Consider the following 52,306-nt stretch of genomic DNA (forward strand, 5'->3'; position numbering starts at 1 on the left):
TCGACTCCGCGTCGGTCAAGGGCGCCCCCACCGTCGGAGCCCCCACCAGGGGATACGACGCCGGGAAGAAGGTGTCGGGCCGCAAACGCCACATCGCGGTGGACACCATGGGCCTCCTCATCTGCGTCCTGGTGACCGCCGCCAACGTCCAAGACCGGGACGGCGCCAGGCCCCTGCTCCAACTCCTGGCCGCCGGGACGCGGTTGAAACTGGTGTGGGCCGACGGCGGATACGCCGGCGAGCTGGTCGACTGGTGCCGCCAGGCCACCGGCCTGGCCCTGGCCGTCGTCAAGCGGACCGAGCAGCACAAGTTCGTCGTGCTGCCGCGCCGCTGGGTCGTCGAGCGCACCCTGGCGTGGATCGCCCGCCACCGCCGCTGCGCCAAAGACTACGAGATGCTCCCCGCCTGCCACGAAGCCTGGGTCCGCTGGTCACAAATCCGACTCCTCCTCAAACGACTCGAATAGGTTCCCAAACAGGCACTAAGGGAGCGGCGGCCCGCCGATCCGTCCGAGGACCGCGAAGAGGCCAGTTCGGGGAACCTCGTGGGGGTGGTGAACATACTGCTCGGAGCGTTGGAGGCCGTTTTCCCGTTGATCATGCGCTTCCCCCGGGTGGACCGGCGCGCACGCGGCGCGTTCGCCGCCCTCGATGTGGCCGGCTACAACTACATGTACTCGCGTTACAGGTCCGACGCCCGGCGGTACCCCGAGCGGGTGATCCTCGGTACCGAGACCGCTCCCACCGAGACGGTCCGCATCTGGCGAGAGATAGACGATCTGCCTTCGGTCATCGGGGACTTCGTGTGGGCCGGTTGGGACTACATCGGCGAGGCCGGGGTAGCGGTGCGGGAATACGGGCAGCCCACGCGGCTGCACCATCCATTCCCGGCGCTTCTCGCCGGCGAGCCGGTGATTGACATCACCGGCCGGCGTCAGACACAGTCTTACCTCAACGAGATCGCCTGGCGCCGGCAGAGGGGCCCGTTTATCGCTGTTCAACCCGTGAACCATTCCGGGGAGAAGCAGTCCCGGACACACTGGCGTAGCACGAACTCCATCCGAAGCTGGAGCTGGGAAGGGTGCGAAGGCCGCCCCGCGGTCGTCGAGGTGTACGCCGACGCGCATCGTGTTGAACTGCTCCTCGATGGAGCACGTGTCGGGGAGCGCCGGATGAGGCGGCGTGACGAGTTCCTCGCGACGTTCACAGTTCCGTATCGCCCCGGCCGGCTCGCCGCAGTCGCCTACGACGCGGAAGGAAGGGTGGTGGGAACCGACGAAGTGTCCAGCGCCACCAGAGTGTTGCAACTCGCTGTGGCCTCTGATCGCGCCGAACTCATCGCGGACGGCGCAGACCTAGCGCACCTGGAGATCGCCCTGACCGATGACGTCCAGACCGTCCGTCCGCTCGCGGACAGGACTGTCGAGGTGTCGGTTCGGGGGGACGCCGCGCTCCTGGGCCTCGGCAGCGGCAACCCCATCACGCCGGAATCCTTCTCCTCCCCACGCCACCGCACCTACAACGGCCGCGCGCTCGCGGTCATCCGCGCGGGCGCCGCTCCAGGCGCTTGCGACGTGACGGTTTCGGCAGAGGGCTGCACCCCGGTAGACCTCCGGATCCCCGTGGTGTCCGTCCCGCAAGACCCGCACGGGGCCGCCTCGACGCCCAAGAGCAGGTGGCCTTGACTTCAAGCGCTTGAGGTTTCCTATTCTTCTATCATGGAGACTTCCGCCAACGGTGAGACTTCCGCGCCGGTTGGCCGCCGCCGGGGCGGGTACGCGATCCGGGATGTGGCGCGGGCGACGCGGCTGTCGGAGAGCGCGTTGCGCTACTACGAGTCGATTGGGCTGACCCCCGCCGTGGCACGGGACCAATCGAGCGGGCACCGGGTCTACAGCCAAGAGGACTTGGACTACCTGGACGCCGTGGCGTGCCTTTCGGGCACTGGAATGCCGATCGAGGACATGCGCGTCTACCTGGGCAACGCGCTGCGTGGGGCGGCGGGCGCTTCGGAGCAGATCGGCCTGCTGGAGGCGCAGCGCGACCGCCTGGACATGGAAGCCGAGGCTCTTCGGGTCAGGCGTGAGTACGTGGAGCTGAAGGTCCGCTACTGGCAGGCGGTGGCGGCGGGGGACGACACGGAGGCGGCCGGCATCGGCGAGCGGGCCAGGGCGGTGGCGCAGGACGTGAAAGGGACAAGGGGCAGCTGATGGCCAAGGTCACAGCCGGACGTGACGCGCTGGGAGAGTTCGCGCCCAAGTTCGCCGAGGTGAACGATGACGTGTTGTTCGGCCAGGTGTGGTCGAGGACGGCGGAGCTGCCGGCCAGGGACCGGTCGCTGGTGACGGTGGCGGCGCTGGTGTCGGGCGGGAACTTGGAGCAGCTCGGCCACCATTTGGGGGCGGCCAAGGCCAACGGCGTGACCGCCTCCGAGATCGCCGAGGCGTTGACCCATCTGGCGTTCTACGTGGGCTGGCCCAAAGCGTGGTCGGCGCTCAGCCGCGCCAAAGAAGTGTTCGCCGACGGCGGGCCGGTCGCCCCGGCCACGGCTTTCCCCCTCGGCGAACTGGTCGCCCAGGACTGGTTCACCGGCAAGGCGTGGCTGGCTCCCTTGGCGGGACAGCCCGGCCCGGAGTCGGTGACGGTCGGGAACGTCACGTTCGAGCCGTGCGCCCGCAACCATTGGCACTCCCACTCGGTCGGCCAGATTCTTCTTGCCACCGCCGGGAGGGGCTACGTCCAACTCGACGGCGAGCCCGCGCGGCTCTTGCGGCCCGGCGATGTGGCCCAGATCGGCCCGGACGCCCGCCACTGGCACGGCGCCGCCCCCGACGCCGGGTTCACGCACCTGGCGATCACTCGCGGGGAGACCGCCTGGTTTGAGCCGGTCACCGACGGGCAGTACACCCAGGCGACCGCCGAGGGATGACGCCATGAGACGGAGAGCAAGCCGCATGGCCGCGGCGCTGTTGGCCGTCTTCGTGGCGGGGTGCTCCGTGCCTGCGCCCTCGGACCCGGCGCCTTCGGCATCGGTCTGGGCACCCTCGCTACCCGTCCCGCCAACTGATGCCGCCGCCGTGACGGCTCCGACATCGACCGCCGACCCCAGCCCCGCGGCGGAAACGGAGCACGCCATGCGGCTCAGCCTCGCCGTGAACGGCCAGAGCCTCACCGCCACGTTGGTGGACAATTCGTCCACGCGGGCGCTGCTCGATCTGTTGGGCAGCGGTCCGCTGACTCTGGACATGGACGACTACGGCGGTTTCGAGAAGGTCGGCCCGCTCGGCACGACCCTGCCGCGCAACGACGAGCCGACAACGACCGGGCCTGGGGACCTGATCCTGTACCAGGGCGGCGCTTTCGTCATCTACTACGCTCCCAACTCGTGGGACTTCACCCGGCTCGGCCGCATCGATGATCTGACCGGCGACGAACTGATCGGCCTGCTCGGCCCCGGCCCGGCCACCGTGACGCTTTCTCTGCCCGATTGACTTCAAGCGCTTGAGGTTTCCTAGGCTAGGCGACAGGCAATACGAGTGAAGGAGAAGTCATGGGAACAAACTGCGGCGTGGTGGCCTTTTTCTCGGCCACCGGCGCCACCGAACGGATCGCCGACCTGATCGCCGAGGTGGTTGGAGTGGACGTGTACCGGATCACGCCCGCCCAGCCCTACACTTCGGCGGATCTTGATTGGCAGAACCCGCGCTCCCGGTCGAGCCTTGAGAACGCGGACCCGGCGTCCCGTCCCCCGCTGGCAGGCCCCGCGCTCGACATGACCGCCTATGACACCCTGTTCCTCGGTTACCCCATCTGGTGGGGGCAGGCTCCGAAGGCCGCGCTCACGTTCCTGGAGTCCCACGACTTCGGCGGCAAGACGGTGGTGCCGTTCTGCACGTCGGGCTCCAGCCCGGTCGGCGCCAGCGACACCGACCTACACACCCTCACCGACGGTTCCACGACCTGGACTCCAGGCATCCGCTTCCCCAGCGGGGCGTCCGCAGCGAGCGTCGGACGGTGGATCGACGGGCTCGGCCTGCCTGCTTGACTTCAAGCGCTTGAAGTTTCCTAATGTGAGCGCCATGACTCAACCGCCCATCCTGGCCCTCAACAATGGCGTCACGTTGCCCGCCCTCGGCTTCGGCGTTTTCCGCACGCCGCCCGACCAGGCCGTCCAGGCCGTCCTGACCGCCCTGGGGACCGGCTACCGCCATATCGACACCGCCGCCGCGTATTTCAACGAGCGCGAGGTCGGCGAAGCGATCCGGCGTTCCGGCCTGCCGCGTGACGAGGTGTTCGTCGAGACCAAGGTGTGGGTCTCCGACTACGGCTACGACGAGACCCTCCACGCCTTCGACAAAGCCACCGGAAAACTCGGCCTCGACCGCGTCGACCTGCTGATCCTGCACCAGGCCGCGCCCAAGGCGTTCGACCAGACCATCGCCGCCTACCGGGCGTTGGAGAAGCTGCTCGCCGATGGCGCGGTGCGGGCCATCGGCGTGTCCAATTTCAAGCCGAACCGGCTCGACGCCCTGTTGGCCGAGACGAGTGTGGTCCCGGCGGTCAACCAAATCGAGTTGCACCCGTACAACACCCAGCCCGCCCTTCAGGCGTATCACGCGCGGAACGGCATCGTGACCCAGGCGTGGTCCCCGATTGGCGGGATCACGTTCTATCCGGGCTTCTCCGACCCCAACGACCCGCACAGCACCCTGGACGACCCGGTGCTGGCCGCCATCGGCCAGACCCACGGCAAGACCCCGGCCCAGGTCATGTTGCGCTGGCACATCCAGCAGAGCCGCTCCGCCATCCCCAAGTCCGTCCGCCCCGAACGCATCAAAGAGAACTTCGACATCTTCGATTTCACGCTGACCGCAGACGAGTTGGCCCAGATCGACGCGCTGGACGACGGCGAGAAGTTCAACCCTGAAAACCTGGACTTCTCCCAGTTCGGCGGCATCCCCGAAGCCTGACCCTCAAGGAGGAAAGCCATGTACGGAACCATCCTGCACGCCCCTGGCGACGTGCGCTACGTCGAACGCGACGATCCGCAGATCGTCGAGCCGACGGACGCGGTCATCCGGGTGGCCGCGACCTGCATCTGCGGTTCGGACCTGTGGCCGTACCGGGGAACCGACCCGGTGGTGGACCTTCCGATGGGCCACGAGTACGTCGGCGTGGTCGAGGAGATCGGCGCGCAAGTCCACCAGATCAAAGAAGGCCAGTTCGTGGTCGGCTCGTTCTGGTCCTCGGACGGGACGTGTGAGATTTGCCGGGCCGGGTACGAGTCGCACTGCGTCAACCGGACGTTGATGGGATTGATCGGCACCCAAGCGCAGTATGCCCGCATTCCGTTGGCCGACGGCACCCTAGTCCCCACCCCGGCGCTGCCGGACGACGATCTGATCCCGTCGCTGGTGGCCGCCTCCGACGTGCTGGGCACTGGCTGGTTCGGCGCGGTCGCCGCCGAGGCCGGACCAGGCAAGACGGTCGCCGTTGTCGGCGACGGTGCGGTCGGCCTGTGCGCGGTGCTGGCCGCGAAGCAGTTGGGCGCGGAGAGGATCATCGCCATGTCGCGGCACGAGTCCCGCCAGCGGTTGGCGTTGAAGTTCGGGGCGACCGACATTGTGACCGAACGCGGCGACGATGGCGTGGCCCGGATCAAGGCCATGACTGGCGGGCTCGGCGCGCACAGCGTGGTCGAGGCGGTCGGCACCCAAGAGGCGATGACGCAAGCCATCCGCGCGACCCGTCCCGGCGGGCACACCGGTTTCGTCGGCGTCTCCCACGGAGTCGCCATCGACGGCATCGAACTGTTCGGCTCCGGCGTCCACCTGCACGGCGGCCCCGCCCCGGTGCGCCGGTTTCTGCCCGACCTTATAGGGCGCATCTGGCGACGCGAGATAGACCCCGGCCAAGTCTTCGACCTGACCCTGCCGCTATCCGAAGTCGCCGAAGGCTACAAGGCCATGGACCAACGGCGCGCGGTCAAAGTGCTGCTCCAGCCTTGACCGTTTGCGAACCCGCCCCAGCCGTAGCCGCAGGTCATACCCGGCGGCGCGCCGTGGTCTGCGCGCTGCGGGCAATCAGCCCAGTCGGCGCGGAGACCGGCTCTCACACGCCAGCCCCGTTCCGCGAGAACCCTGTTGGACGCCCGCGGCGACCCCGAACTCGACGCCACCCGCCTCGAACAACCCAACCGCAACCCCGAAGACCCGCCCGCCTGGGACAGCAACCCGAAGGGAAGGCAATACGCCACTCCCAGTGGCAGTGGCCCGACGACCGCCTGGCGACTCGACGTCCTCCGCCGGGCGTGGGGTTCTACGACCTCGTGTCGTGTAAGCCCCGAGATTGGGCCGCCAGCAGGAGCATCGGTGTCCAGCTGCACGCGATGCCCCGCGCCTGTGACGCGGGTCCACCAAGTTGGGGCGCGTGATCAGGAGCGCAGAGCCCGGCGCGGTTGGGCGAAGCCCCAAGAAGTTCGTGGTAGAGCCGGGTGTTCAGTTCTGCGCCCAGGTGGTCACTCAGCGCAAAGCCCACGTGCCGGTCGCCTACGACTGGTTGAAGATGTTAGTCGTCTTGGAGGGTGACGGTTACATCGTTTTCAGCGATGTGCGCCGTCCTCAGCGCGTGCGCGCGGGCGACGTCGCCGTGCTCATGCCGGGGGTGCCGTGCGCTATCGTGCCCGACTGGCAGGTCAAGTTCACGCGGCTGTTCTTGTCGATGGGATTCCTGGTTGACAAGACCAGGGCAGCGCACTATCCCGATGCACTGGACCGGCGGGCGGCGGCGATCCTGGCGAACGTCGAACTGCCGGTCGCCGGCCAGGTGGTGCGGTTGCGAACGGATGTGGCGACGGTCGGGCAGTGGCTGGGCCGGTTGGACGAGTTCACCAGGAACCGGAGTATCCGGCGGAATTGGCTGACCGCCGAGGCTATCGTCACGGCCACCCTTGGGGAGGTGGTTCCGTTGTTGAAGCGGGAGAAAGGGTCTCGCTGGCCGCATCGGCTGCCGGACAGGTCGCGGCGGGCGACCCTGGCGGACATGACGGTTCTTCGCCCGCTGTCACCTGAGATCGAAGAGGCGCGCCGGATTCTGCAAACCAACTACACGACGGGAATGACGATGGCCGAGGTCGCCGCAGCGGTCTACCTGTCGGAGAGCCGTTTCTACGCGGCGTTCAAGGATCAGATGGGCAAGACGCCTCTGGCTTATGTGCAGTCGTTGCGGGTGCAGTGGATGTGCCAACTTCTCGCCGGGACGGACATGAGCGTCGGGGAGATCGGGCGGCTGGCGGGGTGGGACTCCCCGGACGCCGCTGGGCGGGTGTTCAAGGCGGCGGTGACGATGTCGCCGACCCGGTGGCGTGAGACGTTCGCGCCGCATATCGATCCGGCGGATTGCGTGTTGCGTCCGTTGGATTCTCTTGTGTTCGAGCAGTAGCTCTTCTGTTTCCGCCGACGTTCTGGCGTCATGGATGGCGCGCACCGCGCCCCTGAACGCCGGTTCCGGCGGCTCCTTTCCGGTTAGTTCTCCCGCCCGCCCGGTCGGCGGTTCGGGGACGCGGCGCGCACCTGGCAGACGGCAGCGAACCGCGCGAACCGGAGGACGAGAACATGGACTGGAAGGCCCACGACGAGCACCTGGCGGTGGTCGCCGCCCGGATGTCCGCGATCAGGCGGGCACAAGGCTGGCCGACCGCGCTGGCCGCCCTGACCTTGGCGCGCTCCGGCGTGCCGGTGTTCCCCTGCGAGCCGGGCGGGAAGAAGCCGTTGACTCGCCACGGCTTCCTGGACGCCTCGACCGACGCGGGCCGGGTGGAGGCGTGGTGGCGTCGCCGTCCGGAGGCGAACATCGGCGTGCCGACCGGTGCGGTGTCCGGCCTGGACGTGGTTGATGTGGACGTCCGCGGCGGCGGCTCCGGGTTCGACCGGTTCCGGCAGGCCAACGCCCAGGGGGTCGGCGAGGACTGGGCGATGGCGGTGCGGACCCCGTCCGGCGGCATGCACTACTACTATCCGTCCAACCCGCAGGCGCCGCGCATGTCGTGGGCGCGCGGCAGCGCCCACGTCGACTTTAGGGGCGCGGGCGGTTACATCATCGTCCCGCCGTCCCAGATCGAGGTCGACGGGACGCCGGTCAGATACCAGGTGCTCCGCGTCCTCCCGCACGCCATGCCGGTGGACGCCGGACGGCTGCGCGACCTGGTCGACCCCGAGGCCGCCCGGCGGCGCATGGCCACGCGGGTCACCCCAGGACGGGTGGCGGCCACGGCCCAGGACTCGGCGCTGGCCCGGTGGGTGTCGTCGCGTCCGGAGGGCGAGCGGAACACCGGATTGTTCTTCGCGGCGTGCAGGCTCGTGGAGGCCGGGCGGCCCTTCGACCACACCCTGGCGGCGCTCGCCCCCGCCGCCCAGCGGGCGGGCCTGCTGGATCGTGAGATCACCGCGACCGTCCGATCCGCGTACCGGCGCGCCCACGCTGCCTCAGCGCCATCGGCCCCGGTGTCGCCGTCGCGGCCTGGGCCGGCAACTGCCGCGGCGGTGGTGTTGTGAGCAGACCAGGCGACCGGCGGGTGTCGGGTTGGGTTGCGGCCATTGGGATCGCCGGCACGGTGTTGCTGGCGGTCGGGGCGTTCTCATTGTCGTTCACGTCGCTGATCCACTTCGCCGTCCGGTTCGGGATCGACCCGGCGCAGGCGTGGGAGTGGCCGCTGATCGTGGACGGCGTCATCGTCGTCGCCACCGTCTCGGTCGTGGCGTTGGCGGGGAGGCGGGGAACGGGCTACGCCTGGGCGCTGCTGGCCGCGGGAGCGCTGATGTCGGTCGCGTCGAACGCCGCCCAGGCGTGGCGGCTCGACACGGAGTCCCCGCTGATCGCAGCCGCCGTCGCCACGGTCCCGCCGGTCGTCCTGCTGGCCGCCACCCATATGACCGTCATCCTCACCCGGTCTGACCAGGAACCAGCCGCCGCGCAACCAGCGCCACCTCCCACATCCGCCATCGCGCCGCCGCCGGTCTCCGCGCCAGAGCTCGTCACAGTCCAGAGGAAGCCGTCTTCGCCGCCGTCTGCGCCCGGCGCGGACGCGGCTGGGGACGGGGAGCGCACCTGGCTGATGGGGAAGGCCCGCCGGATGCGGGCCGACGGGTGGAGCGTCGCGGAGATCGCCGACGACCTGGGCAGGTCGATCGGCACGATCCGCCGCTGGCTGAAGACCACCGACCAGGCCGGAAACGAGACGACTGGAGAAGACGATGAGTGACGACCCGCGAGACCGCCGCCAACAGATGGCCGCAGCCGCCGAGCGGCCCAGGCCTGCCGCCGAGCAGGAGCCAGCGGCGTTGGCCCGGCATGGCGACCCCTCGGCCAAGAAGGCCGACTCGAAGCAGGCCGCTCGGGGCAAAGGGTCCGGCATCGAGTGGGTGCGCGTGTCGGACATCCTGGCCGGGCGCGGGCAGCGGCTGGCGGACCTTCACGCCAGCGGACAGACCCGGCTGGTCAAGCGGATGCGTCACGGCATTGCCCGCGCCGCCACGTCGAGGCGCGGCGCGGCGAACGCCTCCGCGCCGAACCTGCCGCCGGTCACCGCGTTCGGCTCCACCCCGCCGCAGTCGTCCGCCCAGGCGGTGGGCAGATGACCAGCCAGACCGCGACACATGCAGCGCTCGGAGAAGCGCCGCGCACCTGCCAGGCGAAAGGAGGTCATCCCATGACCCAACCCCGAGATCCTTCCTGGGACCGTTTCGCCGATCCCGACTATCTGCGTTCGGCGCTGCTGCGCATCCATCAGAGCGACGACGGGTGGCGCACCGACCCGGAGGCCGACGAGTTGATACGATACGCCGCCGACCGGTTCGCGGGGCTGGCCCGAAAGCACGGCTTGGAGGAGACCGACGCCATGTCGGTGGCGTTCGAGGCGATGCGGAACCCGGCCACCCGGTACGGGGCAGCCGACCCGTGGGGTGTGATCGTCCACGCCGTCGCCACCACGTTCCGGGCCTGGCAGTTCGCCGAGGAGGCCCTGTGCTCGGTCGACACCGCCCGCCGGGGCGGCCTGTCCGGCTGCCGCGCGGAGCGGATGTGCGAACGCGACCAGGTGCCCCTCGACTGCGACCCGGCGTTCACGCAGGCCGACCCGGAGGCTCCCGGCGGCTGGGACGGGCCGACCGTGTACCAGCAGGCCCGGCACGTCGCCGGGCTGCTCGCCCGCAACGGCTGGCCGTTCGACTCCGCTCTGTTGGCCGTCGAGGTCGTCCTGCGCAAACTGGCCGACTCCGGGTCGCGCCCCTCGGCGTATGAGGCGTTGCGGCGGGACCGCAGGTGGCGGTGCGCGGCGGGCATCCCCGCCGCCTCGTGGACCGGCCTGCTGCGCCTGCTGCTGGGCGCCCCGTCGGAAGCCGCCGCCATGACATCGACCGGGAAGGGCCTGCTGCTGCGGCTCGCTTTGGACGAGGACGTCGAAACCGACCCGGCGGTCGCAGCTGCCATCGCCTTGATCGCCCCAGGCGGCGGAAGGGCATGATCGTGGCGGCGGACAATCTCGGCTTCGAGTGGGCGGTCGACTCGATCATGGTCGGCGCGCGGCACCGCAAAGACTTGGGCGACTTGCAGCCGTTGACGGACTCGATCTCCCAGCACGGACTGATCCAGTTGATCACCGTCACCCCTGACGGGGTCCTGATCAGCGGCGCGAGGCGGCTGGAGGCGATCAAACGGCTGGGCTGGAAGACGGTGAACGTGTGGATCAGGACGGGCCTGTCCGACCGGCTCACCGCGTTGATGGCAGAACGGGACGAGAACTTGTCGCACAAGGGGTTCACGAAGACCGAGTTGGCTGAGTTGTACGAGGAGTTGAAGGACGTCGTCGCCGAGGAGGCCGCCCGCCGCCAGCAGGCCAGCCGTTTCGGGGCCGAGCCGGAGACCGGCCCGCCGGGCGGCGCCGCTAATCTAGCGGCGCCGTGGGAGGGACGCTACGACTCCCGCCGCAAAGCCGCCGACATGATCGGGACCGGCGCGTCCCACATGACGATGGAGAAAGTCCTGGCGATCAAGCAGATCGCCGCCGACACGACCCGCCCCCAGGGGCTGCGGGACCAAGCCGCCGAGGCTGTCGCGGAGATCGACGCCGGAGGGCCGGTCGACCCCCAGTTCCTGCGGCTGCGGTCCCTGGTCCGCATCGACGACCTGGAACGCATGGCCGCCGACGCGGGCGAACCAGACCCGGTCAGGGGGGCCGCGAGAGCCGGGGCGATCCTGCTGCGGAAACTGGAGGACACCCAGCCGATGACCCCAGCCGACCTGGACAAAGCGGCAAAAGCCGCTCTCGACCGGGTCAAAGCCGCCCGGCGGGGCCGCAAACCTGTCCCCGAACCCAAACCGGCGAAGCCGGAGCCGGGGCCGAAGACCCGGTCGGTGAAACAGTTCATCTGGACGTGGAACGAGATGAGCGACTGGCCGCAGGAGTACGACGTCGCCGCCGTCGCTGAAGCCCTCTCCGACAAGCAGTGGCAGCAGTTCAAAAAGACCATGGCCGACGGCCAGGCCTTCCTCGACCGGGTCGCCGCGGCCAGAGCCGGACTCGGGCTCAGCGCCTGACGACAACACGGGCAGCGGGCCGCCCCCATCGCGGGGCGGCCCGCATTGGTGTTGGCGGGGGCGGCGCACCTGGGTTCTTGACAGACCAGCCGAGCCGAGGAAGAGGAACCCGATGCGCCACACCGACCCAGACCAATACCATGGCCACAGACCGTCGAAGAGGCTCGGTGCCGTCCTCGCCGTCGTGGCCCTCGGCGCGGCCGTCGGCGTCGGAGCCTACGGCCTGCTCCTCAAACCACGCTCGGAGCCGCGGCCCCAGCCCGCGCCCACGGCTACGGCCACGGCGTCGCCAGCGCCCACCCCGGCCATGACGCCGCCCCCGGCGCCGCAGCGCGACCCGGAGGCGTTCGCCACCAGGGTCGCGCATCTGCTGTTCGACTGGGACACCCTGGCCACCAGCCCCGCCGCCATTAAAGAGACCCTCATCGGATTGGCCGACCCGACCGGCGACGAGACCGCCGGACTGGCCTCCGACCTCGGCAACTACCTGCCCGACGCCACCACCTGGGCCAAACTGCGCCGACACGGGACCCGTCAGAGCCTCGACATCGGGTCGGTCGCCGAGCCCGCCTCGTGGCAGACCGCCCAGGCCGACGCGCAACCGGGGGCGATCCTGCCTGGCACCGCCGCCTACACCATCGCCGGCGCCCGCCACCGAGAAGGCGTCTGGCAAGACCAGCCCACCAGCAGCGACCACGACGTGTCGTTCACGGTCTTCGTCACCTGCGCCCCGTCGTTCCCGGAATGCCACCTGATGCGCCTGTCCCAACTGGACAACCCGCTGAACTGAGGCACCCGTGAAGAAGACCGCGCTCGTTCTGGCCGGGCTGCTCATGGTCGGCCCAGCCCTGCCGCTCCTCGCGGTCGCCTGCCTGATGAACCCGGCCGCTAAAGCCACCTGCGCCACCGTCACGCTCACCGTGGGGGCGATCCCGGAGTCCCTCACCGCCACGGACAGCGCCGGGGTGTCGGTCACGCTGAACCGGAAACAACTCGGCCACGCGGCCACGATCATCACCGTCGGCGGGCGCACCCCCGGCGTCGACCGCGACGGCGTCGTCATCGCCCTGATGGCCGCGCTGACCGAGTCCCGGCTGCGGATGCTCGCCAACACGTCGGCCTACCCCGAATCCGCCGACTACCCGAACGACGGCGACGGGTCCGACCACGACTCCCTCGGCCTGTTCCAGATGCGCCACGCCTCCGGCTGGGGAACCGTCGAACAACTCATGGCCCCCGTCTACCAGGCACGCGCCTTCTACGGCGGGCAAACCGGACCCAACCACCCATCGCCCCGAGGGCTGCTCGACATCCCCGACTGGAAGACCATGCCCAAAGGAGCCGCCGCCCAAGCCGTCGAAGTGTCCGCCTACCCCGACCGGTACGCCAACTGGGAACCCGTCGCCAACACCATCCTCGCCGCGCTCACCAGGCCCGCCGCGCCCAACAACGGCGGCGGGACAGCGGACCCGAGCGTCCCGGAGACCGGGAGCGTCGTGTTCCCCCTCCCGGCGGGAACATGGGTCAAGACGTCGGGCTTCGGGATGCGCGTCAACCCCGTCACCGGCGTGTACACCCTCCACGCCGGAACCGACTACAGCGCACCCGACGGCACACCGATCCTGGCCGCTGCCGACGGCACAGTCACGTTCTCCGGGCCGCGCGGCGGTTACGGCAACGCCATCCTGATCAACCACACCGTCGACGGCAAGCTGGTCGCTTCCCTTTACGGGCACATGTGGGACGGCGACCTCTACGTCAAAGCCGGGGACCGTGTCGTCGCCGGGCAGCACATCGCCGACGTCGGCTCCAACGGACGTTCCACCGGCCCCCACCTGCACTTCGAGATCCGCCCCAACAGCGACTACAACGAAGTCACCGACTCCGACGTCTGGCTCGCCCAGCACGGCGCGGCCACCATGACCGACCCGACCGCCAACGCGGGCGGCTGCTACACAGGAGGGAACTGATATGGCCCCAGACTTCTCAGCCGTCGGCGGCAACACTCTCGCCGCCATTGTCGGGGCGCTGCTCACCATCGTCCTGATCGCAGCCGTCGCCTCCCTGATCGCCTCCGCGATCTGCTGGGCTGTCGGCGAAGCCCAAGGCAACTACCAGATGGCTGCGAAAGGCAAGACCGGCGTGCTCATCGCCCTCGGCGCCGCCGCTGTCGCCGGGGCGGGCGTCTCATGGGCCAATTTCTTGATCCACGTCGGAGAGCAGTTCTAGGCCTCCCGCCTCTGTGAGCCGGCCAGGGCGGATTGCAATTCGCGGCAGACGAGGGCTGGTCGGCGGGTGGCGCTCTCGGCGCGGCCCCGCCTGCACCTCGCGCAAGTCATCCTGGCGCGGAGGATTCGGGTGCCCAAAACCACAGATGTCGGATCATTGCTGGGCCGCCGGTTCCGCCAGGCGGGGCCGTGAGGTCCGGGACAGCCTGTCCCGGGCGAGCATCGCGACTCCCCATGGGCCGATGGCGAGCAGCCGCATTCCGTCGACGATCAGGACGACCACCGCGAGATGCAGCCAGCCGCTGCCGCCACGGCTGATCACGCTGGTCAGTGTCGCGGCGGCGAGGAAGCAGAGCAGGCCGAGGGCCGCGGCCGGGACGGCCCATCTCAAGGGATGCGCGCGGACGCGGGGGATGAGCTTGCTGGCGGGGGTGTGGCCCCACAGCCGGTAGAGGGCGGCGGCGAGGCGGATGCCGAGTCGGAGCATTGTCGTGCCTTCCGTGTCGTGCTGGTCGAGGCAGTCACCTGGGTTGGCCCCGGTGGAGCCGGTCGTCCGTCTTCGTTATCCCCGCTCGCCTTCGGCGGGGCAAAGCCTCTGGCCAACACAATGCCCGAACGGGCGTGGGGCAGTCCAGCGCACCTGCCTGGCGGCCCGGAGCGACCCAGCTTCCGGATGCGAACGACAAGCAAAAGAGGTACAAGCATGCTGACCAGGCTCTGGCACGCCGCGCTCCCCGCCATCGGTCTGCTGCCGATGGACATCAACATCTCCCCGAACGACAACGGTCTGCCCGGCATCTCCCAGTTGAAGACCATCGTCGGCGCCGTCATGACCGTCGGCCTGATCCTGTCGGTGCTGGCCCTGATCATCTCGGCCATCGTGTGGGGCCTCGGAGCCAACTCCAGCAACCCGCACCTCGCCAGCCGGGGCAAGCTCGGTGTCATCGTGTCCTGCGCGGCGGCGATCATCTGCGGCGCGTCCGTCACTCTCATCAACTTCTTCTGGAACGTCGGCCAGTCCGTCTGACCCGGTCGGGCTGATGTAGGGGTTCGTTCTAGTTGGCCAATCGACCGGCATAGTTGGCCACCAGTTGGCCATTGACCGCCCAGTTGGCCATTCCGAGCATTGCGCAGGAGCAGGCCCATCGCCGACCGGGCCGTACATCAACGGCCCCCCGCAAGGCGGCCGTGGCCGCGAAACCGCAGATGGAGCCCCTGGTTGCGGCCGCGCACCTGGAGAGAAGCGCCTCACCCGCCCGGGCGGGGACCGCCGCGGGACCACTCCAATAAGCGAGGCGGACGCGGCCGGGGGCTGGCGTCCACGACTGAAGAAATGGACAACTGCGATGCGTGTTCCACCTCGACCCGACCACCAGGGCGAGACTGCCACCTGCGGCAATACGGTCACCAGTGGTCAACAACCTGGTCATGGTGGCCAAATCCATTGAATTCCTACAGCTGAGAGGAGCAGACGATGGGGGTTTGCGACGTTCCGGGCGTCTCATATGTGTGCGACGCGGTCGGCGACGGTGTCGCCACGTTGGTGTCGGCGCCGTTCGACTGGCTCGCCTCGGCGATGGGGTCGGCAGCCGGGTGGGTGTTCGAACAGGTCTGGACCGTGTTCGACACCACCACCATGGTCGACGTGACCAACTCCGGCTACCGGCAGGTCTACGCCCTGGTCTTCGGGGCCGCCTGCTTCCTGATGCTGATCTTGTTCTGCTTCCAACTCGTCGCCGGGCTGATACGACACGAACCCGCCGCCCTGGGACGCGCCGCCACCGGGCTGGCCAAGTCCGTCCTCGGGAGTTTCCTCGTCTTGGCCGTGACCGGTCTGCTGTTGGAGGCGACCGACCAGTTGTGCGTCGGGATCGTGCAGGCGACCGGGAACACGATGGAGTCCATGGGCGGCAGGATCGCCGTCCTGGCCGCCGGGCTGACCGCGATCAACATCGCCGCTCCCGGCGTGGGGGCGATCATCACGATCTTCCTGGCCGGGCTGGCCATCACCTCCGCCCTGGTCGTGTGGTTCTCCCTGCTCGTCAGGAAGGCGCTGCTGCTCGTCGCGGTCGTGTTCGGGCCGTTCGCGACCGCCGGATGGTCCTGGGACGCCACCAAGGGCTGGTTCTCCAAATGGGCCATGTTCGTCATCGCCATGATCCTGTCGAAGCTGGTCCTCGTCGTCACCCTCCTGGTCGCCGTCACCCAAACCGCCTCCCCGATAGACCCAGACCTGCAATCGGTGTCGGAGCCGGTCGCGGGCGTCGTGTTGATGATGATTGCCGCGTTCGCCCCCTACATGAGCTACAAGTTCATCTCCTTCATGGGAGCCGACATGTACCACCTGATGAGCGCCGAGCGAGAAGCCAAATCAGCCATGAACCGGCCCATCCCGGCGCGCCCCCAGGCCTCCAACCCGTCCAACATCCTCGGCGGCAACGGCACCAGCTCCAGCAGCACCGGGGGCGGCGGCTCGACCCCGCCGCCCGCCTCGCCCAGCGCGGGCTCCGGCGGGGGTAGCGCGTCGGCGGGCGCGTCCAGCGGCGGTGCGGCGGCAGGCGGATCGGCCAGCGCCGGTGCCAGTTCTGCCGGCGCGGGTGCCTCCTCGGGCGGCGCGGCAGCCGGGGGCGCAGCCGCTGCCGGTCCAGCGGCAGCCGTGATCATCGGGGCGCAGGTCGTCAAGGGGGCGGCCACCGCCGGGCCGAAAGCCGGGGGCGGGGTCGGCGGCGCGGCCACCGGGCAGACCGACGCCGCCCAGGCGACCCCGCCGACCGCTCCGGCCACCACGTTCACGCCGACCTCCAGCACACCGCCGCCGCCCGAACCCCCGGCGCCGGCGCCGCAGGGGGCGTAGCCGATGGCCCAGACCACGAAAGACCGCGACGGCTACGACCTGAACCCGGTCAAGTTCAGCCGCCTGTCGAAACGCGGGCTGCTGCTCGGCCTGTCCGGGCCGCAACTCGCCTGCCTCGGCCTCGCGGCTGCCGTGATGGTCGCCGCCCTGTACACCGGAGGGGCGGCCGCGTTCACGGTCGCCGCCGTCGTCTGGCTGCCCGCCTGCTGCCTCGCCCTGATCGGCGTGGCGGGAAGGAAACTCATCGAATGGGCGCCCGTCATCATCCGCTGGCTCACCCGCACCCACAAGGGACAAACCATGTTCAAGAAGACAATCGCCAAACCCCGCCCCGCAGGCACCCTGTCCCTGCCAGGAGACGCCGCCGCGCTACGCCAACACCAAGACCCCGCCACCGGGGCCGTCATGGTCCACGACCCCCACGCCCAAACCCTGACAGCGGTGGCCGAGGTCACCCACCCGTCATTCGTCCTGCTCGACCCCGCCGAACAGGAACGCCGCGTCCAATCCTGGGGCCGGGTCCTGGCCACCTGCTGCCGCGCCGGGCGCATCGCCCGGCTCCAAGTCCTGGAGCGCACTCTGCCGGATTCCGGCTCCGGCCTGATCGACTGGTGGCGGCTCCACGGCACCGACGACGGCTCCTGGACCGCCAAGGTCTACCGGGACCTGGTCGACCGCGCCGGACCCGCCTCCGAACGCCACGCCACCACGATCTCCGTCGCGCTCGACATGCGGCTGGCCGCCAGGGCGATCCGGGGCGCGGGCGGCGGGATGCGCGGAGCCGCCTCCGTCCTCGGCCAAGAGATGAACACCCTCGCCACCGCCCTGCGCAGCGCCGACCTCAACCTAGGCGAATGGCTCGGCCCCGGTCGGTTGGCGCTCATGCTCCGCGCCGCCTACGACCCCGAATCCGCCACCCGCCTCGAACGCAACCGGGCCATCGGACGCGACCTGTCCAATGCCGGGCCGGTCGCCGTCCACGAGTCCTGGGCGTCCATGCGCACCGACACCGCCTTCCACGCCGTCCTGTGGGTCTCGGAATGGCCGCGCGCCCAAGTCTTCCCCGGCTTCCTGTCGCCCCTGCTGCTGTCGTGCGGCATCCGACGCACCTTCTCCTTGACGGTGACGCCGATGCGGGCCGACCAGGCCGCCCGCGACATCCGCAGGAAGAAGACCGAGCACATCGCCGACCAGGCCCAACGCGCCAAGATCGGCCAGATCGAGGACGCCGCCCAAACCGCCGAATACCACGACGTCCTCCAACAAGAAGCCGACCTCACATCCGGCCACGGCATCGTCCGCTACACCGGCCTGATCACCGTCTCTGCCCCGTCCGAACCGGAGTTGCAAGCCGCGCTCGCCGCCATCGAACAAGCCGCAGTCCAAGCCTCCTGCGAGACCCGCACGCTCGTCGGCCAACAGGCCCAAGGCTTCACCGTCGCCGCGCTACCTCTATGCAGGACGGTGTGACCATGCCCAGCAACGATCACGTCCACGCAGCAGTCCTGGTCAGGCCCCCCAAACAGCTTCGCCGCGACCGCAAAGCGCAGGAGCGGGCCGCGCGTCAAGCAGTTGTCGACGGCGAGCGCGCCCAGAAAGCTCAGCAGCGCGCCCTTCTGGAGGCCGCGCGCCAGGAAACCCGCGAGGCCACCTATCTGCCTGCCGCTGGGGAGCCGGGAACGGCCCAGCTACGCACGCCGGGCCGGTTGCGTCTGCCGCAGCATCAGGACACCACAGCCACGCTTGGCGGGGCGTATCCGTTCTTGGCTGAGGGGGGCTTGGGGTCTGACGGGGTGTTCGTCGGGCAGGACATGTTCGGCGGGGCGTCGTTCGTGTACGACCCGTGGGTGCTGTACCGGGCCGGTCTCATCACCGCCCCGAACATCGTCCTGGCGGGGATCGTCGGCTCCGGGAAGTCATCCCTCGCCAAGTCCCTCTACACCCGCTCCATCCCTTTCGGCCGCAGAGTGTACGTTCCGGGCGACCCGAAGGGCGAGCACACCGCCGTCGCCGAAGCCGTCGGCGGCAAAGCTATCCGGCTCGGCCACGGCATGGCCGCCCGGCTGAACCCCCTGGACGAGGGATACAGGCCCGGCCACCTGTCGGACGTGGAGTGGCGGGCGCAAGTCGCATCGCGCCGACGCGACCTTATCGGCGCTTTGGCTGAGACAGTCCTGGATCGCCCGCTGGCCCCGCTGGAGCACACCGCCATCGATGTCTCCCTGGTCTCAGCGGTCGGTGCGTGCGACGTGCCGATCCTGCCGATGGTCGTGGACCGGGTTCTCGCCCCGGACCGGCGCGACGACCCGGACGGGAGGCTGACCGAGGACGGCAGGCAGGTCGGCCACGCCCTGCGGCGCCTGGTCGCCGGCGACCTGGCGGGTCTGTTCGACGGGCCGTCCACCGTCAGGTTCGACCCGAGCCTGCCGATGGTGTCCCTCGACCTGTCGCGGGTGGCTGAGAACTCGACCCTGATCAGCGTGTTGATGACGTGCTCGTCGGCGTGGATGGAGTCCGCGCTCCTGGACCCGGACGGCGGGCAACGCTGGGTGATCTACGACGAGGCGTGGAGGCTGATGTCGCATCCCGCCCTGTTGCGGCGGATGGACGCGCAATGGCGGCTGGCCCGGCATTACGGGATCGCGAACATGCTGATCTTCCACAAGCTGACCGACCTGGACAACGTGGGCGACCAGGGCACCGCTATGCGCGCCCTCGCCTCGTCGCTGCTGGCGAACGCGGAGACCCGGATCATCTACCGGCAGGAGTCCGACCAGATGACAGGCACCGCCGAGACCCTCGGCCTGACCGGAACCGAGATGCGGCTCTTGCCGACCCTGTCGACCGGGCAGGGGTTGTGGCGGATCAAGGATCGTTCCTTCGTAGTCGCCCATCAGCTCCACCCTGACGAACTCCGGCTGTTCGACACGACTTCCAAGATGTTGGGGATCTCCTGAGTTCCGCTGACCGCTGGCGGCGGGACGCGCACCTGGCAGGCACGAAGGGGACGCGGCATCCGGGCCGCGCCCCGTGAAGCCTCTGGAGGAACCGTGTCCGATCCGTTGTACGCGCCGTGGAAAGAAGGCGATCCCATCGCCACGGTGACCATGTCCGAGCCCGACCTGATGAGCGTGCGCCTGCTCGGCATCCCCTACCAGGCGCCCGCCGACTGGCTGCCGCTGAAGCGGACGGACTTCGGTAAGGTGATGGACCACATCTACACCAAGTACCCGATGCCGTTCACCTGCGAGATCATCGAGACCGATGGCACACGCACCACCGGCGTCGTCGACCTGACCGACACACCCGCCGCCACAGCGCCGACGCAGGCCGCTCAGCACGCCCGGCAGGCGCACCCCAGCCACGCCGCACCGCCTCCCGCCCAGCCTGTCGGCGAGCCGACGCCCGAGGCGTCCTGGGTCCGCCTCCTGGACGAACCCGAACCCGCCCCCATACCGGAAGCGTCGGGGCTAGGGGCACGGCTGGAGTCTTTACTCGGCCTGCCTGCGCTGCCGCCCCGGCGCCGCGAGGGGGAGGCGGTGGTTGCCGCCTACGGGTTCGAGCCCGGCGAGCAGGTCGCCGTGGGCCTGGTAGTCGGGCACGTCGCCGCCGACCACCAGGGGCGCGCGGCGGTGACCCTGCCCTCCTGGGTGCTGGCCAACCTGGTGACCGGGGAGGCCGTCCTGGCGGGTCTGGCGTCGGCCCGGTCCAGTGTCGTGCGCGGCGACGCGGGCCGATGAGCCAGGCCCCCGTACCCGCCGGGCGCGACGCGCTGGCGAACCTCGGGATCGGCCTGCTGCTCGCCATCGGCCTGCTCGGCCTCGTGCTGCGCGGCGCGGGCAGCCTCGCCTGCCTGATCACCGGCCACGACCAGCCCACCGGATCGTGGGCGTCCGGCCTCCTCATCCTTGCCCGCCCCACCCACCCAGGGACAGTGATCGGAGCGGAAGGCCTCCACCCGGTCATGTACTGGCTGGTGGCCTGCGTCCTGCTATCCGCCCCGGCCGTCGGGGGCGTGTGGCTGTGGCGGGTGGTCCGCGACCACTCGCGCCGGGCCAAGGTCGACCCGCGCCGGATCGCCGGGACCGCCACGCGCGACGAGATCCGGATGCTCGCCTCATCCAAAGCCCTGCTCAAACGCGCCGGAACGCTGCGCCCGTCCGTCCCGAAACCCCAGCCGACCGATGTCGGCTACCTGCTAGGCACCAGCCACGGGGCTGGCGTGTGGGCGTCGGTCGAGGACTCGATCCTGCTGATCGGGCCGCCCCGGTCGGGCAAGGGACTGCACATCGTCATCAACGCCATCCTGGACGCGCCCGGCGCTGTCGTCACCACCTCGACCCGCCCCGACAACCTGACCGCCACTATGAGAGCCCGTCAGAAGGCTGGCCCGGTGGCGGTGTTCGACCCGCAACAACTCGCAGAGGGGCTGCCCGCCGGTTTGCGCTGGTCGCCCGTGCGGGGCTGCGAGCAGCCGTTGACGGCGATGATCCGGGCAACCGGCCTGGCGTCGGCTACCGGGATCGGCGGCGGCGGGGTCGAGAACGGCGGCTTCTGGGAAGGCAAGACCCGAGTCGCGCTGCAGTCCCTGCTCCACGCCGCCGCCCTCGGCCAGCGGGACTCCGCCGAACTGTTCCGCTGGACCCTGGACCCGAACTCCGCCAACGACGCCGTCGGCATCCTGCGCACCAGCCCCGACGCCGCCACAGGCTGGGCTGAGGCCCTCGACGCCACCATCCACGCCGACCCGCGCACAAGAGACTCCATCTGGCAAGGAGTGTCCCTGTCGTTGTCGGCCCTGGCCGATCCGAGGGTGTTGGCGGCCGTGTCGCCCGGCAAAGGCGAAACATTCGACCCGGCCCGGTTCCTCCTAGACCGGGGCACCCTCTACCTGCTCGCCACCGGCGCTGGGGCCGGCGCGTCGTCGGCCCTGGTGGCGGCGTTCATTGAGGACCTGGTCGAGACCGCCCGGAAACTCGCCGCCAGGTCGCCTGGCGCGCGCCTCGACCCGCCCCTCACCCTGGCGCTGGACGAGATCGGGAACCTCGCCCCGTTGCCCTCGCTCCCGGTGCTGATGGCCGAGGGCGGGGGCACCGGGATCACCACTCTGCCAGTGCTCCAGTCCTTGGCGCAGGCCAGACAGAAATGGGGCCAGAACGCCGCCGGAGCGATCTGGGACGCCAGCATCGTCAAGATCATCCTCGGCGGCGCGTCCAGCCCGACCGACCTGCGCGACATCAGCACCCTGATCGGGGAACGGGACGAGACCACCACCAGCGACACGATCAACGAGCAAGGCTTCACCTCGACCCAACGGTCGATCCGGCGGGTGCCGGTCATGCCACCGGAGACCGTCAGAACCCTGCCGTTCGGCACCGGCGTCATCCTGCTGCGCACCACCCGGCCCATCATCGCCGACCTACGTCCCTGGCCGTCTCGCCCGGACGGCAAACAACTCGCCGCCGACCGCCAGGCGGTCGAGGCGTCCCTCCACCCGTGACCCGCCCAAAAGGAGACCGCCAATGGCCGTCAACACGCATCAGTCCTTGTCGGGGTTCGTCGCCTCCGAACCAGTCATCTCACCCGACGGCGACACCCAACGCCTCGACATGACCGTCGGCCAGGCCCGCCACGCCCGCACCCCGGATGGAGGCGTCGTCCGCGCCGAACCAGACCTGTGCCACCTTGTCCTGAAGGGCGTGCCCGCGATCCGAGCCGCCGGGCAGTTCCGCGTCGGCGACCAGTTCATCGCCGAAGGGCGCATGGCCGAGGAGAAGGTGTGGAACGCCGACACCGGCCAGTCCGAACTGCGGCCCGTGTTCCACGCCAGCCGCATCGGCCCCGACACCGCCTCCACCACCTACGAGTTGCTGTTCCAGCGCCGCATCCACCCCAAGCACGCGCCCCTGCGCGGCACCGCGGGGCCGTCCCAGCCGACCGGGGCCACACCAACGCCACCGTCCCAGCCTCCGGCCTTGTCGCTTTGACCTGGCGGTTGGGGCGGGCGGCGCACCTGCCCGGTGATCGCGGCCGCCAACCGGGCGGTCGCCCCGAGCATGAGGAAGACCAGATGCCCATCAAGACCAACGAGTCCATGTCCGGATTCGTCGCCACCACCCCGCAGCTGACCCGCACCGGGCAGGGCGAGGCCCGCATGTACATGCGGGTCGGCCAAGAGACCTGGACCCGCAACCCGGACGGCTCCCACACCCAAGGCGAGTCGACATTCCACGACCTGGTGATGTTCCGGCGTGCCGCCGAACGCGCCGCCGAACGGTTCGCCAAAGGGGACAAGTTCGTGGCCGAAGGCCGCGTGCACGCTTACACCGTCACCGCCGACGCCGGCCAGACCGTCAACCGCGAGGAGTTCATCGCCCGCAAGATCGGCCACGACAACGCCTCCACCAACTACACCGTCGACCGGACCGCGCGCGTCCAACAAGGCCCGACCAACGCCGTCAGTGCCGCGCCCGCCGCCCAGGCCGCTCCGGCTGTGGGGATGTGACCGCCGTGCCCACCACTTTCGCCGACCCTGACGACTTCGACTTCCAAGCCGCCGACCAGCAATTCACCAGGCCCGCCACCGGTGAGATCGGCGGCAGCGCCGGATCAGGCGGGCCGCCCCGCCCGGTCGTGTGGGCGGCGCTCAGCGCCGACCAGGCCGAGTTCGAGTGGCTGACGTTGAACGAATGGGTCGAAGACCTCCGCGTCACGTTCAACCTGGACGTCACCGTGATCCCGCCGTTCTGGCACCGCCACCCGCTCCTGGTCGAGCACCTGTCGGCCCTGCACACGCACTGGCTGGCCGCGTTCGACCAGGAGCAGCACGGCTCCGCGCCGTTCGGCTGGACACGCGACCTAGACGAGTGGAAGAACCGGATGCGGGAAGCCGTCTCCCAGTTGGGCTGCCGCCTAGACACCTGCCGCCCCCAGCAGCGAACCATGTGGCCGGGCGAGCCCGGCCCCGAGATCGACGAGTTCCCGCCGCCGGTCAACCTGGCCGACCGCTACGACGACCTCGTCGCCTGCGTCATGTGGGACACGGGGCGCCGCCGCCGCGTCGAGGACCGCTACTTCCGCATGATCGCGTCCGGCGGCGAAGACGTCGAGGAGGCGTGATGGCCGGGTACCGGAAGAAGACGAACTGGGCGCCGCAGGCCGAACGCGAGTTCACCGTCACCGACGAACGGCCCGACCGGTTCGACCCGCTGCGGCTGAAGGACTTGTTCCTGGTCGCGGCGTTGTCCGAGGGCGACGCCCCGCCCGAAGGCTGGCCTGCGCGGAGGCTGTCGCCGGGAACCAACCTCAAAGGGCCGCGACCTGCCCTCCGACCCGTCTGACCAGAGGTAACATCAACCAGCCGACAAACCAGGAAGCCCCGCCCACGAGGCGGGAAGGCCGCCCCAGGCGCCGCCGGGGCAATCACGAGCAGACGACCGTCGGCGAACCAACCGCCCGCATGGCGCGGTCGGCCAACCTCGGCAGACCGGGGGGTGGCCGCCCGCGCCTGCGTCTCGTGAACGGAGCCGAGATGACCGACGACCTGACCCTCGGGGCCGCAGGACGCGCCCTGGCCGTCACCTACCTGCGCGTGTCCACCAAAGAGCAGGCCGAGAAAGGCGGCACCGACGAAGGGTTCTCCATCCCCGCCCAGCGCACCGCCAACACCAAGAAGGCCGACGAACTCGACGCGCTCGTAGTCGAGGAGTTCGTCGACGCCGGGGAGTCCGCCCGCAAAGCCGACCGGCCCGCCCTGCAGAGCATGCTCGAGTTCGTCGCCCGGCACCACATCACCTACTGCATCGTCCACAAGGTCGACCGGCTCGCCCGCAACCGCGCCGACGACGTCGCCATCCACCTCGCCCTCAAACAGGCCGGGGTCGTGCTCGTGTCCGCGACCGAGAACATCGACGAGACCCCGTCGGGGATGCTCCTGCACGGCATCATGTCGACCATCGCCGAGTTCTACTCCCGCAACCTCGCCACCGAGGTGGTCAAGGGCATGACCCAGAAAGCCAAGACCGGCGGCACCCCCACCAAAGCGCCCATCGGCTACATCAACGTCCAAGTCCGCGACCACGACGGCAGACGGGTCCGCACCGTCGAGACCGACCCGGAACGCGGACCCCTGATCGCCTGGGCGTTCAAGGCCTATGCCTCCGGCAACTGGACCGTCGCCCAGCTCCGCGAGGAACTCACCCGACGGGGCCTTGTGACCCTGCCGACCCCGAAGCACCCGTCGAAACCAATCGCCAAGTCCTACCTGTACAAGGTGCTGTCGAACCCCTACTACAAGGGCCAGGTCGTCTACCGGGGCCAGATGTACAAAGGCAGCCACACCCCGCTCGTCCCGCCCGAGGTGTTCCTGCAAGTCCAGGCCGTCCTCGCCGCGAACGCGAAAGCCGAACTGCACACGCAGAAACACGACCACTACCTCAAAGGCACCGTCTACTGCGGCGGCTGCCGCTCCCGGCTCATCCTGACCAACGCCAAGAGCCACACCGGCGACATCTACCCGTACTTCATCTGCTCCGGCAGACAACGCAAAGCCACCGACTGCCAGATGCAAGCCATCCACGTCGAGAGAGTCGAACGGCTCGTCGCCGACCACTACACCACCGTCACCATCCCCGCGCCCGTCCGAGCCAAACTGCGCCAAGAAGCCCACGCCGACTTCGACCAGATGATGGCCGAAGCGCACCACGACCTGGAAGACCTGCTGGCCCAGAAGAAGCGGATCGAGGACCAACAAGACCGCCTCGTCGACGCCCACCTCGAAGGCGCGCTGAGCATCGACGTGCTCACCCGCAAACAGAAGACGCTCGAAGAACGGCTCGCCCTGCTTAACCACGACATCGCCGCGTGCCGCCAGGACTACAAGCCCGCCAGAGCAAACATGGACGCCTACCTGTTCCTGGCCTCCGACCCCCACGCCATGTACCTGCGGGCCAACAACGCCACCAGGCGGCTCGCCAACCAAACCTTCTTCACCAAGATCTTCATCACCGAGAACCCCCGTCGACCCGGTCACGACCGCCACACTGTCACCACAACGCTCGGCCAGCCGTTCGCCGCGATCCACGACCACGCCGTCGCCCTGGACGCCAGACCCACCGACCCCACGCGCCCACCGACGCGAAAAAAGAAGGCGGGCGAATCAAAGGTTGAGGCTGGCCAAGGTTTGAACCAGACCTCAAAGGTGCGCCAGGCGGGACTTGAACCCGCACGCCCGAGGGCACAGGAACCTAAATCCTGCGCGTCTGCCAATTCCGCCACTGGCGCCCGCATAGGACCCTAGCCCACGTGGCCCCCGGCGCCCAAGCTCGGCGGCCCGCAGTGGCGCCCGCTAACCTTGGGGGATGGACAAATCATCGCTGGACTCCTTGGCCGCCGGACTGAAGGACCAGCAAGCCGCCACCGCGAAGGTGATCGCGCAGTTAAAGGCGGAGTTGTCGCCAGAGTCCCTGGTCGCCTTGGGCAAAGAAAAGGCCGCCGATGCCGTCCGGGCGGCCACGCTCGAACCCTCCGGCCGGCCCAAGGCCTGGGTGTTGATCCTTGTCAGCGTGGTTTGCGCGCTGACGGCAGTCGGGATTGCGCTGCGGATCGCGAGGCGCAAGAAGTGACCACACGGGAACTGGCCGGGGCCGGGGAGGCCGCGGCGACGGCATCGGGCGCGGGAAAGGCGGCGCCGAAACTGCCGGAGGGGCCGCTGCCGGTTCGTTTGCTGGCGGACCGGCTGTTGGTGCTGCTGGACGCCGAGTCGGCCGAGCGGCGCAGCGCCGGCGGGATCCTGATCCCCGCCACCGCCGCCGTGGGCAAGCGCCTGGCCTGGGCCCACGTGGTGGCGACCGGGGACGCGGTGCGGCAGGTGGCGCTGGGCGAGCGGGTGTTGTTCGACCCGGAGGACCGGGCGGAAGTCGAAATCGGCGGGCAGACCTACCTGCTGCTGCGCGAACGCAACGTCCACGGCGTGGCCGAGGCGCCCGGCGGGAACGAGTCCGCCGGCATGTACCTGTGAACGCCCCGCCTTGCGGCCTGGGCCTGGGCAGACGCGCGTCCCAGGCCAAAGGCGAAGCGTGCTAAAGTCTCTAGTCGCGCGCCATTAGCTCAATTGGCAGAGCAGCTGACTCTTAATCAGCGGGTTCGGGGTTCGAGTCCCTGATGGCGCACTTAGTCAACCAACAGTTGTTGGAACGGCTGTGGCCCGCACCTTGCTCGCAGATCTCCTTTCAGGCGACCGGCGCCGTCTGGTCGGGTTCGGCCAAGTCGCCCTCCAGCAGGGCTGGGGCGGCGGCCAGGACCTTGGGACGCGTGAGCTTGAGGACAACCACGTAGACCACGCCCGCGGCGAGCAGGCCCAGCGACCACAGCGGCATCCAATCAAACGCGCCACCCTGGCCGGGGCGCAGGTTGCCCCACATGGGCAGCGCCAAGACCGCGACCCCGATCACCGGGACGACCAACCACAAGAACGGGTTCTTCCTGATCCCCTGCTTGCGGAACTTGAAGAACTGGACGAACAGGGCCACGTTGGTGATCGCGTAGGTCATGACCACGCCAAACAAGCCGAAGCCCGGCAGGAAACCCGACGTGGTGTCCGGATCCGTGATCAGCATGGAGAGCACGCCGATGGCGATGCTCGGCGCCACGAACGCGATCGCGGCCGCCCACGGGGTCTTGAACCGGGGGCTGGTCGCCGCCAGCGAGCGCGGCCAAATGCCGCCGCGGGCGCCGGCGAAGATCACGCGGGCCGTTTGGGTGTTGGCCGCAATGTAGGAACTGGTGACGGAGATCAGGAAGATGGCAGCGACGAACGGCACCATGAACCGGGCGCCAATGTGCAGGAACTCCTGGGCCGCCGTCGCGAACGAGTTGCCGTCCTCATACATCGCCTGCCCGTCGTTGCCGAAAGCGGCCACCTGCGCCCACGCGCCCAGCACATAAAGAGTGCCGCTGATCAGCACGGTGAGCACCAACGCGATGGGCACGTTCCGGCGCGGGTTGTCGGTCTCCTCCGCCAGCGGCGCGGCGGCCTCAAAGCCGCCGAACGCGACCACGGTGACGCTGAAGGCCAAGAAGATGTTCGAAGCGCCCTGCTTGGGCCAGGTGAACGGCTCGGCGGTCAAACCCACCGCGTCCGTGCCGCTCTGGAACAGCACCGCACAGATGACGACCAGCACAACCGCCACCTCGATCACGTACAGCACAATGGTCGCCCGGACGCCGAAGTGCAGGCCTACAATCACCGGAATGGTGACAAGCGCCCCATACACAATGGTGGTGATCACGACCAGCCAGGCCGGCTGCGCCTCGGCGTACCCGAACACGTAGGTGACAATGTAGTTGCCCACGTAAAGGTAGATGCCGGCGAAGGCGATGATGTAGCCGATCACCATGATGAAGCCGGCCACCGTGCCGACTGCGGCGCCGAACGTGCGGGCCACATAGGTCACGAACCCGCCCGCGCTGGGATAGATGCCCGCGAACTGGGCGGTGCTGAGCGCGGTGGCCAAGAAGCCGACCATTGAGATGAGGTACACCAGCGGCACCGAGGCTCCCGCCAGACCGGCGACCACCGCGGTGGTGAAAAGCAGGTTGAACGCGGGCGCGATCTGCGCCAATCCGGGCAGCAGGACGCCCGCCAAGCCCAGCTTCTTGCGGGGCGCGAGTTGGCCGGCGGGGGCTTTGTCGGCCATCAGCGGGCACCGCTCTGGAGCAGGAAGCCGATGAACGCGGCGTTAAATTCATCCGGGTACTCCCAGCAGCAGCCGTGGCCGCCCTTGGTGGTCCGGAACACCGAACCCGGGATCAAGTCGGAAAGCTCTTTGGAAAGCCGGGTTGGGATGAGGATGTCCTGCTCTCCCGCCAGCACCAGGGTGGGAATTGAGGCCAGGTCTCCCAGGCGGGCGCTCTCGTCGAAGTCCTGAATCACTGCGAGCTGCGCCAAGTAGGCCGGCACGGGCTGGTTCATGTAGCGCATGGCCGATTCGAATTCCGCCAGCTCCTCGCCCCTGTCGCGGAAGAAGTCGAGCGTGAACGCCCACAAGGTCACGTCCCGCATGACCTGCGGCACGCCCATGACGGTCGCCGTGTCCGCCCACATGGCGAACATGCGCGAGCAGAACGGCCCCGGCGCCGCGTAGGTGCACGCCAGGGTGACAGACGAAAGGTCGGCGCCGTACTTGAGCGCGTAGGTCTGGGCGATCATCCCGCCCATCGAGACGCCCATCAGGTGGTAGCGCCCAAGCCCCAGGTGGTCCACGACCGCCTTGATGTCATCGGCCAGCATTTCCGCGCTGTAAGGACCGGCGGGCTTGCTGGTCTGGCCGATCCCCCGGTTGTCGATGGTCACAACCTTGAAGCCGTTGTCGACAAGCGCCGGGACCTGGCCCGCCCAGGTCTCAAGTTCGTCGGCCAGGCCGTTGATGAGCACGACGGTCTGGGCGCCGTCGCCCTCGACCTCGTAGCGTATGTCGATGTCATTCGCGTGCAGGTACGGCATGAACGTCTCCTCCTAGTTGGTTGTCGGACGCGCCTGGCGATAAAGGGCGCGGAGCACCTCCGCTGTCAGCATGAGGTGGGTGGCCATGAGCTGCGCGGCGTCCTCGGCGCGACCGCCGTCCACCGCGTCGGCGATTTCCGAGTGCTGCGTCACCGCTTTGGCGCGAACCTCGGCGTTGTACGGTTCGGCGTCAAAGCCGAGGCTCACCTCGTGGCGCAGCCGCAAGCTGAGTTCGGCCAGCCTCGGATTGTGGGACGCGGCCGTCACGGCGCGGTGGAACGCGAGATCCGCGTCACGCGATGCCTCGCGATTGTTCTCGGCTTCGGCGTAAGCGCGCACACATTCCCAAATCCTCCGGACATCCTCAGGGGTGCGGCGCTCGGCCGCGGTGCGGGCGATCTGCTGCTCAATCAAGGACCGGAAATCGAGGGTGACCTCAAGCCCGGCCCATTCGGGCTCAAGCGCCCGGCGGACCATAGAATCCGAGGTTTGGCCCCACTGCGACACCACGGTGGCGCCGCCGTTCCTGCCCCGGGTGATCCTCAGGTAGCCCAGGGCGGCCAAGCGGGTCTGGGCCTCGCGCACCGTGGTTGGGCTGACCTCCAACATGGCGGCCAGTTCCGCGATCGGGGGGAGCTTTTGCCCAACCACGAAATAGCCGAGGGCTATCGCGGTGACGAATCGATCCGCGATGCGGGCGGCCACGGTCTCCGCCACCAGCGGCGCCAACACGCCATCGGCCTGGTTTGGAGCCTTGCCGTTCATTGGCCGAACCAGCGGCGCAACAGGCGGGCGACCGCCTTGGCGCATTCTCCAATGCTGGCGACCTCGACCGCCTCGTCGGTGCCGTGCATGTTTCTTGTTCTGGGGCCGTAGGCCGCGGCGGGCACGCCGAAATGGTTGACATACAGCCGGGCGTCCGTAGTGGAGCCCAAGGCCACGCTGGCCGGTTCGACTCCGTGGACTTCGCGGTGAGCCGCCGCCAGCGCGCGCACCAGCGGAGTGTCCGGATCCTGCAGGTGCCCCTCCGCGCGGAAGCCGTTCATTCGGAGCACGGGCGGATGGTCCACCAGCCAGGGATCCGACTCCACGGCCGAAAGCACGGCGCGGCGCACATGGTCGAAGGCCTCCTCGCTGGTCCACGCGCGCGGGTGGCCAACGCGCACGCCAAGGCGGGTCAGCGCGGGAACGCTCGAGATCCAATCGCCGCCCGCGACCGTCCCAAGGTTGACGTTGTAAGGATGGGCGATCGCGGCGAAGGCCGGATCCGGGCGGGCAATGTGGGCGGCGTTGAGCTCGTCTTCGAAACGGCGCAGCGCGCCGACTATGGCCGGCAGCGCCAGAATCGGGTTGACCGCGCCCTCGGCCGCCTCCGCGTGCGCCGCGCGCCCGGGAATCTCGATCTCAACCCAGATGATGCCCACTCCGCCAAGCAGGATTGCCAGTTCAGTCGGCTCGAGCAGCAGCGCCGCGTCGGCCAAGTGCCCGGCCCGCGCCGCCGCCAGGGTGCCGTTGCCGGTGTACTCCTCTTCGATGGCCGCAGTCCAAGTCAACCGCCCTTGGCGCAGCCAACCGGGTTCGACCGCGTCCAGCGCCCACAGCGCCAGGAGTCCCGCGGCGAAGCCCCCCTTCATGTCCGCCGCGCCGCGGCCGTGCAACCAGCCGTCAACCACCGTCGGCTCGAACGGCGGGGTGCGCCACAACGCCGCCTCCTCGGCCGGGACCACATCGATATGCCCGTTTACCAGCAGGCTGGGGCCGGTGCCGGACTCGGCTCCGCGTGTGGCGATCAGGTCGTAGCGGCCGGCGTAGGGCAGACGGGGGACCCCGGCCAGCGGGTCGGCGCCAATCCCCTCGGGGATCTGGAGCCGCGCGACGGCGAAGCCCAGGCGCTCAAGCTCCTCTGCCAGCACCTCCTGCGCGCCTTGCTCCCGACCCAGCGTGCTGGGTTCGGCCACCAGGCGGCTCAACACGCCGACGGCGCGCGGCAACTGTTCGTCTATTTCGCGGTCGAGCGAAGTCGGGGGCATGGTCGTTCTTCCATCTAAACAGCCAGTCTTTAGCTGTATTTCGACACAGTAGCGGTGGGATTGGTCGGTGTCCATAGGTCTTTTGAGGTCAGCTATCGGCGGTCTGAACCGGTCCCGACCGCTGCTCGGCGTGCCGGCGCTCCAAACGCGCGCCCTCAATGTCCGCCTGAGGCAACAGCCGGTCCAACCAGCGCGGAATCCGCCAGGCGGCGGCCCCCACCAAGCTCATCAGGGCTGGCATCAAAACGAGGCGCACAATGAAGGCGTCCATCACCACGCCCAAGGCCAGCGCAAAGCCGAAAGCCTTGACCATGGCTGAGTCAGCCAGCGCAAACGACCCGAAAATCGCCACCATGATCAAGCCTGCGGCCACCACCACGGCCCGGCCAGCTCTGAAGCCGTGGGCCACCGCCAATCGGGGCGGATCCCCATGGACGTACGCCTCCCGCATGCCCGCGGCCAGGAATATCTGATAATCCATCGCCAGCCCGAACAGCACCCCGGCCAAGATCACCGGGAGGAAGTTCAAGACCGGCCCCGGCGCATTCAGCCTGATCACGTCCTTCGCCCAGCCCCACTGGAAGACCATCACCACAAGCCCCAGGGTGGCAAACAGGGACAGAATGAACCCGCCCGCCGCGATCAGGGGAACCAACAAAGACCGGAACACCAGAATCAGGATCAGGACGGTCAAGCCGACCACCACACCCAGATAGAGGGGCAAGACCGCCCGCAACCGGTCGGAGATGTCAATGTTGATGGCCGCCTGCCCCGCCACGCCCAAAGCCTGGTCGCCCGGTCCGGCGTCAAGACCCCGCAAGCGTCCCACCAGGTTGGCCGTCGACTCGTCGTTCGGACCGCCCTCCGGCAGTACCTGGAACGCGGCCAGGCGGCCGGACTCGGAGACCGCCACCGGGGCGACCCCGGCCACCCCCGCCTGGGCGCCCACAGCCTGGGCGATCTCGATTTGCGCGGCCAGCCGAGCGGCATCGTCCAACCCTTCTGGCAAATGCGCCGCCACCAACAGCGGGCTGTTAGCGCCGGGGCCGAACCGCTGGGCGGTGACGGTGTGGGCGCGCTCGGCCAACGAGCCTTTCGGCTCCGACGAACCGTCCGGCAGGCCCAGGCGCATGTCCATGGCCGGGATGGCGAGCGCCGCCAGGACGGCGACCGCCGCCACCGCTTGCAGCGCGCTGACCACGGCCCGGGCGGGGCGCGGCGGGGCGGGATTGTGCGGGCGGGCGCCTGAGCGGGCCGCGCGCGGGAGGACCCGGCGGCCGGCCAAACCAAGGATCGCCGGCGTCAGCGTGACCGCCACCAGAACGGCCACGGCCACGGAGGCCGCTCCGACCAGGCCCATCAGGCCCAGGAAGGGCACGCCGGTGACCGTCAGCGCCGCCAAAGCCACCACAACCGTTGCGCCGGCGAACACAACCGCGGTGCCGGACGTGCCGTTGGCCAGGGCAAGCGACTCAAGCGGGGCCAGGCCGGCTAGAACCTGGCGGCGGTGCCGGTTGACTATGAACAGCGAGTAATCCACGCCCACGGCCAATCCGAGCATCACCCCCAAGATCGGCGTGACCGAGGTCATGGTCACAGCCGAGGAGAACGCCAAAGTCCCCAACGTGGCCACGCCGACTCCCGTGACCGCGCCGATCACCGGCGCCGCCATAGGGATCAAGGCTCGGAACATGACCACCAAGACCAGGGCCGCCAGGGCCAGGCCGACCGCCTCGCCCGGGCCCAGCAGATCGGGCACGTCCTGGGACATGTCGACCGAGGCAGCCACCTCTATCCCATCCAGGTCCGCGTCCTCAAAATGGGCGATCGCGGCCCGTTTCGACTCACTCGGCAGGTCAAGCCGAGGCTCGGTGAAGGCAAGCTGGACCAGCGCGGCCCCGCCATCCTCGCTGACCATCCGGATTGGCTCGGCCAACGCGAGGAGCGCGGCGGCGGCCTCCAATTGGGCGGTTTGGGCCGCGAGTTCAGCCCGCCCCTCCTCGATCGCGGCGCGCTGGGCCTCCAACTGCGCGGCGGCAGCCTCCGGGTCGGCAGGCGGCGGGACCTGGCCGGTCTGCACGGCCTGTTCGGCGGCCGCGATTTGGGCTTCGGCCTGGTCAAGCTCCTGGCCGCCGGCTTGGATCGCGGCCTGGCCCGCCGCGATCTCCTCGGCCTGGCTCTGCCGTTGGGCCTCGGCGGCGAACGGGTCGACCGCCTGGGCCAGGTCTGGAAGGGCCGCCGCGCTCGCGACCGCGTTCGCAACCTGATCGCGCTGCGTCTCGGTGAAGGGCTGTCCGTCGGCCGTGCGCAGCACAATGGTGCCGGATGCACCCGCGTATTCGGGCAGTTCGGCGGCGAGTTCGTCGACCACCTCGGATGACGGCAGGCCGGGTATGTCGAAGCTGGCAGCCAGGCTCCCGTGGCCCATCCCAAAGGCTGCGCCCGCGATCGCGAGCAGGACCACCCAGGCGGCGATCACCGCCCAAGCCCGCCGCGCGGTCGCCTTGCCCAGCCGGTAGAGGAACTCCGCCATTGCCAACTCCTTCGCGTCCGCGCCTTCGGCCCGGTGTTCGTGACCCGTCGCATGACCTTGCCGGTCCCAATGGGGGCCGCGCCTGTCGGGGTTCTTGTGGTCCTGTGAGGTTGGCGTCCCGTTGCGGCGCCTCTCCCCACCAGGCGAGACGGTGCGGTTCGTCTCGCATGCGAAGCCTACAATGTTGGCATGATTTCCCGCCAATCGGACGCCAGTCGCCAGGCGGCGCCTGGCCGGCGGGAGAGCGCCCGTTCGGAGGCGTCCCGGCTCGCGATCCTTGACGCGACCGCGCGATTGTTCGCCGCGAACGGCTACGACCGCATGAGCATTGAAGGCATAGCGGCGGAGGCCGGGGTCGGCAAACAGACCATCTATCGCTGGTGGGACTCCAAGTCCGCGCTGGTGGCTGAGTGTCTTCTGGAGGGCGTTCTGGCGCCGGGGGCTTTGGCTCCGCGGGACACGGGTGACGTCGGGGCCGACTTGCGGGTGTGGTTGGGGGAATTGTTCGCGTTTGTGGGCGATAGCGCGCACGCCACCATGACGCGGTCGTTGTTCGCCGCCGCCGCTGAGAACGAGGATGTGGGGAGGCTGCTGAGTTCGGCGCTGGGCGCGGGTTCGGTCCTTCACGTCCGCCTTGAGCGGGCCGCCGCGGCGGGGCAGTTGCGGCCCGGCACGCCGGTCCCGGAACTGGCCAAGGCCTTGGTCGGCTACGTCATTGTCCACGCGCTGGAGCGCGCGGGCACGCCCGCCGACCTGCCGGGCCGGGTGGTCGCGGCTCTTCTTCCCTGACGCGGGGTTCCGCCGCGGTGGGTTCTGCGTCAGGGGGCCCGTGGTGGGGCCTGGAGCGTCTTCGTGATCCGCTGGTGGATCGGGATCGGCTCGGAGGTCGCAGTTGAGGCTGCTGGTGGCCCGGCGCCAAAGGCTTTGACAGGGGCAGGCTAGACCGCCGCCGCGCGGCGGCGGTAGATCAGGGAACGCGCCAACATGAATTCGCCGGCGTAGCCGACCCAGAGCAGCGGGAGTCCCGCCGCGCCGGTGGCCCAGGCCGCCACTGCGGCGGCCCAAGGAAGATAGCAGGCCAAAGACATGGCCATCCCTTTTGCCAGGAATGGGCCCTCGGTCTCAGCGCCCATCAGGATCCCGTCCAGCGCAAAGGCCCAGGCCGCAAGCGGCATGCACAGCGCGACCACCAACAGGGCTGGCGTGGCCGCCGTGACGACGGCCCGGTCTGGCGTGAACGCCCACGGCAGGGTCCACGCCGAGGCCGCGAACAGGGCGCCCAAGCCGGCTCCGGACAGGACCGACAAATTGACCACGGTTTTCTTGACGGCGCGCAGCTCGCCGGCGTCGCCGCTGCCCAGGGACGCCCCGACCAGCGCCTGCGCGGCAATCGCCAGGGCGTCAGTGCTGAGCGCTGAGAACATCCACACATTTGAGACGATCTGATGCGCGGCCAACTGCACGGCCCCGAGCGAAGAGGCCACCCACAAACTGGAGAGCCCCGCCGCCCGCAGGCAACAGGTCCGCAGGAACAGGGGCGCCCCGACGCGGGCCGCCTCCCCGACTCCGTGCGGGTGCGGGGTCAGTTCGGCCCCTGAGCGGCGGGCGAACCGGACAACCAGGCCGCCGGCCCACAGGGCCATCGCGGTCTGGGCCACCACGGTGCCCACCGCCGCGCCGCGGATCCCCATACCGGCGGGGTAACAGAGCAACAACGAGACGGCGGCGTTGATCACGCCGCCGGTCACCGCCACGTAGAGGGTGACACGGGTGTTTTGGAGTCCTCGTAGCACGCCGATCGCCGCCAACACGACCAGCATGGCGGGCATGCCCGGCGCGGACCAGCGCAGGTACTGAGAGGCCGCCGCAAACACGGAAGGGTCCGGGCCGAACCACCGCAGGACCGCCCTGCCGCCCGCATAAAGGGCTGCGCCCACTACCACACCGAGCCCCAACGCCAGCCACAGGGCGTCCACGCCCCGCCGGGCGGCCTCAGGCAAATCGCCGGCACCGCAAGCCCGCGCCACACCGGCCGTGGTGGCGTAGGCGAGGAAAACGCACAGGTAAACGCATGTGTCCAGGACCATGCCCGCCAGCGCCAGGCCAGCCAGCGGCACCGTGCCCAGGTGCCCCACAATGGCGCTGTCCACCATCACAAACAACGGCTCGGCGGCGAGCGCGCCCAACGCGGGGACCGCCAGGGCGAGGACCCGGCGACGGGCAGAGGTCACGGCACTATGGTGTCACGGCACTCGGCGCAGCCATTCGGGGTTGGCGAACTTGGCCTCCACCAACTCGGCCGCGCGGGCGAGTTCCGCCGCCGTCGGCTCGGAGCGCTCCAGCCCGTGGAGCGACTCGAAATGGGCGACGAACGCGTCGACAATGGTTTCGCGGGTCAGGCCCGTTTGCGACCGAAGCGGGTCGACCCGCTTGGCGGCGGACTTGGTGCCTTTGTCGGAGAGTTTCTCGCGGCCGATCCGCAACACCTCCAGCATCTTTGCCGCGTCGATGTCGTAAGCCATCGTGACGTGGTGTAACACCGTCCCGTCTGCGAAGCGCTTCTGGGCCGCCCCGGCGATCTTCCCCGCCGGGCTGGCGATGTCGTTGATCGGCAGATAGGTCGCGTCGATCCCCAAGCCCCGCAACGCCCCGACGCACCAGGCGTCGAGGAACGCGTAGGAATCCACGAAGCTCATCCCGTCCACCAAGGATTCGGGCACCACCAGCGAGTATGTGATGGTGTTGCCCGGCTCGACAAACATGGCCCCGCCCCCGGACACCCGCCGGACCACGGTCACGTCGTGGCGGGCGGCGCCCGCCTCGTCGACCTCGTTGGACCAGGACTGGTAGGACCCGATGATGACCGCGTTGGACGCCCACTCCCAGACCCTGAGCGTGGGGCCGCGCCGCCCGGCGGCTAGTTCTTCCGCGTAAACCTGGTCCAGCGCCATTTGAGTGTACGGGTCGCGCGGCTTTTCCTGGATCAGCGTGAAGGTGTGGTCAGCCCAGGTGGAGGACTTGCCGAGCGCCCGCCTGACGGCGATCGCCACCGCCAGGGGGTCGAATCCGACCAGCGTGTCGGTCGGCTCAAGGGCCCGGTGGACGCGTTCGGCGAGGGTTTGGGCCTGGTCTTCAGCCGCCGCGCCCAGAAGCGCTGCCTCGATTCGGGAGAGTGCGTCATCCGGTTCCAGGAAGAAGTCTCCCGCCAGTCGGGCCTCCGCGAGTCGCCCTTCCCGCACCCCCACATCGACTGCGACCAGTTTGCCGCCAGGAGTTTTGTATTCGCCGTGCACCGGGCCAGGTTAACCTCTGCCTGCCCGCCAACGGAAATCCGGTAACGCCCCCACTGGCCTTGCGTCGCCAGTTTGGCCCGGCCCGCTTTGTCGACATTGCCCGATGCCGACCGCACGGCGCCCGAACAGCCCCAAAGGACAGGCGCAGCGCCGAGAAAGCCGCACCGAGAAACGGGGACGGTCAGATGTCCGGCTTGCGGAAATCAAGTCCTCCCCATTTCGGCACGTCGTAGTCCGCTGGGATGAGCGGCCAGGGGATTTGTCGCTCTGTGGGCGGAACAAACGATGGTCGACGGGAGGACGACAGCGCGGCGCGGGCGGATCAAGCTGGGAAGTATGGCGACTTACCAAACTCGGCGGAAGGCCCGGCTGACGCCGCTCGGGAGGCTTGTTTTCGGGGCGTTGGCTTTGGTGGCGCTGGCGGGCCTATGGGTCGGGGGCAAGGCCGTCCTCGGCTGGATTGCGCCGGAAGCGGGCCTGCGGGGGCAGGACGCACGGGCCGAGGGCGGAGACCGCCACATCCCGCAGACCCCAGGGGCTCAAGAGGGCCAGCACGCAGGCGCAGCCGTGGTGGTCACCTATGATGTCGCGGCCGCAGGACCGGTCGCGGCGGACCTGGCGGATTTCGCGGCCCAGGCGCAAGCCGCCCTGGACGACCCGTCGGGTTGGCGCACTGCGGGCGTCGGCTTTGACCGGGTGGCCGGGGGCGGCGACTTCACCCTCTGGCTGGCCACGCCGGACCAGATGACCGGCTTCGCCGAGGACTGTTCCCCCGAGTATTCCTGCCGCGTCGGCCGGGATGTCGTGATCAACGAGGAGCGCTGGTTGCGCGGCGCGCTGCCGGGGGCCCTGGACGGCCTTGAACTTGACGTTTACAGGGCGATGGTGGTGAATCACGAGGTTGGCCATTGGCTTGGGCACGACCACTCCGGATGCCCCGGCCCCGGCCAATCGGCGCCGCTGATGATGCAGCAGTCCAAAGGCCTGGACGGGTGCGTCGCCAATCAGTATCCGCTGCCGGAGGAGCAAACGGCTCCGGCGCTGGGCCTTGGCTAGAACGCGCGAGCGAGCCGCACGACTGCACGGCGGCTTGGCTTCGCCGCGGCTCAGATCGCGGTCAGCCGAGGATGGCGAAGAAGACCGGCGCGAACGCGCCGACCGCGCGGGGCTTGGCTTCGCCGCGGCTCAGATCGCGGTCAGCCGAGGATGACGAAGAAGACCAGCGAGAACGAGCCGACCGCCAGGGCGATGGCACCAACCACCAGGCCGACGATCCAACCGACCTTGCCCCCGCGCGGATTGGGTTCCCGCGGCGGCTTGGGAGGCTTGGGCGGCGGAGCCGATGTGCCGGGAGGGCTGTAGCCAGGCGGCGGTGCTCCGTAGCCGGGTCCTGGAGGGGGAGCGCCGTAGGTTGGCGGCGGCGCGGTCGTTCCCTGTGGCGCCGAGGCTGGCGGCGGTCCCGGCTGCGGGCCGGGTGTTGGCGGCGCGAATCCCGGCTGCGTGTCCGCCGGGGGTGGAGTGGGCGGGTTGCCAGGTCCGGGCCCGTAGTTAGGGGGCGGAGGAGGAGGCTGCGAGGGCGGGGCGAATCCGCTGGGAGCAGGCGTCCCCGGGGGGATGCTGGGCGGCGGTGGCGGCGGCGCGCTGGCTTGCGGCCCTAGGCGAACGGTTTCGGTTGCCGGCGGGCGGAGCGGCAGCGGCGCCTGGCGACCCGGCGGTGTGCCGTAATCCGGCTCGGGCGCGGGGGGCGGCCCCGGTGGAGGCGGAGCCGGCGCGAAGCCCGGCCCGTTCGGCGGGGCCGGGGCCGGCGCGAAGCCCGGGTCGTTTGGCGGCGTGGGGGCCGGGGGTTCGGGTTGAGACGGGCTGGCCTCCAGGCTGGCTCCGCAGTTGGAACAAAAAGCGCCCTCTTCATTGGGGCTGTCGCATTTAGGGCAGCGCTGCATGGACCAATTCTTCCCTATAGCGCAGCGGATTCCCACCCCGGCGGCCAACACGGTGCTCGCGGGAGCGTTGGGGCGGCACCGGGAGCCGGCCTCGGGACCTCGGGCAGGTCTGTCCCCATCCTTCGAAGAAAGGACCGTCCCCGGTTTGAAGGAGGGGGACAGACGTGGCGTGGCGGTGCTGGTGGGGGCCGGACGGCATCGGGCAGGTGTGTCCCCATCTTTCGAAGAAAGGACCGTCCCCGGTTGTGGCGGGTTAGGGGGTGGTTGGGGTCAGGGAGTCGATTAGCTCGGCCGCCTGGTGGGCTATCTCGTATTCCTCGTCGGTCGGCATGACCCAGACTTGCGTCGCCGCGCCCTCGGGGGAGATGCGGGTGGCGCTGCGGGCGGACTGGTTCAGGGCCGGGTCCAGCAAGACGCCGAAGGCTTCCAGGCCCTCCAGCGCCATGGCCCGCGTGATCGGGTCGTTCTCGCCAATTCCGGCGGTGAACGCGATCGCGTCCACCCGGCCCAGTTGGGCGCAATAGGCGCCAATGTAATGGCGCAGCCGGTGGGTGAAGACCTCCAGGGCGAGCTTCGCGGCCGGGTCGCCCTCGCCGATCGCCTTGTGGATGTCCCGCACGTCGAGCGAGCCGCACAGCCCCAACAGGCCGGACTTCTTGTTCAGCATGGTGTCGACCTGGTCCACGGTGTAGCCGCCCTCCCGGACCAGGTGGAAGACGATCGCCGGGTCGATGTCGCCGCAGCGCGAGCCCATGACCAGGCCTTCCAGCGGCGTCAGGCCCATGGAGGTCTCAACGCTGTGGCCGCCCCGGACGGCCGCCATGGAGCACCCGGAGCCGATGTGGATGGTGATGATGTTGACATCCTCGGGCGCGCGGCTCATGGCGCGGGCCGTCTCCCTGGAGACGTATTGATGCGAGGTGCCGTGGAAGCCGTAACGCCGGATCCGCAAAGACTTCGCCACCTCCGGGGGAATGGCGTAGGTGTAGGCGGCGGGGGGCAGGGTGGCGTGGAAGGCCGTGTCGAAGATCGCCACCTGCGGGAGCTCTGGGAAGGCGTCCATGGCGGCCCGGATGCCCTGCAGGTTGGCGGGATTGTGAAGCGGCGCCAGGGGCGACAGCTCCTCGATGGTCTGGATGACCTCGGGGGTGATGATGGTCGCGGCCGTGTAGATGTCGGCGCCTTGCACCACCCGGTGGCCCACTCCGACCAGGCCCACGGTGGCGAGGTCTGGCCCATACTTGGCGAACAGCTTGAGCACTGCCCGAAGCCCGGTGGTGTGGTCCGGCACGGGCACCTCGACGGTGTGCTTCTCGCCGTGCGCCTTGTGGGTCAGCGGTGAGACCGCCTCGCCGATCCTCTCCACAATGCCGCTGGCCAGGGCCTCGCGGGTGTCGACGTCCACCAGTTGGTACTTAATTGACGAGGAGCCGGCGTTGATGACTAGAACTGTTTCGCTCACGGGTGATTCCTTTTCGTTGCGAGTTGAGCTGGGCTAAGGCAGGGAGCCGCCACTGGGGATGGCCGCGAAATGGCCGTCACTGGGCCTGGCACGCGGTGATGATGACCGTGTTGACGATGTCTTCCACCAGCGCGCCGCGGGACAGGTCGTTGACCGGCTTGCGCAGGCCTTGCAGCACGGGTCCAATGGCGACCGCGCCAGCCGAGCGCTGCACCGCCTTGTAGACGGCGTTGCCAGTGTTGAGGTCCGGGAAGATCAGCACGGTGGCGCGGCCCGCCACGGGCGAGCCGGGCATCTTCGAGGCGCCGACAGAGGGAACCACCGCCGCGTCGTACTGGATCGGGCCGTCCAGGGCCAGTTCCGGGGCGGCCGCCTGGGCCAGCTCGGTGGCCTGACGCACCGCGTCCACGTCCGGCCCGGCGCCGGACGTGCCGGTCGAATAGGAGATCATGGCCACGCGCGGGTCCACCCCGAAGGCCTTCGCCGTGGTGGCCGAATCGACCGCGATTCCGGCCAGTTGGCTGGGCGTGGGGTTCGGGTTGACAGCGCAGTCGCCGAACACCAGCACCCGGTCCGCCATGGCCATCAGGAAGACGGAGGAGACAACCTCCGTGCCCGGTTTGGTCTTGATGATCTCGAAGGACGGCCGGATCGTGTCGGCCGTGGTGTGCTTGGCGCCGGACACCATGCCGTCCGCCATCCCGGTGTGGACCATCATGGTGGCGAAGTAGGTGCCCGAGTTCCGGATCACCTCCAGCGCGCGGTCCTTGGTCATGCCTTTGTGGGCGCGCAGTTCGGCGTAGATGTCGGCGAAGTGGTCCACCAGGTCGCCGCCGGTCGGGTCCACGATGTTGGCGGCCCTGAGGTCCAGGTCCAAGGCGGCGGCCCGCGCCAGAATGGCGTCCCGGTCGCCCAAGATGGTGACGCGGGCGGCGTCCATCTCGAGGACGCGGGCGGCGGCCTGGAGGATCCGGTCGTCATCCCCCTCCGGCAGCACAATGTTCTTGAGGTCTTGGCGGGCGCGCTTGACCAGCGACTGCTGGAAGGCCAGCGGCGTCACGGCGACGGGGACGAACGCCTCGATCGCCTCGGCGAAACGGCGGCCGTCCACGCCCTCTTCGAAGGCCTCCAGAGCGGCTTCGACTTTGTCCTGGGAGGAGAGGTCCAGTTGGCCCCGCACCAGGGTGGCCGCCGCGGCGGCCGCGAACGTCTCCTTGGCGGTCGTGATGATCGGCAGGTCGCCGGCCAGCGAGCGCGCCAGGTCCATGACCGGCTTCTCCGGCACGTAGCCGCCGCCCATGATCAGGCCGGCCAGGGCCGGGAAGTCCTCGTCGCCCTGGGTTGAGGCCAGCCCCAGCAGCACGCCCACCCGGTCGCCGGGGAAGATCACCACGGACCGGGGCGTCAGGTGGGCCAGCACGTGCTCCACCTCTTGGGCGGCGATCGTCATGTCCAGCACTTCGAGGCCCAACGCCGCCGGGTCCCCGCTCGCCAACGTGCCGCCCACCGCGTCCACCACCGCGCCCAGAGTTGGGGCCAGCGCGATCCGCGAGTCGGGGATCGCCCCCGTCGGCACGTCCAGTTCGCCCAGGGCCGCGCGCACGGCCGCGAGTTGGTCCGCCGGGCACCGGTTGGCGATCACGCCGACTACCTTGGCGTGCTCGTTTTCGACTGTGGCGGTCGCCAATTTGGCCGATGCCGTGATCTGGCCCGGCGTCCAACGCGTCGCCGGGAGGACCAGCAATATGGGCGCCCCGAGGTTGGCCGCGATTTGGGCGTTGAGGGAAAGCTCCTCGCCGCCCGGCACGTCGGTGTGGTCTGATCCGACCACCACCACAAAGTCGCAGCTGGCTTTGAAGGCCTCGAAGCGTTCCAGCACCAACTCCATGGCCGCCTCCGGCGCCTCGTGGAAATGCTGGTAGGTGGTGCCCACGCGAACCGCCCTGTCGGCCTCGATGGTGTCGCGTGTTTTGAGCAGGTCCAGCACGTGGTCGCTGCCGTCGGCGTTCCGGAGCACGGGCCTGAAAACGCCCACCCGTTCATAGGAGCGCTTCAGCTCCTCGATCAATCCGACAGCCACAATAGACTTGACCGCGTCGCGGTCGGTCGAAGCCAAGAAAACTGAACGTGCCACGCCTGAACGCCTTTCCTCAATGAACGGGGTTTTTACTCGATGTTGGAACCGCCAACTCCTACAGTGTACCTAGGACTTCCGGCCCTTCCGGCCAGCTTGATCAAGGAGCATTCCATTCCGTGACCAATTCCTTACCCAATCCCAAGCCCGTCTTGGTGGTCGACTTCGGCGCGCAGTACGCCCAATTGATCGCCCGTCGAGTTCGGGAAGCGCACATCTACTCGGAGATCGTACCGCACAGTTGGTCGGCCGAGCGGATTCTGGCCCGCGACCCGGCGGCGATCATCCTGTCCGGCGGCCCGGCCTCGGTCTTCGAACCCGGCGCGCCCCGGTTGGACCCCGCCCTGCTTGAGGCGGGCGTGCCGGTGCTCGGCATCTGCTACGGCTTCCAGGCCATGGCCCACGTGCTGGGCGGCGACGTCGACCGGGCCTCCAAGGGCGAATACGGGTCTACGCGGGCTGCGGTGCCGGCGTCCGCGAGCCCCGCCGGCGCTGATCCGGCCGGGTCTGGAGCGTCTGATTCCCCCGCGACGTCTGGTTCCGGAGGCCATCTCATCCCTGCGGCCCCAGGTTCTGGGGGCGGTCCCGCTGGGGGATTGCTGGCCGGCAGCCCGGCCACGCAGACCGTCTGGATGAGCCACGGCGTGGCGGTGACCCGGCCGCCGGCCGGATTCGAAGTCCTGGCCAGCACCGACGGGGCGCCGGTGGCGGCGTTCCAAGACCGCTCGCGCGGGCTCTACGGGCTGCAATGGCACCCGGAGGTCCGACACACCCCGCTGGGCCAGGCGGCGCTGGAGAACTTCCTCTACCGGGAGGCGGGGCTGAAGCCGAACTGGACCCCCGGATCGATAGTCGCCGAACAGGTCGCGGCGATCCGGCGGCAAGTCGGCTCCGACCAGGTGATCTGCGGCCTGTCCGGCGGGGTGGACTCCTCCGTGGCGGCGGCGCTGGTGCAGCGGGCCGTGGGCGACCAGTTGACTTGCGTGTTCGTTGACCACGGGCTCCTCCGCCAAGGGGAACGCGAGCAGGTTGAACGGGACTTCGTGGCCGTCACCGGCGCGAAGTTGGTGGTGCAAGACGCCTCGGCGGTGTTCCTGCGCGCTTTGGCCGGGGTGAGCGACCCGGAGGCCAAACGCAAGATAATCGGGCGGGAGTTCATCCGCGCCTTCGAGGCGGCGGCCTCAGACGTGGTGGCCCAGGCGGCGGCCGGCACGGGAGAAGGGGCCGCTGGGACCGGCCAGGTTCGGTTCCTGGTGCAGGGGACGCTTTATCCGGACGTGGTCGAATCCGGCGGCGGCGACGGCGCCGCCACGATCAAATCCCACCACAACGTTGGGGGGCTGCCCGAGGACCTTCAATTCGAACTGGTCGAGCCGTTGCGGGCCCTGTTCAAGGACGAGGTGCGGGCGGTCGGCTCCGAACTCGGCCTGCCGGACTCGATGGTCTGGCGGCAGCCGTTCCCCGGCCCCGGACTGGGCATACGAATTGTGGGCGAGGTGACCGAAAGCCGGCTGGAGACGGTTAGGCGGGCGGACGGCATCGTGCGCGAAGAGCTGACGCGGGCGGGGCTGGACCGTGAGATCTGGCAATGCCCGGTGGTGCTCCTGGCGGACGTGCGGTCGGTCGGCGTGCAGGGCGACGGGCGGACCTACGGGCATCCGGTGGTGCTGCGGCCGGTCAGCTCCGAGGACGCGATGACGGCGGACTTCTCGCGGCTCGACTACGACCTGCTGTCGAAGATCGCGGGGCGGATCACCGGCGAGGTGCCGGAGGTCAACCGGGTTGTCCTCGACATCACCTCGAAGCCGCCCGGCACCATCGAATGGGAGTGACGCGGCCCGGCCAACGCTGGGCCTGAACGGAAAACGCGGGAATCGGAGGTTGCCATGAGAGACGTGTGGAACAGCGGCGGCGTGGCCTACGGGGCCTGGACCACGATCGCGGACCCGGTGGCCGTGACCCTGGTCGCACGGGGCGGATTCGACTACACGTGCGTTGACCTCCAGCACGGGATGGCCACCTTCGGCGAGCTGCCGACCATCTTGCGCTACCTCATGGGAACTGGCACGACTCGGCTGGTGCGCGTGCCGTCCAGCGCCGCCGCGCCGATCACACGGGCACTGGACCTGGGTGCGCAAGGGGTTGTGGTGCCCATGGTGGAGGATGCCGAGGAGGCGGCGCGGGCCGTGGCCGCCGCGCGGTACCCGGCTCTGCCCGGCGCGCCGGAGACGCACGGTCGGCGCAGCTGGGGGCCGATCTTCTGGGACCTGGGCGAGGCGCCCGGGCCGGCCGAGGCCAACGAAGAGGTGATTGTGGTCGTGATGATCGAGACGCCGGGGGCGTTTGCGCAGATTGAGCGCATCGCGGCCGTGCCCGGCGTGGACGTCTTGTACGTGGGGCCGTACGACTTCGCCCTCTCCAGCGGCTACGGGCAGGCCACCTACCGGGACAACGCGGAGGTCGAACAGCGCATGCGGCGGGTCGTGGACGTGGCCCTTGAGCACGGGAAAATCCCCGCCGTGCACTGCACGGACCTGCAGATGGTGCGCGACTGGCGCGAGCGCGGGGCGCGCATGCTCACCGCCTGCCTCGACACCACCGTGATCGCCGAAGCCTTCGCGGCGCGGCTGGCCGGCGCCACAGACACGGGGCGGGGCTGATCGTTTACGCCACGTCGACCGGGTCGACTGCGACAACTCGGCTGCCCGACAGAATCGCTGCCTGGGAAATGGTCTCCAAGGCGTCGACCAAGAGTTGGCGTCCCAAGCCGCGCCCCTGGAGCGAACGGTCCAGGGCCAATCGCGCGAGCAGATAGCCGGGCACGACCGAACGGCCACGGCTGGCCTGTCGGGGGAGTTCAGGCCGGGTCAACCGTGTGGGCGCAACCGAGTAGTGCGCCAGGTCGCGGTCGGCCAATGGTCCCTTGACAGTAGAATGGAATCAGCCTCCAAGCGCATAACGACCAGTCGCGGGGAACTGACCGAGGGCGGCGCCATTTCCGGCCTTGTGGGGGCTGGGTAGTCACCCGCGGGCGAGGAGCCCTCGAACATGTCAAACAGTCAACTCGATGCGGGCCGCGGCGTGCGCGGCATTGGCCGCATTCTGATGATTCTGGGAATCCTGGTGTTCGCGGCCGGGGTGGCCACCTACATTGCAGTCGGCGCCCAGCTCAAAGCCGAGAAGATTCCAATCAACGGCGACACGCCGTTCATGAACTCCGTCTTCGGGTCCGGCGAAGGCGAAACGCCGAAGGAAGTCGGGGGGCCGCTAGGCGCGATCGCCCAGGCCGAAGGCATCAAGATGCACACCGAAAACATGCCGGGCAACTACGGCTTTGAAGACCTCAACGGCCGGACTGCGGGCGAGATAGCGCATATTCGCTCTGCCAAGGAATACGCGGGCGCGGGCGGCGAAGAGGCGGATGCCAAGATGACGGCCCTTTGGAACATGATGAACACCTCTTCCTTCCTGCGGTCGTCGCTGATGCTCAGCGCCATGGCTTTCGGCGTGGCGTTGCTCGTAGCAGGGGTCGGCGTGGTGGTCCTCTTGGTCGGCTGGGGCCTGCTCAAAGCCGGGCGTGGGCTGGGCGACCAGCGCCCGAACATAGGCCAGGTCACGGAGGTGGTCACCTCCCCGGCCGCGCCCGTTCTGATGGAGCCGGCCGAGCCGCCGGTCGCGCGGGCCTGAAATCCATTTCCCTCGGGGCGGTTGTCGTCGCGTTGGCCGCCAGTTGGCCGGTCGCGCGGGCTTGAAGGTCATTTCCCTCCGGTTCACGCCCGCGCGCCCGTGCCTCGCGCCACTTTCGGTTAGGCCTTGGGGCGGCGAAAGGCCGCTATCAGCGCGGAGACGATCAGGGTTACGCCGCCCAGCGCCAAGATCAGGATCAGAGCCAACTGTTCGTCAACCACAAAGCCGCATGAGGCGGCGATGATCCAGACGCCTAGCAGCGCTATCACGATTCCCGTGATGATCATGCCGACACGGGGGCCGGTCTTGACCGGCGGGGCGGGTCGCGGCAGCGTGGGCGCCGCAGGCGCCGTCCCGTAGGGTCCGGGGTAATAGGGGGCCGGACCCGTGGGGTAGCCGGGCGTCCCGTATGGATGGCGTCCGTAATGCGTCGCGCCGACGGGCACGCGTGGCGGCGGGGCCGACGGACGGTGCGGCTGGGCCGGAGGTGGTGTGTTGCTCATGGGTGGCTCCTAACGTATTCCCCAGATCCGGGAGTCTTCTTGGTAGATCTCCAGATTGCCGATGGTCCCCCGGTAGTTGATTGTCAAAGTCGGACCGTCGCCGGCGGACAGCGTCTCGGCGCGCAGCGACACGTTCAGACCTCCAAGCTCGTCTTCTCCGCGATCGATTTCCCAAACCGAGCCGGTGCTGCTCCCGTGCCAGCCCCGCCCGCGCACGCCCGCGGCGGACCAGTCGACCAACCATTCGTCACGGTCGAATCCGGACAGCTCGATCGCGCCGGTTGAGACGGTGGCGTTGATGACCACGGCACCGCTGGAAGGCACCGTCAAAATGGCCTGCCCAACCCCCACCGACACGTCCACCGTCAGGTCCTCGCCCCGAAGGGCCGGGTCTGTCAGGTTGACAGACAGCTCGCCAGCCCCGATTGAATAGCCGGCCGCCGCGTCCGCTCGGGTGGAGGGGCTGTAGTCGTACGAGCCGACGGTCACCGAACCGTTGACCATGCGCAGCGCCTGCGCCCCGCCCGCGAGCGGAGCCGCGAACAGCGCCAGGACGATCGCCGCGGCTATGAATCCGCCCGCTCGCCGCCCAGCCATGCCCAAGATCACAAGCCCCACGCCCATCACCACTAGCGCCCCGCCCAGGCAGAGGCCCATCACGACGAAGCCGCTCAGCAGGTCCGTGTAGCGGCTGATCGCCACCACGCCCGCAATCGCCAGCAACATCAGGCCCAGCAACGCGAGCGTCAAGGCCCCGCCTTTGGCTCGCCGGGCCGGCGGCGTGCCAGCTCCCGGCGGCCACCCGCCGTTGCCTCCGCCCTTGCCCGGCGCCGTCCAGCCGCCGCCCGCTCCCTGCCCGCCTTGGGCAGGCGCGGTGCTTGCCGGCGCCGTCCCGGCCTGGCCGGTCGATTCGGCGCCCGGCTGTTCGCCTTGTCCGGGCAACTGAGCGGTCAGGGGCTCAGTTGGCGCCTCGGCGGCGGTTGCGGGCGCCTCGGTGCGAGTGAAGTCGCGATCCTGATCCGCTGGTGGATCGGGAAGAGCTTGGAGGTCGCTTTGCGGGTCGCCGGCGGCGGTTGTGCCCGCCTCTTTGCGAGTGAAATCGCGATCCTGATCCGCTGGTGGATCGGGAAGAGCTTGAAGGTCGCTTTGCGGGTCGCCCCCTGGACCACCGGCCTCGGTGGCAGGCTCTCCCGGCGATGGTTGGGCTGGCGTTTCTTCTTTCGGCTGGGCTGATAGTGGTTCGGGCATTGGTTCCCCCGATCCTCCTGGTAGTTGTTGCGTTGATGCGGGGATGAGGTCGTTTGGCATGGGCTCGGCCATCACGGCGGTCGCGGCGCCGGCCGCCGCAGGGACCGAACTGTTTGGCGGAGCAAATGGCGGGGCTGGCGCTGGCGGCCGCGCTGGAGGCGCTGAGGCCCCGGCGGGTGCTGGGAAGGGCTGAACGGCATCGGGCGCTGGGTAGGTGGGCGGAACCGGTCCGCCGGGGTTGGGCTGACCCGGCGGCGGGGCCGCGAACTGCGGTTGCTGCGCGGGGGTGGGCGGGCGGTTGAAGGCGTACGCGCAGACGATCACCACCGCCGCAGCCAACGTTGCCAACCAGAACATGCCCCAAGGGAAGGTTGTGGGCATCCATACGAACACCATGACCGCGCCGCAGGCGGTCAGGGCGGCGCTGCCCCAGAAGCCGGGGCTGAAGCGGCCCTCGACGGCGTCTTCAAGGTGACTCCGCCCGGTCGCGGCGTCTGGGACGGCGAGCCAGGCGGCGCCGTAAAGCAACAGGCCCAGGCCGGAGAAAATGGCGGCCACAATGAACAACCCCCGCACCAGCACCGGGTCCCAGCCCAGGCGGCGGGCCAAGCCTGAGGCCACTCCGCCAATCCAGCGGTCGGGGCCGCGAAAGACTTGTTGGCGGCGAATCCAATCGAAGAAGCTCGATCCGGCCGGACGGGCGGGAGGTGGAAATGCGGTCATGGATACCAGTCTGAACGCCGCGGGCTCGGCGTTCTATTGGGGTTCGCCCTGATTCGACCCTGATTTGCCCCTGGTTCCTCCCTGATTTGACCGCGATTCGCCCCTGATTAAGCGGGACAGACCTGCCCCGGCCAGGCGCGGCGTGGTTCCATGGTCATGTGTCCAAAGGTCCACGTGCCGGCGCCAGGCCGGAGTTGCGCCGCCCCCGCCGGGGGAGGCGGATCGCGGGCGTGGCGGCCGGACTGGCCGCGCACCTTGAGGTCAGCGCCACTGTCATGCGCTGGGCTTTTGTGATTGCCGGCCTGACGGGGCCCGGCTTGGTCCTTTACGCGTGGCTGTGGCTGACAGTGCCCTCGGCGGATCCGGCGGCGCCCCCGCCCGCCCTGGCCCGGCTTGCCCCGGCGCTGAAGGACCGGGAGCGGCGCTCGCCGTTCTTGTTGGCCGCCGGCGGGGTGTTGCTGTTGGGCCTGGCGGGCCTGGTGGCCGCCACGGCGGCGGGAGCCCATGTGCCCTGGCAGTGGCTGGCGCCGGTGTTAGCCCTGGTGGGCGGCTTGGTCTTGGCATGGAGCCAGCTGGATCGGGTGGATGCGGAGGCCAGACGCGGGCCGGTGTCTTGGATGCGCCTGATTGGGGCGCTGGCACTGGTGGTGCTCGGCTCGGCGCTGCTGATCAGCCAAGGCCGGGGGCCGTCCTCGCTGATCATGGCGCTGGTCGCGGGGCTGGCGGTGCTGGCGGGCGTGGCGCTGGTGCTGGCCCCATGGTGGCTGCGGCTGATCAACGCCCTGTGGGACGAGCGTTCCGCCACCGCGCGGGAGGCCGAACGCGCCGACATTGCCGCCCACTTGCATGATTCGGTCCTGCAAACCCTCGCCTTGATCCGCACTCAAGCCGACGACGAGTCGGCCGTGCGCCGCCTGGCCCGCGCGCAGGAACGCGAACTGCGGGAATGGCTTTACCAGGACCGCGCGCCGTCCGGGCTGTCGCTGGCGGCAGCCCTCAAGGACACAGCCGCAGAAGTCGAAGATTTGACCGGTTCGGAAATCGGCGTGGTGGTTGTGGGCGACCACCCGCCCACGGATCCGGCCGTGGCGCTGATTGGCGCGACCCGCGAAGGCCTCCTCAATGCGGTCCGCCACGGCGGCCCGCCGGTCTCGCTCTATGCCGAGATCGGCACCGACCGCGCCGAGGTCTTCATCAAGGACCGCGGGCCCGGTTTTGAGCTGAGCCAGGTCCCGGCGGACCGTCTGGGGGTGCGCGAATCGATCATCGGGCGGGTGCGCCGGCACGGGGGCGCCGCAGAGGTGGTCTCAAACCCCGGCCAAGGCACTGAGATACGTTTGAAGATGACATTGGCGGGCAAGGAAGGCGCATGAACGCGAAGTTGCGGGTGGTGTTGGTTGACGACCACGCCCTGTTCCGCTCCGGCACCAAAGCCGAGTTGGGCGGCGCCCTGGACATTGTGGGGGAGGCCGACTGCGTCGAGGGGGCGATTGACGTGATTGGGCGCGTGCAGCCGGACGTGGTGCTGCTGGACGTGCACCTGCCGGGCGGCCACGGAGGCGGCGGCGCCGAGGTGGCCAGCGCCTTCGCCGGTTCCCCGGTCCGGTTTTTGGCTTTGTCGGTGTCCGATGCCGCCGGCGACGTGGTGGCCGTCATCCGGGCCGGGGCACGGGGTTACGTCACCAAGACCATCACGGCGGGCGAGTTGGTGGAGGCCGTTCGCCGCGTGGCGGATGGTGACGCGGTCTTCTCGCCCCGGCTGGCGGGCTTTGTGCTGGACGCTTTTGGGGCGGTGGCCGGGAACGTGGCCGCGGCGGACGACGAACTCGACTCGTTGACCGCCCGCGAGCAGGAGGTCATGCGGCTGATCGCGCGCGGTTACACCTACCGCGAGGTGGCGGGGGAGTTGTTCATCTCAATCAAGACGGTCGAAACGCATGTGAGCGCCGTTCTGCGGAAACTGCAGTTGTCCAACCGGGCGGAGCTGACCCGTTGGGCGGCGCGGCGGAACCTCCTTTGAGCTCTGCGCCCGGAGGCGGCCTGCCATCAATGCCGCGCAACGTTTGGATCTTGGCGGGGATTGGCCTGGCCGTGGCGATCGGGTTCGGCGTGGTCAACCCTGTGCTCCCGGTCTTTGCGGCCTCCTTTGGCGTCAACGAGTTGGCCGCCGCAGCGGTTGTGAGCGCTTTCGCGCTGATGCGCCTGGTGTTCGCCCCGGCTGTTGGCCCGTTGACCGACCGTTGGGGGCACCGGTTCGTTCTGCTGGCGGGCGTGCTGATCGTGGCGGTGTCTTCGCTGGCGGTCGGCTACGCGCGATCCTATGCGCAGATGATTGTTTTCCGGGGCCTGGGCGGGTTGGGTTCCGCGATGTTCTCCGTTTCGGCCATGACGATCCTGTTGTCCTCGGTGGACGCGGACCGGCGCGGGCGCGCCTCGGCGGTGTACCAGGGATCATTCCTGGTCGGGGCGGTGGCGGGCCCCGCGTTGGGCGGCCTGTTCGGCGCCATCTCGCTCCGCGCCCCGTTCTTCTTCTATTCGATCACCCTGGGCGCGGCGGCGGCGGTGTCGCTGGGCTTGGCGCCCATCACCGGCGACCGGCCGCTTGCGGCCCGGCCCGACCGGACGACGCCCGGGGCCGCCGCCGGCGCGGCGGGTTCGGCTGCGGGCGTGTCGGTCCCGGACGAGCAGGCCGGGAATGGTGGTCTGGATTCCCCCGGTGGGCCGGTCTCGGCCGGGGATGGCGGGGCTGACGGCGTCGGGCGGGGGCCGAGCCTGTCGGAAGGGGAAGACGGGGGTGACCGGACGGCATCGGGCGGGGTGGCGAGGCCGCTGCGCGAGGTGGTGCGGGACCGGCGGTACCAGGCGGCGTTGCTGGCGCACTTGGCGCAGGGGTGGAACACCAACGGCACGCGGGGCGCGCTGATCCCGTTGTTCGTGGCGGCGTACCTGGCGGCCGACGAGTCCCAAGCGGTGCTGTGGGCGGGGATCGCAATGTCGGTCGGGGCGATTGTCCAGGTGGGGGCGATCTGGCCGTCGGGGGTGGTGGTGGACCGGATCGGGCGGCGGGGACCCATGGTGATTGGCGCGTTGGTCGCCGCGGGCGCGATGGCGGCGCTGCCCATCTCGCGCTCGCTGGCGGTGTTGGCGGCTGTCCTGTCTGTCTACGCGATCGGGGCGGCGCTGATCGGCACGGCGCCCGCGGCGGCGGTGGGGGACGCGGCCGGGCCGGGCGGCACCCGCGCGATCGCCCTGTACTCCATGGCGGGGGACACCGGCTCGGTGGTGGGCCCGCTGGTGGCGGGCTACTTGGCGGCGCACTTCTCCTATGTCACGGCGTGCGCGGCGGGGGCGCTGCTCTGGCTGGCGTCGGCGCTGGTTTCCGCCGCGATGCGGCGGCCAGGAGCTGACCGGCGCTTGCCGTAGCGCGCTGAGTTGGCAGCAGGCTGACCGTTGCTTGCCTTAGCCTCGATCCGCCGATTTGGGGTCGTGTGGCGTGTCGGATCGGCGCCTGGGGTTGGCGGGGGGCGCGTGGCGCGGCGCGGGCGGCTGGTGGCGCGATCGTGCCGCTGGCCTGCGC

48 protein-coding genes, 2 tRNA genes and 3 pseudogenes are annotated in these 52,306 nt (G+C 69.4%); 39 read left to right on the plus strand and 14 right to left on the minus strand.

Annotation, left to right across the window (positions count from 1 at the left end):
- The 17 genes from LBC97_08880 to LBC97_08960 form a co-directional block, all read left to right on the plus strand.
- A partial coding sequence (locus LBC97_08880) for an IS5 family transposase (GenBank protein MDR2566152.1) occupies window positions 1-467 on the plus strand: 467 nt, incomplete at its 5' end.
- Window positions 468-551: 84 nt separating this feature from the next.
- Window positions 552-1,685, plus strand: a complete 1,134-nt coding sequence (locus LBC97_08885) for a DUF4982 domain-containing protein (GenBank protein MDR2566153.1) — start codon at window positions 552-554, stop codon at window positions 1,683-1,685.
- A 33-nt stretch (window positions 1,686-1,718) separates the two neighbouring features.
- Window positions 1,719-2,210, plus strand: a complete 492-nt coding sequence (locus LBC97_08890) for a MerR family transcriptional regulator (protein MDR2566154.1) — start codon at window positions 1,719-1,721, stop codon at window positions 2,208-2,210.
- Window positions 2,210-2,929, plus strand: coding sequence for a carboxymuconolactone decarboxylase family protein (locus tag LBC97_08895; protein MDR2566155.1), 720 nt, complete (start codon window positions 2,210-2,212; stop codon window positions 2,927-2,929). Before LBC97_08890 ends, LBC97_08895 begins: the two co-directional genes overlap by 1 nt.
- 4 nt (window positions 2,930-2,933) lie before the next feature.
- Window positions 2,934-3,491: a hypothetical protein gene (locus LBC97_08900; GenBank protein MDR2566156.1), complete on the plus strand. Its 558-nt coding sequence runs from the start codon at window positions 2,934-2,936 to the stop codon at window positions 3,489-3,491.
- Window positions 3,492-3,550: 59 nt separating this feature from the next.
- On the plus strand, window positions 3,551-4,045 hold the full coding sequence (locus LBC97_08905; protein ID MDR2566157.1) for a flavodoxin: 495 nt from the start codon (window positions 3,551-3,553) through the stop codon (window positions 4,043-4,045).
- 34 nt (window positions 4,046-4,079) lie between these two features.
- A complete protein-coding gene (locus LBC97_08910; protein ID MDR2566158.1) occupies window positions 4,080-4,970 on the plus strand; it encodes an aldo/keto reductase in 891 nt (296 codons plus the stop codon).
- An 18-nt stretch (window positions 4,971-4,988) separates the two neighbouring features.
- Window positions 4,989-6,008, plus strand: coding sequence for a zinc-dependent alcohol dehydrogenase family protein (locus tag LBC97_08915; protein MDR2566159.1), 1,020 nt, complete (start codon window positions 4,989-4,991; stop codon window positions 6,006-6,008).
- Window positions 6,009-6,429: 421 nt separating this feature from the next.
- A complete protein-coding gene (locus LBC97_08920; protein MDR2566160.1) occupies window positions 6,430-7,440 on the plus strand; it encodes an AraC family transcriptional regulator in 1,011 nt (336 codons plus the stop codon).
- A 173-nt stretch (window positions 7,441-7,613) separates the two neighbouring features.
- A complete protein-coding gene (locus tag LBC97_08925; GenBank protein MDR2566161.1) occupies window positions 7,614-8,552 on the plus strand; it encodes a bifunctional DNA primase/polymerase in 939 nt (312 codons plus the stop codon).
- A complete protein-coding gene (locus LBC97_08930) occupies window positions 8,549-9,259 on the plus strand; it encodes a helix-turn-helix domain-containing protein (GenBank protein MDR2566162.1) in 711 nt (236 codons plus the stop codon). The genes LBC97_08925 and LBC97_08930 overlap by 4 nt, the downstream gene beginning before the upstream one ends.
- Window positions 9,252-9,635: a hypothetical protein gene (locus LBC97_08935; GenBank protein MDR2566163.1), complete on the plus strand. Its 384-nt coding sequence runs from the start codon at window positions 9,252-9,254 to the stop codon at window positions 9,633-9,635. Before LBC97_08930 ends, LBC97_08935 begins: the two co-directional genes overlap by 8 nt.
- A gap of 71 nt (window positions 9,636-9,706) precedes the next feature.
- Window positions 9,707-10,519 (plus strand): hypothetical protein, encoded by an 813-nt coding sequence (locus tag LBC97_08940; GenBank protein MDR2566164.1) that lies wholly within the window; start codon window positions 9,707-9,709, stop codon window positions 10,517-10,519.
- A gap of 2 nt (window positions 10,520-10,521) precedes the next feature.
- Window positions 10,522-11,592 carry a ParB N-terminal domain-containing protein gene (locus LBC97_08945; GenBank protein MDR2566165.1) on the plus strand — a complete coding sequence of 357 codons (1,071 nt, stop codon included), beginning with the start codon at window positions 10,522-10,524 and terminating at the stop codon, window positions 11,590-11,592.
- A gap of 112 nt (window positions 11,593-11,704) precedes the next feature.
- The gene (locus LBC97_08950; protein MDR2566166.1) at window positions 11,705-12,382 is read left to right on the plus strand and encodes a hypothetical protein; all 678 of its coding nucleotides are present in this window, start codon (window positions 11,705-11,707) and stop codon (window positions 12,380-12,382) included.
- 7 nt (window positions 12,383-12,389) lie between these two features.
- A complete protein-coding gene (locus LBC97_08955) occupies window positions 12,390-13,562 on the plus strand; it encodes a M23 family metallopeptidase (protein ID MDR2566167.1) in 1,173 nt (390 codons plus the stop codon).
- 1 nt (window position 13,563) lies between these two features.
- Window positions 13,564-13,821, plus strand: coding sequence for a DUF6112 family protein (locus LBC97_08960; GenBank protein ID MDR2566168.1), 258 nt, complete (start codon window positions 13,564-13,566; stop codon window positions 13,819-13,821).
- Window positions 13,822-13,974: 153 nt separating this feature from the next.
- Here LBC97_08960 and LBC97_08965 read toward each other — a convergent pair whose 3' ends face one another.
- Window positions 13,975-14,307, minus strand: coding sequence for a hypothetical protein (locus LBC97_08965; protein ID MDR2566169.1), 333 nt, complete (start codon window positions 14,305-14,307; stop codon window positions 13,975-13,977).
- Between the two features lie 216 nt (window positions 14,308-14,523).
- Between LBC97_08965 and LBC97_08970 the strand changes: the two genes are divergently transcribed.
- From LBC97_08970 to LBC97_09015, 10 genes and pseudogenes are all read left to right on the plus strand, one after another.
- Window positions 14,524-14,847: a DUF6112 family protein gene (locus tag LBC97_08970; GenBank protein ID MDR2566170.1), complete on the plus strand. Its 324-nt coding sequence runs from the start codon at window positions 14,524-14,526 to the stop codon at window positions 14,845-14,847.
- Window positions 14,848-15,294: 447 nt separating this feature from the next.
- Window positions 15,295-16,674, plus strand: a complete 1,380-nt coding sequence (locus LBC97_08975; GenBank protein ID MDR2566171.1) for a conjugal transfer protein TrbL — start codon at window positions 15,295-15,297, stop codon at window positions 16,672-16,674.
- Between the two features lie 3 nt (window positions 16,675-16,677).
- The gene (locus LBC97_08980) at window positions 16,678-18,144 is read left to right on the plus strand and encodes a PrgI family protein (GenBank protein MDR2566172.1); all 1,467 of its coding nucleotides are present in this window, start codon (window positions 16,678-16,680) and stop codon (window positions 18,142-18,144) included.
- 2 nt (window positions 18,145-18,146) lie between these two features.
- The gene (locus LBC97_08985; protein ID MDR2566173.1) at window positions 18,147-19,631 is read left to right on the plus strand and encodes an ATP-binding protein; all 1,485 of its coding nucleotides are present in this window, start codon (window positions 18,147-18,149) and stop codon (window positions 19,629-19,631) included.
- Between the two features lie 93 nt (window positions 19,632-19,724).
- Entirely contained in the window at window positions 19,725-20,414 is a 690-nt protein-coding gene (locus LBC97_08990) for a hypothetical protein (protein MDR2566174.1), read from the plus strand.
- Entirely contained in the window at window positions 20,411-22,174 is a 1,764-nt protein-coding gene (locus LBC97_08995) for a TraM recognition domain-containing protein (GenBank protein MDR2566175.1), read from the plus strand. Before LBC97_08990 ends, LBC97_08995 begins: the two co-directional genes overlap by 4 nt.
- A 22-nt stretch (window positions 22,175-22,196) precedes the next feature.
- Window positions 22,197-22,661 (plus strand): hypothetical protein, encoded by a 465-nt coding sequence (locus LBC97_09000; protein MDR2566176.1) that lies wholly within the window; start codon window positions 22,197-22,199, stop codon window positions 22,659-22,661.
- An 83-nt stretch (window positions 22,662-22,744) separates the two neighbouring features.
- Entirely contained in the window at window positions 22,745-23,179 is a 435-nt protein-coding gene (locus tag LBC97_09005) for a single-stranded DNA-binding protein (GenBank protein MDR2566177.1), read from the plus strand.
- Window positions 23,180-23,184: 5 nt separating this feature from the next.
- Window positions 23,185-23,793, plus strand: coding sequence for a hypothetical protein (locus tag LBC97_09010; GenBank protein ID MDR2566178.1), 609 nt, complete (start codon window positions 23,185-23,187; stop codon window positions 23,791-23,793).
- Between the two features lie 412 nt (window positions 23,794-24,205).
- A pseudogene (locus tag LBC97_09015) lies at window positions 24,206-25,288 on the plus strand (recombinase family protein).
- 586 nt (window positions 25,289-25,874) lie between these two features.
- Here LBC97_09015 and LBC97_09020 read toward each other — a convergent pair.
- A tRNA-Leu gene (locus tag LBC97_09020) sits at window positions 25,875-25,956 on the minus strand.
- Between the two features lie 77 nt (window positions 25,957-26,033).
- On the opposite strand from LBC97_09020, the gene LBC97_09025 reads away from it, so the two are divergent.
- From LBC97_09025 to LBC97_09035, 3 genes are all read left to right on the plus strand, one after another.
- A complete protein-coding gene (locus tag LBC97_09025; GenBank protein ID MDR2566179.1) occupies window positions 26,034-26,297 on the plus strand; it encodes a hypothetical protein in 264 nt (87 codons plus the stop codon).
- Entirely contained in the window at window positions 26,294-26,692 is a 399-nt protein-coding gene (locus LBC97_09030; protein ID MDR2566180.1) for a co-chaperone GroES, read from the plus strand. The genes LBC97_09025 and LBC97_09030 overlap by 4 nt, the downstream gene beginning before the upstream one ends.
- A 78-nt stretch (window positions 26,693-26,770) precedes the next feature.
- Window positions 26,771-26,843, plus strand: a tRNA-Lys gene (locus LBC97_09035).
- Between the two features lie 60 nt (window positions 26,844-26,903).
- Here LBC97_09035 and LBC97_09040 read toward each other — a convergent pair.
- The 5 genes from LBC97_09040 to LBC97_09060 form a co-directional block, all read right to left on the minus strand.
- Window positions 26,904-28,370, minus strand: coding sequence for an APC family permease (locus LBC97_09040; protein MDR2566181.1), 1,467 nt, complete (start codon window positions 28,368-28,370; stop codon window positions 26,904-26,906).
- On the minus strand, window positions 28,370-29,176 hold the full coding sequence (locus tag LBC97_09045) for an alpha/beta hydrolase (GenBank protein MDR2566182.1): 807 nt from the start codon (window positions 29,174-29,176) through the stop codon (window positions 28,370-28,372). The genes LBC97_09040 and LBC97_09045 overlap by 1 nt, the downstream gene beginning before the upstream one ends.
- A 12-nt stretch (window positions 29,177-29,188) precedes the next feature.
- Window positions 29,189-29,941 carry an FCD domain-containing protein gene (locus LBC97_09050; protein MDR2566183.1) on the minus strand — a complete coding sequence of 251 codons (753 nt, stop codon included), beginning with the start codon at window positions 29,939-29,941 and terminating at the stop codon, window positions 29,189-29,191.
- On the minus strand, window positions 29,938-31,206 hold the full coding sequence (locus LBC97_09055; protein ID MDR2566184.1) for an ArgE/DapE family deacylase: 1,269 nt from the start codon (window positions 31,204-31,206) through the stop codon (window positions 29,938-29,940). The genes LBC97_09050 and LBC97_09055 overlap by 4 nt, the downstream gene beginning before the upstream one ends.
- A gap of 88 nt (window positions 31,207-31,294) precedes the next feature.
- Window positions 31,295-33,739 (minus strand): MMPL family transporter, encoded by a 2,445-nt coding sequence (locus tag LBC97_09060; protein MDR2566185.1) that lies wholly within the window; start codon window positions 33,737-33,739, stop codon window positions 31,295-31,297.
- Between the two features lie 258 nt (window positions 33,740-33,997).
- Between LBC97_09060 and LBC97_09065 the strand changes: the two are divergent.
- Both LBC97_09065 and LBC97_09070 read left to right on the plus strand, forming a co-directional pair.
- Window positions 33,998-34,114, plus strand: a pseudogene (locus tag LBC97_09065) (TetR/AcrR family transcriptional regulator).
- Window positions 34,115-34,141: 27 nt separating this feature from the next.
- Window positions 34,142-34,528 carry a TetR/AcrR family transcriptional regulator C-terminal ligand-binding domain-containing protein gene (locus tag LBC97_09070; protein ID MDR2566186.1) on the plus strand — a complete coding sequence of 129 codons (387 nt, stop codon included), beginning with the start codon at window positions 34,142-34,144 and terminating at the stop codon, window positions 34,526-34,528.
- 149 nt (window positions 34,529-34,677) lie between these two features.
- Here LBC97_09070 and LBC97_09075 read toward each other — a convergent pair whose 3' ends face one another.
- Both LBC97_09075 and LBC97_09080 read right to left on the minus strand, forming a co-directional pair.
- On the minus strand, window positions 34,678-35,970 hold the full coding sequence (locus tag LBC97_09075) for an MATE family efflux transporter (GenBank protein MDR2566187.1): 1,293 nt from the start codon (window positions 35,968-35,970) through the stop codon (window positions 34,678-34,680).
- A 12-nt stretch (window positions 35,971-35,982) separates the two neighbouring features.
- The gene (locus tag LBC97_09080) at window positions 35,983-37,032 is read right to left on the minus strand and encodes a lipoate--protein ligase family protein (GenBank protein ID MDR2566188.1); all 1,050 of its coding nucleotides are present in this window, start codon (window positions 37,030-37,032) and stop codon (window positions 35,983-35,985) included.
- 336 nt (window positions 37,033-37,368) lie between these two features.
- On the opposite strand from LBC97_09080, the gene LBC97_09085 reads away from it, so the two are divergent.
- Window positions 37,369-38,088 carry a DUF3152 domain-containing protein gene (locus tag LBC97_09085; protein ID MDR2566189.1) on the plus strand — a complete coding sequence of 240 codons (720 nt, stop codon included), beginning with the start codon at window positions 37,369-37,371 and terminating at the stop codon, window positions 38,086-38,088.
- A gap of 1,137 nt (window positions 38,089-39,225) precedes the next feature.
- Here LBC97_09085 and LBC97_09090 read toward each other — a convergent pair.
- Together LBC97_09090 and pta are read right to left on the minus strand one after the other, a co-directional pair.
- Window positions 39,226-40,434 carry an acetate kinase gene (locus LBC97_09090; protein ID MDR2566190.1) on the minus strand — a complete coding sequence of 403 codons (1,209 nt, stop codon included), beginning with the start codon at window positions 40,432-40,434 and terminating at the stop codon, window positions 39,226-39,228.
- A 76-nt stretch (window positions 40,435-40,510) separates the two neighbouring features.
- The gene (gene pta, locus LBC97_09095) at window positions 40,511-42,568 is read right to left on the minus strand and encodes a phosphate acetyltransferase (GenBank protein MDR2566191.1); all 2,058 of its coding nucleotides are present in this window, start codon (window positions 42,566-42,568) and stop codon (window positions 40,511-40,513) included.
- A gap of 119 nt (window positions 42,569-42,687) precedes the next feature.
- On the opposite strand from pta, the gene guaA reads away from it, so the two are divergent.
- Together guaA and LBC97_09105 are read left to right on the plus strand one after the other, a co-directional pair.
- The gene (gene guaA / locus LBC97_09100; GenBank protein ID MDR2566192.1) at window positions 42,688-44,400 is read left to right on the plus strand and encodes a glutamine-hydrolyzing GMP synthase; all 1,713 of its coding nucleotides are present in this window, start codon (window positions 42,688-42,690) and stop codon (window positions 44,398-44,400) included.
- Window positions 44,401-44,454: 54 nt separating this feature from the next.
- Complete coding sequence (locus LBC97_09105; GenBank protein MDR2566193.1) at window positions 44,455-45,228, plus strand: hypothetical protein; 774 nt, start codon at window positions 44,455-44,457, stop codon at window positions 45,226-45,228.
- A 4-nt stretch (window positions 45,229-45,232) separates the two neighbouring features.
- Here the strand turns inward: LBC97_09105 and LBC97_09110 are convergent, their stop codons facing one another.
- Entirely contained in the window at window positions 45,233-45,391 is a 159-nt protein-coding gene (locus tag LBC97_09110) for a hypothetical protein (GenBank protein ID MDR2566194.1), read from the minus strand.
- 225 nt (window positions 45,392-45,616) lie between these two features.
- Between LBC97_09110 and LBC97_09115 the strand changes: the two genes are divergently transcribed.
- Window positions 45,617-46,255 carry a hypothetical protein gene (locus LBC97_09115; GenBank protein MDR2566195.1) on the plus strand — a complete coding sequence of 213 codons (639 nt, stop codon included), beginning with the start codon at window positions 45,617-45,619 and terminating at the stop codon, window positions 46,253-46,255.
- Between the two features lie 119 nt (window positions 46,256-46,374).
- On the opposite strand, the gene LBC97_09120 is transcribed toward LBC97_09115, so the two are convergent.
- The gene (locus LBC97_09120; GenBank protein MDR2566196.1) at window positions 46,375-46,758 is read right to left on the minus strand and encodes a hypothetical protein; all 384 of its coding nucleotides are present in this window, start codon (window positions 46,756-46,758) and stop codon (window positions 46,375-46,377) included.
- 9 nt (window positions 46,759-46,767) lie between these two features.
- Window positions 46,768-48,729: a PspC domain-containing protein gene (locus tag LBC97_09125; protein MDR2566197.1), complete on the minus strand. Its 1,962-nt coding sequence runs from the start codon at window positions 48,727-48,729 to the stop codon at window positions 46,768-46,770.
- Window positions 48,730-48,887: 158 nt separating this feature from the next.
- Between LBC97_09125 and LBC97_09130 the strand changes: the two are divergent.
- From LBC97_09130 to LBC97_09140, 3 genes and pseudogenes are all read left to right on the plus strand, one after another.
- Window positions 48,888-49,088 (plus strand): annotated as a pseudogene (locus LBC97_09130) (PspC domain-containing protein).
- Between the two features lie 1,010 nt (window positions 49,089-50,098).
- Complete coding sequence (locus LBC97_09135; GenBank protein MDR2566198.1) at window positions 50,099-50,749, plus strand: response regulator transcription factor; 651 nt, start codon at window positions 50,099-50,101, stop codon at window positions 50,747-50,749.
- A gap of 29 nt (window positions 50,750-50,778) precedes the next feature.
- Window positions 50,779-52,152 carry an MFS transporter gene (locus tag LBC97_09140; GenBank protein ID MDR2566199.1) on the plus strand — a complete coding sequence of 458 codons (1,374 nt, stop codon included), beginning with the start codon at window positions 50,779-50,781 and terminating at the stop codon, window positions 52,150-52,152.
- The last annotated feature ends 154 nt before the right edge of the window (window positions 52,153-52,306 follow it).

It is taken from the genome of Bifidobacteriaceae bacterium, from assembly GCA_031281585.1.
Taxonomy (GTDB): Bacteria; Actinomycetota; Actinomycetes; order Actinomycetales; family WQXJ01; genus JAIRTF01.

Bases quoted from the DNA above. Each gene is read 5' to 3' on its own strand.
- LBC97_08890 (MDR2566154.1), top strand. From the start codon at position 1,719: ATGGAGACTTCCGCCAACGGTGAGACTTCCGCGCCGGTTGGCCGCCGC.
- LBC97_08895 (MDR2566155.1), top strand. From the start codon at position 2,210: ATGGCCAAGGTCACAGCCGGACGTGACGCGCTGGGAGAGTTCGCGCCC.
- LBC97_08900 (MDR2566156.1), top strand. From the start codon at position 2,934: ATGAGACGGAGAGCAAGCCGCATGGCCGCGGCGCTGTTGGCCGTCTTC.
- LBC97_08905 (MDR2566157.1), top strand. From the start codon at position 3,551: ATGGGAACAAACTGCGGCGTGGTGGCCTTTTTCTCGGCCACCGGCGCC.
- LBC97_08910 (MDR2566158.1), top strand. From the start codon at position 4,080: ATGACTCAACCGCCCATCCTGGCCCTCAACAATGGCGTCACGTTGCCC.
- LBC97_08915 (MDR2566159.1), top strand. From the start codon at position 4,989: ATGTACGGAACCATCCTGCACGCCCCTGGCGACGTGCGCTACGTCGAA.
- LBC97_08925 (MDR2566161.1), top strand. From the start codon at position 7,614: ATGGACTGGAAGGCCCACGACGAGCACCTGGCGGTGGTCGCCGCCCGG.
- LBC97_08935 (MDR2566163.1), top strand. From the start codon at position 9,252: ATGAGTGACGACCCGCGAGACCGCCGCCAACAGATGGCCGCAGCCGCC.
- LBC97_08940 (MDR2566164.1), top strand. From the start codon at position 9,707: ATGACCCAACCCCGAGATCCTTCCTGGGACCGTTTCGCCGATCCCGAC.
- LBC97_08950 (MDR2566166.1), top strand. From the start codon at position 11,705: ATGCGCCACACCGACCCAGACCAATACCATGGCCACAGACCGTCGAAG.
- LBC97_08960 (MDR2566168.1), top strand. From the start codon at position 13,564: ATGGCCCCAGACTTCTCAGCCGTCGGCGGCAACACTCTCGCCGCCATT.
- LBC97_08965 (MDR2566169.1), bottom strand. From the start codon at position 14,307: ATGCTCCGACTCGGCATCCGCCTCGCCGCCGCCCTCTACCGGCTGTGG.
- LBC97_08970 (MDR2566170.1), top strand. From the start codon at position 14,524: ATGCTGACCAGGCTCTGGCACGCCGCGCTCCCCGCCATCGGTCTGCTG.
- LBC97_08975 (MDR2566171.1), top strand. From the start codon at position 15,295: ATGGGGGTTTGCGACGTTCCGGGCGTCTCATATGTGTGCGACGCGGTC.
- LBC97_08980 (MDR2566172.1), top strand. From the start codon at position 16,678: ATGGCCCAGACCACGAAAGACCGCGACGGCTACGACCTGAACCCGGTC.
- LBC97_08985 (MDR2566173.1), top strand. From the start codon at position 18,147: ATGCCCAGCAACGATCACGTCCACGCAGCAGTCCTGGTCAGGCCCCCC.
- LBC97_08995 (MDR2566175.1), top strand. From the start codon at position 20,411: ATGAGCCAGGCCCCCGTACCCGCCGGGCGCGACGCGCTGGCGAACCTC.
- LBC97_09000 (MDR2566176.1), top strand. From the start codon at position 22,197: ATGGCCGTCAACACGCATCAGTCCTTGTCGGGGTTCGTCGCCTCCGAA.
- LBC97_09005 (MDR2566177.1), top strand. From the start codon at position 22,745: ATGCCCATCAAGACCAACGAGTCCATGTCCGGATTCGTCGCCACCACC.
- LBC97_09025 (MDR2566179.1), top strand. From the start codon at position 26,034: ATGGACAAATCATCGCTGGACTCCTTGGCCGCCGGACTGAAGGACCAG.
- LBC97_09040 (MDR2566181.1), bottom strand. From the start codon at position 28,370: ATGGCCGACAAAGCCCCCGCCGGCCAACTCGCGCCCCGCAAGAAGCTG.
- LBC97_09045 (MDR2566182.1), bottom strand. From the start codon at position 29,176: ATGCCGTACCTGCACGCGAATGACATCGACATACGCTACGAGGTCGAG.
- LBC97_09050 (MDR2566183.1), bottom strand. From the start codon at position 29,941: ATGAACGGCAAGGCTCCAAACCAGGCCGATGGCGTGTTGGCGCCGCTG.
- LBC97_09055 (MDR2566184.1), bottom strand. From the start codon at position 31,206: ATGCCCCCGACTTCGCTCGACCGCGAAATAGACGAACAGTTGCCGCGC.
- LBC97_09060 (MDR2566185.1), bottom strand. From the start codon at position 33,739: ATGGCGGAGTTCCTCTACCGGCTGGGCAAGGCGACCGCGCGGCGGGCT.
- LBC97_09085 (MDR2566189.1), top strand. From the start codon at position 37,369: ATGGCGACTTACCAAACTCGGCGGAAGGCCCGGCTGACGCCGCTCGGG.
- LBC97_09105 (MDR2566193.1), top strand. From the start codon at position 44,455: ATGAGAGACGTGTGGAACAGCGGCGGCGTGGCCTACGGGGCCTGGACC.
- LBC97_09115 (MDR2566195.1), top strand. From the start codon at position 45,617: ATGTCAAACAGTCAACTCGATGCGGGCCGCGGCGTGCGCGGCATTGGC.
- LBC97_09120 (MDR2566196.1), bottom strand. From the start codon at position 46,758: ATGAGCAACACACCACCTCCGGCCCAGCCGCACCGTCCGTCGGCCCCG.
- LBC97_09125 (MDR2566197.1), bottom strand. From the start codon at position 48,729: ATGACCGCATTTCCACCTCCCGCCCGTCCGGCCGGATCGAGCTTCTTC.
- LBC97_09135 (MDR2566198.1), top strand. From the start codon at position 50,099: ATGAACGCGAAGTTGCGGGTGGTGTTGGTTGACGACCACGCCCTGTTC.
- LBC97_09140 (MDR2566199.1), top strand. From the start codon at position 50,779: ATGCCGCGCAACGTTTGGATCTTGGCGGGGATTGGCCTGGCCGTGGCG.